The sequence below is a fragment of the Sphingomonas sorbitolis genome (genome assembly GCF_036663875.1).
In the GTDB taxonomy this organism is placed as follows: Bacteria; Pseudomonadota; Alphaproteobacteria; order Sphingomonadales; family Sphingomonadaceae; genus Sphingomonas.
In genome coordinates this window covers 111388-169058 of record NZ_JAXOJS010000003.1, presented here as the reverse complement: position 1 = coordinate 169058, position 57671 = coordinate 111388, and the positions used below count along the sequence as shown (strand labels likewise).

The window sequence follows — 57671 nt, the reverse complement described above, 5'->3', positions numbered from 1 at the left end:
ATCACCAGCACCGGAAACAGCAGATACGCACCCAGCTCCGCGCTGATCGACCAGGCGGGATCGTTCCAGGCGAGATGCCGGGTGAAGCCCCAGTTCTGCAGCAGCAGGATGTGTAGCGGCAGTTCGGGGAACACGAATTGGGGATCGCTGCGACCGGTTGCGCGCAACACGAGTGCCAAAGCGACCGCACCGCCGAGTGTCACTAGATGCAGCGGCCAGATACGGGCGATGCGTTTTTGTAGGAAGCGGGGGATGCTCGTCATGCCGCCGGTACGGATACGGCCGGACCATGTCAGCCAGATCACGAACCCGGACAGCAGGAAGAAGAAATCAACCGCGAGATAGCCCCTGGCGAAGACGTCGCGCAGGCCCGTCGGCAAACCCGCGATCGACAGGCGGATGTGGTAGAACACGACGAACCACGCCGCGATCCCCCGCACGCCAGTCAGCGCGCGGAGTTCGTGGACCGGAGCGCGATCCGTCACGCCGGAGATGGCGCGGCACTGCGGCGCATCGGCCGGAACGACTGTTCGCTCCGCTTGCGCGACAGATACGTGTCGAGCCCGATCTGGGCGCCGATCAGCATGTAGATGAACGGCTGGAACGCGATCGCGATGAAGGCCGCGCCGAGCAGGTAGACGATGTGACCGCTCTGGAGTGCTGCGGCGAGCGGTCCGGCCCAGGCAAACTCACCGTCCGGATCGCCGTAGCGGCGGCGCACGATCTCCATGCGGACGATGCCGATCAGGTTGATCGCGAGCCACAAAGCGAGGCCGGGATAGCCCTGTTCGCCGAGCATCTCGAAATACGCGCTGTGATAGGCGCGGGCCTTGTCGACCTCGACTTTGGGCGTTGCCGGGGCGGCGGAGGCGGGCCCGGTCGTGCCGGGTGCGGTCTTCAGATCGTAGCGGATGCGGTTGCCCAGATAGGCGTTGAAGCCACCGCCGAACGGATGCGTCTTCGCGTATTCGATCGTCCATTGCCACACCGCGAGCCGCGTCGAGGCGGATTCGTCGGCGTCATAGGTCTTGATGGTGTTCATCCGGCTGGTGAAGGTCGACGGCAGGAACGGGATCGCCGCCACCCCCAGCACGCCGAGCATCGCCAGATACGCGACCTTGCGCTTCACGTTGCGGATCGACAGCAGCGCGAGCAAGCCGATGCAGAGCAAACCGGTGCGTGTCGAGGTGCCGACCGGGATCAGCAGGCACGCGAAGACCAGCGCGAGGCAGTAGCTTTTCACACGCCAGTCGGGTTTGAAGATCGTCCCGTGGCTCATGAACCAGATGATGATCGGGATGATCGCGATCGCCACCGCGCTGATCGTGCTTCCCTCGTAGAGCCCGCTATTGTTGTCGACCATCAGGTTCAGCTGACCGTAACCGCCGCCGCCGCTCGCGATCGTCTTGATGCCGCCGACGACGATGATCGACGACGCGGCGAGGATCATGAACAGCAACAGCGCCTCGATCCGAACGCGCGTCCGCAAGGTCAGGGGGAGGAAGGCGGCGAAGGCGAGCGCCTTCCACACCCAATCCCATTTCTCCTTGGCTTCCGCGGGGAAGTCGGCGGCGATCGTCGTGCCCCAGCAATAGAGCAGCAGCAGCACGATCAGAACCTGCCGGCCGCCGACCCGCGTGTCGCGCTTATTGTCGGCGAGGATCCAGCCGCCGACCGCCAGCGCGACCGCGATCAGCGAAATCGGCACCGAGTTGAGCAGCAGATAGGTCAGCCGCTGCGGCGAGACGATGTCGATATAGACATAGACGAGCACAAGCAGGAACGGCCGCTTGAAGCCCATCGCGAAGAACGCGAGCAGAAAGGCGATGAACGCGAGATCACGCATCGCGGCGCGGCTTCTCGACGGGGGCGCGTTTCTTCCCGGGCGCATCGTGCGGGCTCGGCTCGCGATCGAGGTCGGGTCGCTTGAGCAGCAGGAATGCGGCAAGCATCATCAGACCGTGGCTGAGGCCGAGCGCGAGATTGTCGATCATGGGTTCGGCCTCCTTTCCTCTGGGTGCGAGATTCGTGCGTAGCCATAGTCAGTTGACGCGCCGTTAAGCGATCTGTGGCAGACGACGTCGACGATGCGTATCCTTCATATCCTCGATCACGGCCTGCCGCTGCAAAGTGGCTACACGTTCCGCACCCGGGCGATCCTCAAGGCGCAGGAGGGGCTGGGGTGGACCGTCGCAGCCGTTACCGGCCCGCGGCACGGCGTGGCACCAGCGTCGGTGGAGTCGGTCGACGGGCTGACCTTTCACCGCACCGCGGCGGGGGTGAAGCCGGGTCCGGTCGGCGAGGTCGTCGGGATCGCGGCGTTCGCAAAGCGGATCGAGGCGGCGGTCGATGCCTTCAAGCCCGACATCCTCCACGCGCATTCGCCGGTGATCGATGCGCTCGCCGCGCTGATCGTCGCACGCAAGCGGAAGCTGCCCTTGGTGTACGAGATCCGCGCGTTCTGGGAGGATGCGGCAGTCGGCAACGGGACGGGGACCGCGACGTCGCTGCGCTACCGTGCGACGCGGGCGCTGGAGACCTGGGCGGTGCGGCGGGCAGATGCGGTGGCGGTGATCTGCGAAGGCCTGCGCAGCGATCTGGTCGCGCGGGGGATCGCGGCGGAGAAGATCACGGTGTCGCCCAATGGCGTCGATCTCGAGCTGTTCGGGACGGCGCCGCCGCGCGACGATGCATTGGGAGCAGAATTGGGGCTCGACGGCGCGGACGTCGTTGGGTTCATCGGCAGCTTCTACGATTACGAGGGGCTCGACGACCTGATCGCGGCGATGCCGGCTTTGGTAGCTATGCGCCCCAAGGCACGGCTTTTGATGGTCGGTGGCGGACCGATGGAGGCGGCGTTGCGCGCGCAGGCCGACGCATCGCCGGTGGCGGACGCAATCCGCTTCGTCGGGCGCGTGCCGCACCAGGAGGTCGAGCGTTATTACGGGCTCGTCGATATCCTCGCCTATCCGCGCAAACGGATGCGGTTGACCGATCTGGTCACGCCGTTGAAGCCGCTCGAGGCGATGGCCCAGGGGCGGCTGGTGGCGGCATCGGATGTCGGCGGGCACCGTGAACTGATCCGCGACGGGGAGACGGGGACGTTGTTCCCGCCCGATGATCCGGCGGCGATCGCGACCGCGCTGGCGGGCATGTTCGTGGATCGAACGGGTTGGGACGAGCGGCGCGCGCGGGGTCGCGCGTTCGTTAAGGATGAACGTAACTGGTCGTCAAACATTCGGCGCTATGATCCTCTTTATGGACGGCTGATCGCGGCCGCCGCACGGGAAAAACGATGATCGCGCTTGGCCGCCAACCCCTTATCCGCGCGCTGCCGCTTTACGGCGCGGTGGCCGGTGGGCTGCTCGCCGCTATCGGCGTGCTGGTGATCTCGAGCGACACGCTGGAGACTCTGGTGTGGACCACCGGCGTGGCCGCACTGGTGCCGGCCGCCGCGCCGCCGCTCGGGATGGTCGCGCGCGTCCTCCTGGCGCTCGGCAGCGGGCTGCTGGTCGGCGCGTTGCTGTGGTCGTCGCTGTTCCTGCTGTTCGGGCCGGGCGGGTTTCTCATCCAACGTGCGTCGCGCGAAGATGGCGTGCCTGTGGTGCGCCGCGCCGACGCGCATCCCGACGCGCCACCGCGTAAACCCATGTCGGCAGCGGATCTGGGCACGCCGATGATGGAACTGGGGATCGGTGCCAACGGCGCGCGTGACGAGCGGACGATACCGGCCGATCTCGACCTGCCGCTCGCCGCGTTCGATCCGAAGGCGATCCTGCCGGTGCCGATGGAGCCGGTGCGCCCGGTCGCCCCGCTTGCGCAGCCGATGGTCGCGCCGGTGGTGGAGATGCCGCGTTCGGCCGAACCGGCGACGTTCGTGACCGCGCCTGCGCCCAAGCCGGTCGAGCGGCCGGTCGAAATTGCGTTGGAGCAGGATGCTCCCGAACCGGTGTACGAAGCGGCGCCCGAACCCATGCCCGAGATGATCGCGCCGACCCCGATTGCGCGACCCGGTCGCCCGCCCGCCGAGCCGACCACACCGCCGACGATCGAGGCACTGCTCCTGCGGATCGAACAGGGCGCGCTGAAGCGGGGGCGTATCGGCTCGCACTAGGGTGTGACCGTCCAATCCTCCCCCGCCAGGGGGAGGTGTCGCCGAAGGTGACGGAGGGGGAGGGTACGGAGCAGATGTTTCGCTTGCCTCCCCCTCCGTCTGGCAAGAGCCGGCCACCTCCCCCTGGCGGGGGAGGATTGTTTGGGGCGCTGCCGTACCCGACCCAATCGAAACCGCTGTTTCTCTCTGATTCCCTCTGATACCCATAGCTCGAAAAACATCGAGGAGGGATCATGGCGGGTGCGCAAACCATCGGGGACGATCCGGAAAAAGGCGCGTCGCGCTACGCCTGGTACGTGCTGTCGATCCTGTTTCTCGTCTACGTCCTGAACTTCGTCGACCGGCAGATCATCTCGATCCTGGCGGAGGACATCAAGCGCGACCTGGGGTTGAAGGACCAGGATCTCGGCTTCCTGTATGGCACTGCGTTCGGCGTGTTCTATTCGCTGTTCGGCATCCCGCTCGGGCGGCTGGCGGACAATTGGCACCGCGTGCGGCTGATGACGATCGGGCTGTCGCTGTGGTCGGTGATGACCGCGCTGTCGGGATTTTCGAAGACCGGCGGGGACCTCGCAGCGGCACGGATCGGCGTGGGGATCGGCGAGGCGACGGCCAGTCCGTCCGCCTATTCAATCATCTCCGACTATTTCCCGAAGCGGCTGCGCGCGACCGCGCTGTCGATCTATTCCGCCGGGCTGTACGTGGGCGGCGGCTGTTCGTTGTTCATCGGCGGGCTGATCGTGCAGGGCTGGAACAAGGCGTATCCCGGTGGCGGACCGCTCGGCCTGGTCGGCTGGCAGGCGGCGTTCATGGCGGTCGGCGTGCCGGGGCTGTTGCTCGCGGTCTGGATCGCGACCTTGAAGGAGCCGATCCGCGGCCTCGTCGAGGGCCTGCCCGAGCCGGAGAAGCATCCCGCGCCGTTCCGCGCGTTCGGTGCCGAGCTGGTGACGATCGTGCCGCCGCTGACGCTGATCGGCGCGGCGATGGGCGGTGCTCGGGCGCTCGGGTATAACCTCGTCGCGTTGGCGGTGGTGGTCGCGGCGGTGTCGGGGCTGGTCGCGGCGGGCGAGCCGTGGCCGCAATGGGTGGCGATCGGGATCGGTGTTTACGCGGTGTTCTCGTGGGCGTCGGCGCTGAAGCGGCGCGATCCGCCGACCTTCGCGCTGATCGTCGGGACGCCGGCATTCCTGTGCACTGTGGTAGCGTATGGGCTAAACGCGTTCCTCAGCTATGCCGCGAGTTTCTGGGCGGCGCCCTATGCATTGCGGGAGCTTGGTGCGACGCCGTCGTCGGCGGGGTTCATGATTGGCAGCCTCGGCGCGACCGCGGGGTTTCTGGGGCTGACGATCGGTGGAGTGGTGTCGGATCGGCTGCGGCGCGGCAATCCGGCGGGGCGACTTTGGGTGGTGATCTTCGGCGCGGTGGTGCCGGTGCCGTTCCTGGTGCTCGCCTTCACCGCGTCGTCGCCGACCGCGTTCTATACCGGAATATTCCTGGCGCAGTTGACCGCGTCGTGCGCGCTGGGGGCTGCGGCGGCGACGACGCAGGATATGGTGTTGCCGCGGATGCGCGGGACGGCGACGGCGACGTTCTTTATCGGGACGACGCTGATCGGGCTGGCGCTCGGGCCGTATATGGCGGGGCGGGTGTCAACGCTAACCGGGAGCCTGTCGATCGGGATGCTGTCGTTGCTGGTGGTGACGCCGATTACGTTGGCGTGCGCGATTGCGGCGTATCGGTTGGCGCCGCGCGCCGAGGCTACGCGGGAGGAAAGGGCGCGGGCGGCGGGGGAGGTGGTCTGAGCTTTGCGATCCTCCCCCGCCAGTGGGAGGTGGCGCCGCAGGTGACGGAGGGGGAGGACACGCAACAGAGGTTTCCCTTTCCTCCCCCTCCGTCTGGCAAGGGCCAGCCACCTCCCCCTGGCGGGGGAGGATCGCGCGGTTTGGAGGTGCGTGGCTTTCCGTTCGTGCTGAGCGAAGTCGAAGCACCTGCGCGCGGGGCTAACCCTTCGACTTCGCTCAGGGCGAACGGGGAGGGGACAGGTTGGTGCGCGGGACCTGTGCTTCGATACGCGCCCTCGATACGCTTCTGCGAAGCTACTCGGTCGCTACTCGGCACGAACGGGAAGGGTGTTACCCCGCCTGGAACACCCCGCAGGCGATCCGTCCGCCGCTGTTGCCGGCCGGATCGGTCATCAGATCGTCCGGCCCCGCATGGACCACGAACGCCGAGCCGTCCGTATCCATCAGCCCCGCCATCGTCGCGCCGGGGATGGTGATGCCGATCGTGCCGCGACCATCGGTGCCGATGATCAAGTTGGGCAGATCGCCTTCGTGCGGCCCCTGCGGATTCATGCTGCCGTGCTTCATGCCGGTCGGGTTCCAGTGGCCGCCCGCGGTCGTGAAGTCGGGGGCGTCGCAGCGGCCGACCATGTGGATGTGCGCGCCGTGCGTGCCGGGGGGCATCGCCTTGGCGTCGAGCGTAAATCGGAGGCCGCCCGCGACTTCGGTGGCGGTGGCGCGGCCGACGTCGGTGCCGGTCGCGGTCTGGAGCATGGCGGTGGCGCGCTGGCCGCCCGCAACCGGCGTGCCGGTGTCCATGCCGCTCTTATCGCAGGCGCTCAGGCCCATCGTCGCCGCGCCGAGCAGTGCCAGTGTCGCAATCCGCATGTCGTCTCTCCCTGTTGATCTCTTGGCGAACCCTTCGCCGTCGCTCAGGTTCCACCCCCGGTTATCGTGCGCCGCGCGCGCGACGGGGTCGTCCAGCGCGCCGGCGTGACCGGGATGATCTTCGTACAGCATGAGAACGCATGACGGGAAGGGCGCGCTAGAGAGTGCGGCACGGGCAGCACCATCGCAAAGCCGACCCCGGCCGATTGGGATGTGTAGCAGGCAGCCGCGCGGTTCGGGCGGAATGGCCCGTAGCTGAACGTCGCTAACCTCTTACTCCGCCAGGCGAATGCAGCGACCTCCCCTGCGGGATACACCCGCGCCGATCCGTCCCAAATCAGGCCCCGCCGTCGCTTGATCTACATCTGTCATAAGATTGTCATCGTAAGAGCCGACTGCACCCCCATGGCTACCTCCACATTCGCACCCGACACGCTGATGGCTGATTCGAGCGCTGCATCGGCGCCGCGCACTGGTCCCAAGCTCGATCATTCGCTGCACCCGGCGGGGCGGTGGATCTTCCTGGCCGTACTGATCGGCGGGCTTGCCTATGCCGGGTTCAGCATCGCGTTCGATACAGCTCAGGTCGGCGAGAGCCTGGCGGGCGGGGCGTTCGCGTTCCTCGCGCTCGCGCTGCTGATCGCGCTCGGGTTCGAGTTCGTGAACGGCTTCCACGACACCGCCAACGCGGTCGCCACCGTGATCTACACGCATTCGATGCCCGCGCCGCTCGCGGTCGTGTGGTCGGGGTTCTTCAACTTCCTCGGCGTGATGCTGTCGTCGGGCGCGGTGGCGTATTCGATCGTCACGCTGCTGCCGGTCGACCTGATCCTCAACGTCGGCAGCGTCGGCGGGTTCGCGATGATCTTCGCGCTGCTGCTCGCGGCGATCGTGTGGAACCTCGCGACCTGGGCGGTCGGGCTGCCTAATTCGTCGAGCCATGCGCTGATCGGCTCGATTCTCGGCGTTGGCCTCGCCAATCAGCTCATGAACGGCGGCGCGGACGGGACGTCGGGCGTCGACATGGCGCAGGTCTGGAAAGTGCTCTCCGCGCTCGCGTTCAGCCCGATCGTCGGGTTCGTCGGCGCGCTGTTGCTGCTGCTCGTGATGAAGCGCTTCCTCCGCGACAAGGCGCTGTACGAGGCGCCCGAGGGCCAGACGCCGCCGCCGCGCGGGATCCGGGCGCTGCTGATCGGCACGTGCACCGCGGTCAGTTTCGCGCATGGCAGCAACGATGGGCAGAAGGGGATGGGGCTGATCATGCTCATCCTGATCGGCTGCGCGCCGACCGCCTATGCGCTCAACCGGACGATGCCCGAGAGCGCGACGCCGGCGTTCGTCCAGACCGCGCAGGCGGCGTCGGCGGCCTACCGCGCGCATGCCGATGGCGCACCGACCGATGTGGGCGCGGCGCGCGCGCAGGTCACGCAGGCGCTGAAGAGCAAGCATGTCGCCGACCCGGTCGTCTATGGCGCGCTGGCAACGTTGTCGGACGACGTGTCGAGCCGGATCGCGGGCTATGGTTCTCTCGGCAAAGTGCCCGCCGCGGCGACGCCGAACCTGCGCAACGACATGTATCTGGTGCTCGACACGACCAAGCTGATCGCCGCCGACAAGGCAGCGCAGGGTCGGTTTACCGCGCAGGAGATCACCACGCTAAAGAGCTATGATAGCGGGCTTGAGCAGGGCACGCGTTATATCCCGACCTGGGTGAAGGTGACCGTCGCGCTGGCGCTGGGCCTGGGCACGATGGTCGGGTGGAAGCGGATCGTCGTGACGGTGGGCGAGCGGATCGGCAAGACGCATCTGACCTATGGGATGGGCGCATCGGCCGAGCTGGTTGCGGCGTCGACGATCCTGCTGGCGGTGAACTTCGGGATGCCGGTGTCGACCACGCATATCCTGTCGTCCGGCGTTGCGGGTGCGAGCGTTGCCAATGGCGCCGGGCTGCAGCGGCGCACGGTGATGAACATGGCGCTGGCGTGGGTGATGACGCTGCCGGTGGCGATGCTGCTGTCGGGGGGGCTGTACTGGCTGCTGCTGACGCTGGCGCATACGCTGGGGTATTGAAACTACTCCCGTCATCCTGACGAAAGTCAGGATCCAGAGCCAAGCAAGGCAGCGCCCGTTACCCTGGATCCTGACTTTCGTCAGGATGACGGCGGTAAGTTAGGACGGACCGGGTGCCCGGTGCCGGCGAGCGGCACGGGAACCCCTAGCCCGGCCTAAGGGTTGCCGGACCCATGCGATTGCGATGCTCGATCTGTGGCAATTGGGACTGGCTCCCGCGTGAGGACTGGTCCGAGTGTAGCCACTGCCGCCTGATGGTGCGCGACGTGAGCGAGGTCGGCGAAGTGGCCCGCGACATCGTCGCCCGGCTCGAAAGCGGTGTCGTCGATCTGGAGCGCGAGCCTGCCGAGCGCTGGACGCTCGACCCCGCGGGATTGCGCAACGCGGCATGGCGGTTCGGGTTCGAGGTAGAACCGACCGCCGTCGCGCCAAACGCAGTCCGCTTCCCGCACGACTACCGGCCTGCCCAGGCGGAGGCGGTCCCTGCGCAGACCGTGTCGCACGCCGTTGGCCTCGGCATCATCGCGCGTGCCGCCGCCACCGCCGATCTCGTCGACATCGCAACACACTATCGCAGCGCGTTTGGCCGGATCGTCGTCCTCCTCGACGCTACAGCAGACGCGGCGCGCGAACTTGCTGCAGGGCTTCCGTGGATCGAGGTCGCCCACCACCCGCTCGACGGCGATTTTGCTGCCCAGCGCTATCGGCTCCAAGACATGACGCAGACCCGCTGGGTGTTGCAGATCGACACCGACGAACGCCCCGACGCTGCCTTGCTCGATGCGCTCGGCTGGCTGGTCGCGGCGGCGGATCGCGATGGGCTGCGTTCGCTGGGACTACCACGCCGCAACCTCGTCGACGGCGTGCAGTCCGCGTCCTACCCGGACATCCAGTACCGCCTCAACCGCAGCGACATCCGCTTTGCCGGACGCGTCCATGAGCGCCCGGTCGTACCGTTCGTCGAAAGTTCGCTGGCGCTGGCCGGTGCGCTCGACCACCGGCTCGATGGCGAGCGGGTGCGCGAGCGGACGCGGATCTACGAAGCGATGTCGACTGGCGCGGGCAGGCCCGAGGACGAGGCGTTGCTGCTCGCCCCCTTCGATCCCGTGGCGGTGCGGTAGACCGCGGCCGTCTGCGCGGCGAGCGTGTCCCGCGTGAACATCCCTGCGGCCCTGCGGCTCGCAGCGGCATAATGCGCGCGCAACACCGGGTCTTCGACCAGCCGCTGGATCTGCGTCGCGAGATCGTCCCCGGTGCAGGTCTTCGCCAGCAATCCGGCACCGCTTTCCCCAATGAACAGCCGCGCGCTTGGATCCTCCGCACAGGCGACGACGGGGCGGCCGAACATCATCGCCTCCTGATACACCAGCCCAAAGCTCTCGTACCGCGACGGCGCGACGATCACGTGTGCCGCCTCCATCAGATCATGCAGCATGGCCTCCTCGACGCGGTGGTGGCAGGTCAGCCGCGCGCGGGCCGACGCCGGGATCGCGCCGACGTCCTCCGCGCGTACGCCGACGATCGTCAGCCGGAAATCGCGCATCCCGGCATCCGCGCGGCGCGACAGGATACGCAACGCCATGATCAGCGCGTCGAACCCCTTGCGGTGCTCGTCGCGGCCGACGAACAGCAAGTCTATCGGTTCGCCGAGCGGGTAGGTCGCCGCAGAGCCGCGCGCGACGATCTCGGGCGGCAGGCTGAGGCCGATCACCGCGTGCCGCGCGCCTTCGCCGGGCGCCGCGACGCCGTACAGAGCCGCGATCTTATCGCCGTGAAGCTGCGTGTTCGAGATTAGAGCCTTGCTGAAGCGCGCGGCGATGCGTTCCGCCAGCATCGCGGCGCGGCGATCGAACCGGTCGCGAAGGCTCGTGACGGTTTCCGCCGAAGTTGCCGCCGGGGTGGAGTTGCGCGTCACCAGAGGTGCGGGGCCGGTAAGCGCGATCGCCAGACCGGGCGCGTACCAGTTGGTCGCCTCGACGATGTCGAACGGTGCGCGGCGGTGCTCGCGCGCAACCGCCCGGCGGAATATGAAAGGCGCCACGAGATGCCCGATCCCGGCGATCTTGCGCAGGCGCGCGGGCAGGGACCCTTCGCGCAAACCGCAGCCGAACACCGAAACCCGGCCGTCGCGGCTGTCTTCGCGCCTATCCATCGCAAATACTGTGACGTCATGACCCGCTTCTGCGAGTGACTGCGCAATCTCCCGCGCGGCGCGCGTAAGTCCGCTCTTTTCAGGGGGATACGCCCAGGTAAGTAGAGCAATCCTCACGATGCGTTGTCGCACGGCGACCGGCGTACCAAACAGAATGTATTAATCTGCGTCAATTCAAGGGTTTCGCGTTTCATCTGCCCGGAACTCGGCAACCCCGCGGGGGGTTCCTTGTGTGAATTCCAGATGAACGGGGGAAGGGTGTTCGTACTACATATCGCGTTACAGGGGTGTTTACGCGCAACCGACGTCGAATACGGACTCACCGCGGATACCGGCGGGCATATCCGCTATCTGCTCGATCTCGTCGCTGCCAGCGGTCGAAATCCGGCGATCGACCGGATGGAAATAGTCACCCGCGCCTTCCGGCACATGGCCTATGCCGAATGCTATGCCGAGCCGATCGAGACGATCGACGGCACCACGCGGATCGTCCGCCTGCCGACCGCATCGGATGCGTATCTGGTCAAGGAAGACCTGTGGACCGAGCATGACAGCCTGGTCGAGGCCCTGGTCGCGCATATCGCCACGCTCGACCGCACACCCGACGTCATGCACGCGCACTACGCCGATGCAGGGTTGGTCGCGGCGCGTGTCTCGGCGCGGACCGGCATTCCGTACGTGTTCACCGCGCACTCGCTGGGTCGGGTAAAGCTGGCCGCGTTCGATCGCGACTGTGCGGAGACTGCAGGGCTCGATCGCCGTATCGCGATCGAGGAAGAGGCGATCGCCGGCGCCGCCGCAATCATCGCCTCCTCGCGCGACGAGGCCGAGGTCCAGTACGCCGATTATGCTGCCTATGATCCCGGTCGGATTCGCGTATTCGCGCCCGGCAGCGACCTGAAACAGTTTGCCAACTGCCGCACCGACGCACGCGTCGACGCGTTGATCGACCGGTTCCTCGACGACCCTTCCAAGCCGGTGATCCTCGCGATCGCGCGACCGGTGACCAAGAAGAACCTTGCCGCGCTCGTTCACGCTTATGGCCGGTCGCCTGCCTTGCAGGCCGCGGCGAACCTCGTGATCCTGGCTGGCACGCGCGACGACAGCGCGACGCTCGAGCCCGAGATCCGCGACAATGTCGCCGAACTGCTCCAGCTGATCGACCGCTACGATCTGTACGGCAAGGTGGCCTACCCCAAGCACCACCGCCCCGACGATATCGCTGCAGTGTATGCGCATGCGCGGACCAGACGGGGCATCTTCGTCAATCCGGCGCTCAACGAACCGTTCGGGCTCACCTTGCTCGAAGCGGCGGCCAGCGGGCTGCCGGTGGTTGCGACCGACAGCGGTGGTCCGAACGACATCGTCGAGACGTGCGGCAACGGCATCCTCGTCGACCCGCGCTCGTCGACCGCGATCACCGATGCGATCGTCAAGATCCTCGACGATCCCGCGCTCTGGTCGCGCTATTCGGCGGCGGGATCGGTTGCGATCCGGGCGTATGACTGGGACCGCCACGTACAGCTTTACGTGGGCCTGCTCGAGGAGGTCGTCGGCGGCTCCGCGGTTCCGCTCGCTGAGAGCGACCCGGCGTTGTTGCTGGTTTCGGACATCGACGGGACGCTGATCGGTTGCGCGCAAGGCGTCGGCGATTTCGCAGCGTGGCATGCGGCGCAGACTGACGTTGCGTTCGCGATCGCCACCGGGCGCAGCTTTCACAGCGCGATGGCGGTGCTCGGCCAGCACGACGCGCCACGCCCCGAGATCCTGATTACGTCGGTCGGTTCGGAGATCTATTACCGGACGGTGCGCGGTGCGGTGTACGACCGCGACACCGAATGGGACGGGATCATCGCCGCCGGATGGGATCGCGACGCGGTTGCCGCGCTGATCGGCCAGCACGCCGGACTGACTCCGCAAAGCCCGCTAGAACAACGCCGGTTCAAGCTCAGCTATTTCGCTGATGGTGACATGGCGGCGGCCGAACGCGTGCGCGCGCTTTTGGCGGAACACGGCCATAGCTGTTCGATCATCCAGAGCCACGGCCGCTATCTCGACGTCCTGCCGCACGCTGCATCGAAGGGGACGGCGGTCGAGCATGTCCGCCGCCGCCTCGGCCTCGAACCGCGTCAGGTGATCGTCGCGGGCGACAGCGGCAACGATATCGAGATGCTGCGCTCGTCGCGCCACGCGATCATCGTCGGCAATTATTCGGATGGCCTCGCCACGCGCGCCGACCTCGCGCATGGCTATGTCGCGGTAGGCCATCATGCGCGCGGGGTGATCGAAGGCGTGGCGTATTTCCGCGCCGCGGCCGAACAGTCGGAGTCGCTCACCGCGGCACGGAAGCAGGCCTCGTGAGCGTCAGCGTCCTCACGCTCGTCCGCGGGCGTCGCGCGCATCTGGCGAACCTGATTGCCGGGTTGAACGCGTCGCGGCGCAAGCCCGACGAACTGGTGATCGCCTATATGCAGCCAGCGGCGCATATCGATCTACCCTCGACCGACTTTCCGATCCGGGAGGTGTTCGTATCAGGCGACGCGATGCCGCTTGCCGCGGCGCGCAATCGTGCGGCGGCGGCGGCATCAGGCAAGCAACTTATCTTTCTCGACGTCGATTGCGTGCCGTCTTCGACCCTGGTTGAACGCTATGTCGAGACGGGATCCGAGCCTGGCGGCATTCGGTTGGGAGAGGTTCTGTATCTCCCCGCTGGCGCGATCACGGACGGTATCGATTTCGTTGCGCTTGACCGGATCGGCAAGCGCCACCCCGACAAGCCGCCGATCGCTCTCGACGAGATTCGTCCGACACCGACGCATGGCGAACTCTGGGGCTTGTCGTTTGGGATTTCCACCGCGGACTGGACGCGAGCCGGGGGGATGGACGAACGCTATGTCGGCTATGGCGGGGAGGAGACGGACTTCGCCGCACGACTGGAGCGCGCGGGCGTCGGGATGTGGTGGGTTGGAGGCGCGCGCGCGTATCATCAGCACCACATCGTCCACACACCGGCCTATCAGCATTTCGACGCGATCATCCGCAATGCGCGGCTGTTCCGGGCGACATGGGGGCGGTGGTGCATGCAATATTGGCTCGGCCAGTTCGCCGAGAACGGTTTGATCGCGTGGGATGCGGATACGATCACGGTCTTGCGCCAGCCGAACGACGCGGAAATGATTGCGTCGAAGATGCCACCGGAGACGCTGTTCAGCTGAGGCTCGGTGCCTGCCCGACTTTACGCGTGTAGGTCGTGAATGCTCTTTCCGGACATCAGCCTATCCTGACTATGCCTGTTCTGTTCCCGCTAGGCCTCTTCTGCTTTCTGGCATGCCCCCAATTCCCTCACTCCCGCGAACGCTGGGGTTTCCTGTGCGACAGCTGGCGGGAGCCTCATGAGGAGATCCCAGCTTTCGCTGGGATGACGCGTGGAGCGAGGGGCTTGGGCGCTATTCGTAGAACGGCCGGTAGGAAGGAAGCGAGTACGGAAAGAATGGGTGGCGAAGGCGTCCCACTGTCGATCCTTCCTCGCGCCAGAGGAGGCTGGCGCCGGGACGCGCTTATCCCGTCGCCCATAGTGAAACCGCCAGCCCTTCCAGATACTCAGCCGCCACTTTCGCCGCGTCGTCGTTGTAAAGTTTGGCAAGGGCCGCCGGATCGAGTGCCTTGGCCGCATCGAGGATCCCGCGCCATGGTGCCAGCGCGCCTGGCCACGCCGGAAGCGCAACCGCCGCGCCCAGTTCCGCCAGCCGCTCTGCCTTGCGCGTCTGCTCACCGAAATATCGCCATTCGGGCGCACAGACATAAGGCCGCCCGACGCGCGCGATCTCGTGCACCGTGTTGTCGCCCGCCGACGCGATTACCACGTCCGCCGCGGCGATGTGGTCGGTCACGCCGGGTACCCAGCCGAGCTCGACGAGATTGCCGAAATCGGTTTCGTGTCCCTCGCGGTGGACCGGCCCCAGCACCAGCCACAGCGCGTCCGGCACCGCCCGCGCCGCCATCGTCAGCGGTGCATAGGGCGTGCCCGCGCCGCCGCCGCCGGTGAGTACGACGATAATCTCCTGGTTCGGATCAAGCCCGAGTTTCGCGCGCGCTTCGGCCTTGGTCGGGACCGGATCGACGGTCGTGCATAGGCCGCCCGCGTAACACGTCTTCGCGCGAACCCAGTCGGGCGTGTCGCCCTGCTCGAGCGCTTCGCCGAACGGCGCGAGCAGGCCGACACTCGCCTGATAGGCGCCGAGATGCCCGGGATCGAGCCGGTCGCCGTGCATCCGGATGCTGATCGCCGGGACGCTGGCGATCCGCGCAAGCAACGCGATCTCTGCGGAGACGTCGACCACGAACAGCGCCGGATCGACGTCGTCGAGATGGTCGATGATCGTCCGCATCGTCGCCCGCGTCTTCGCCACCCCGAGCGGGACGCAGTGCATCACCTCGGGCGTGGCCTGTGCGAACAGCCCCGGGGTCGGCACAGGCGCGCCGATCATGTCGGGCAGCGCCGCGATCGTGATCGGCCGCTCGAACCCGTCGAACAGCGACGGCTTGGCGGTCAGGATCGTCACTGCGCGCTCGGGCGGCAGTTCGCGGATGATCGCCATCGCGCGGTTGGCATGGCCGCGGCCCTGGTGATGGATGAAGAACGTGATCGGCTGGCTCATGCCGATTGCTGTACCGAAGCCACGCGCGAAGGCGATTGATGTCGATCAGCATAGTCGGCGCTCAACCCGAACGCGGCCTCGATCTCGGGATCGAGCCAGGCGGCGATATGTTCCGCATCCGCTGCTGCTAGATCGGGGTACGCCGTCGGCACATAGGGCGCGTAGCCTTGTCCCTTGTAGCTGGTGATCGGCACGAACTGTGGATGATGCACCAGCCCTGCCGCCGCCGCCAACGCGCTCACGAACGCCGCCGGATCGCGCGCGAACGCGTCATAGCCGAGCAGCGCGACGTTGTGCGCGCGGTTGGTCAGCGACGACCAATGGCGCAGCTTGGCGGTCCGCTTGGCAATGCAATTGGCAAAGCGTTCGCCGGTCTCGGGATCGCGTTCGTGCAGCATCTCGTCGCCATGCATCGGATGGCCGGGCTCGATATGCCCGAAATGATCGTCCCAATAGCTGTGCCAGTCGCTACGGATGAACGCGTCAAAGGGCTTGGCCTTCAGCTCGGGGTGCGCATGCCAAGGCTGGCGGTGGAGACTGCGCGCCCAGTCATACGCATCGCGCGCCACGACCAGCACCAGCGTATCCTTCACGAACAGCGTCTGCGGCGGTACGAACCAATGCTTGAACCCGAACGCCTCGGTGATCTCGACGCCGGGCATGTTCGCCTCGATCGCGCGCGTGACGAGGTTGGTCCCGCTGCACCGCTGGCCATAGATCTGGACGCGCGTGATCGGTACGTCGCCACGCCGCAGGATTCGCAGGCCCGGCAAGGGCTGCAACCAGTTCAAGGACTTGGCGGGCGATGGGGGCAATATCGACATGGCAGCATGCCGCTAGCCCCGCGTCGGGTAACGTACAATGACATCGTTTAGTCGCCGCGCGCGAATGCATCGCGCGGGGGCGCCGTGGCTAAAGCCCGATCGCAAGTCTTAGCGTGACCGCCCGCGGTCGGATCGGAACGGTCTGCGTGGTCGTCGCCAGCGTGAAGGGATTGCCGAACCCGAAGCTGTTGCCACGTCCATCGAGGAGATTGTCGATCGCGATCGACCAGTGTCGTGGTCCGTCGTCGAGCGTCGCGCCCGCACCGATCGTGGCATAATCGCCTGCCGGCCGATCGAGCAGGGGATCGAAGCTCAACCGCGTCTGGCCGATATACCGCGCCGTGACATACCCGCTCGCCGGCATCCCGATCAGCGAAAACCGTCGCGTGATCCCCAGCCGCGCGGAATAATCGGGTACGACCGGCAGGCGACGATCGTCCTGCCCCGCGCGATCATAGGCGCGATCATCGGCGGGTGACGTCAGTCGCGCGCGCTGGATCGTGGTGCCGAAGTCGATCGTGTAGGGCCGCGCGTCGAACCGTCCGCCGAACTCGACGCCGTAGTTTGTGGCGTTCCCCGCATCGACCGTGCCGAACAACCCGTCAGATCCGACCACGTCGCTGCGAAGATGCTCCCAGAACGATCCGAAGATCGCCCCACTGAGGCTGAGCCGATCGTCGAGGCCGTGGATGCGCCACCCCATCTCGATGCTCTGCAACTCATCGCCGGGGATGCGTTGCTCGGTGCTGATCGATGCCCGGGTGACACCGGCGGGACGGATCGCGCTGGCATAGCGTAGCCAGATCAGTCCGACGTCGTCGCGGTGCCAGCTGAGTGTGCCGCTCGGCGTGACGCCCAGCTTGGTGGTGCTCTGGTCGTCGGGACCTTGCTGTTCGATGTCGTTCACCGTCACGAAGCCGCGCAGACCGATCTTCAGGTCGAGCGTCGACGACAGCCGTTGCGTGCCCTCGGCGAACACCGCCGCTTCGAACACCGCCTCCTTGTCGTCGCGCGCGATCACGGAGTTGGCGTCGGATTCGAAGCGGCCTTTCAGGCGGGTGGTCGCATGCAGGATCGACGCGCCGACGATCCATGGGTGGCGTGCGGTCGGATCGCTCAACCGGACCTCCTGCGTCACCAGCCGGATCGCGCGGTCCTCGACATAGGCAACCGGTGCGGTCGTGCCGAGCGCAGCGGCCATGACGCTCGCATCATAGGTGCTGCCGAATTCATGCGACACGATCGAGGTGGTCGATTGCGCGTCGAGGCTGCCGATCGGGCCGTGGATATCGAGCGACCCGGACAGGAAATCATTGTCCTGCGGCTCGGCGATCGCCGTCGCGCGCGATAGCCCGCTGGTCGCATATTGGCTGTCGCGCGCATCGATCCGCTGGCCGATGCCGCTCATGGTCGCAGTCCAACCATCGCCGATCGCCCACCGCAGCGCTGCGCGGCCCCCGCTGCGCGCGGTGCGGTTGACGTTGCGCGTGTTGCGGCCGGTGTCGTCGATCCAGCCGGGCATGGTCTCGGTCCAGCCCGACGCACGCAACGCCAACGTCCCAGTCACGATCGGCAGGTTGAGCGTGGCGTCGAGCGCACCACCGAATGCGCCATTGTTGATACCTGTCGCCTCGCCCGCGACGTTGCCCGAGACCTCGTCGAGATCGGGTGCGGTCGTGACGATCCGGATCACGCCGCCTAGCGCACCGGTGCCGTAGAGCGTGCCCTGCGGTCCTCGTAAAATCTCGATGTGGTCGATATCGACCATCCGGAGGTCGGGATCGGGCGAGGAATAGCCGATCCGCGCATCGTCGAGATACAGGCTGACCAGCGACTGGCTGGTGCCGTTGAACGCACTGTCGGCGACTCCGCGCAGGAACACGCGGTCGCGGCCGGGGCCGAGATTGGTCGAGAAGGCACCATCGGTGGTCGCGAGCAGATCGACCAGACCGCGCTTGCCGGCGAGCCGGTCGAGCGCGGGGCCGCCGAGGATGGTGATCGACGCGGGCAGGTCGGACAGGCGTTCGTCGCGCTTGCTGGCGGTGACGATGATGTCGCCGCCCTCGACGATCGGCGGTGCGACCGGTCGAACGCCGGGCTTGCGCGGAGGCAGGGGCTCGATCCGCCACGTCATGGCATCGACGCGGACCGCGCGCAGGCGCGTTCCCGCGAGCAGTCTTTTCAGCGCCTGCGCGACGTCGTTGGCGCGCGTGATCTTGCGGGCCGGCGCATCGGGCAGCTCGCCGGCCATGCCGATCGAGATGCCGGTCTGGCGGGCGAGCGAATCGAGCGCGGTCTTCAGCGATCCGGCGGGGATGACGATCGTGCGCGCGGGGTCAGCGTGGGCCGGTGCGCTCGATATGGACGACACCATCAGCGCGGTGCAGGCGTAGCGGCAGCACCGCGCGAAGCTGATCGAGAAGCCGCGAGCCGTCGCCAATCGTCAAAACCCCGGAAAAAACGAGCCCGGCGGCGGACGGATCGACCACCAGCGGGGTCCGTGCATACCGCGATATATCGGCGACAACCAGCGGCAACGGCGCGCCGTCATAGTCCAGCCGCCCATCGGTCCAGTCCGCGACCGACGTCGGTGCGACCGTCCGGCGTGCGGCGATCCCGGTGGCAGGATCGATGTCGAGCCGCTGGCCGGCGGTCAATGTGGTCGACGTGCTGCCATCATCGACATGCGGCGCGACGCTGACGCTGCCCTCGGCGACCGCGACCGAGATCCGTCCCTGCGCATTGACGACCGCAAAGCGCGTGCCGACGTCGCGGATGTCATAACCGCCCGCGCGGACGATCAACGTCCGCGATGGATCGTGGCGCACGGAAAAGCTTGCCGCGCCGTCCGCGATCTCGATCAGCGGGGTCGTGCCCCCCGACACCGACACCCGCGACCCACGATCGAGCCGCATCGCGCTGCCATCGGCGAGCGTGACTGCGCGGGTGTTACCGGCGTCGGTCGCATAGGTCTGCACGCTGGCATCGGAGCCGCTGAGCGTCGGCCCGATCAGCAGCAACGCCAGACCTGCGGCAAGCGCGCCGCCGGTACCGGTCGCCATCCACCGCCAGCGGGTCGAGCGCGCCGGCGGGGCATGATCGGAAGCGCCGTCGTCGTTCGCGGGCAGCAACGCGGCGATCGCGGGGGCCGCGGCGGCGATCTCGGCATCGAGCAGCGCGATCGAGTCATAAGCGGCGCGGTGCGACGGATCGGCGTCGAGCCAGTCGCCGAAGCCCGCCCAGTCCATGTCGGGCGCATCGATCCGCGCGTGCCAGGTGGCCGCTGCGTCGATCGGATCCTGGGTCGTTGCATCCATTACGGCACCCTCGTTCCGAGCGGATGCCCCCCGCTCGCCTCATAGACGCCACCACGCGCAAGCCACCGCAGTCCGGCGCGAAAATCAATCATTTAGCACCTTTCTGAGATGGCGGAGCGCGACCGCGATATGCTTCTCGACCGCGCTGCGGCTGATCCCGAATTCGGCGGCGACTTCGGCATGCGACAGACCGTCGATCTTGTGGCGGCGAAACACGCGCATCGCGCCCTCGGGCGGACCCGCGAGCGCGGTGGCGAGTTGCGCGACTCGCTGTCGTCCGGCGACCGCGTCGAACGCCGTGGGAGCGTCGTCGATCGCCTCGGCGCCCGCGGCCAGCCCCCCCGTAACGGTCGTCGTCGCCTCGACATAGCCACTGTCGCGCCGCGCTCGCCGACCGTTCGCACGGACGCGGTCGAGGACGATGTTCATGCCGATCCGGTGCAGATAGGCGAGCGGGTTGGCGATCGGGCCCGCGACCGGCTCGGCGATATGCAGCCAGATTTCCTGCACGACGTCCTCGGCTTCGGCGATGCTACCCGTCCGCCCGGTGAAGAACCGGACGAGCTGCGGGCGATGCGCCGCAAGTACCGCCGACAGACCGGCAGGCTGAAGAGGATCCGAGTCGGCTACGACGTCGCTCCGAATGTCATGCCCCGTTCGAACATGGTTGCTCTCTAGCGCCTTGCCGGATCGGAAGTCGCGTTTGAAATGGTGGCCGACGCAGTGGTCGGCACCGAACGGTCTTCCCCGCGAAGGGGCGGGGCGTCAGACTCCGGCACCGTAAAGTCATGCAAGACCGGGAAAAAATCACTATACGCCGGCACAAAGAGGAGCAGGACATGACGCACAGGGACGCGCTGGCGAAGGTGCCCGCGGTGACGCTGGGGTTCTGGATCGTCAAGATCCTCGCCACCACGTTCGGCGAGACCGCGGGCGATACCGTCAGCATGTCGATGAACCTCGGCTATCTGATCGGCACCGCGATCTTCCTGGCGATCCTGATCGTGCTGGTCTGGCGACAGATTGCCGCGCACCGCTATCACCCGCTGCTATACTGGGCGACGATCATCGCCTCGACCACCGCGGGCACGACGATGGCGGACTTCGCGACGCGCTCGCTCGGGATCGGTTATGCCGGTGGGTCCGCGCTGCTGTTCGCCTGTGTGGTCGCGTCGCTGGCGGTGTGGCGGTCGGTGCTGGGAACGGTCGCGGTGGAGACCGTGCACGAACCGCGCGCGGAACTCTTCTACTGGATCACGATCACCTTTTCGCAGACGCTCGGTACCGCGCTGGGCGACTGGACCGCGGATACCAGCGGGCTGGGCTATGGCGGCGCGGCGGTGATCTTCGGCGCGATGCTGGTGGTGATCGCGGCGCTGTACGCCTGGACCGCGGTCGACCGTGTCCTGCTGTTCTGGAGCGCCTTCATCCTGACCCGGCCACTGGGTGCGGCGGTCGGCGATTTCCTCGACAAGCCGGTCGATCATGGCGGGCTCGCGTTCAGCCGGCCGCTGGCGTCGGCGGTCCTGGCGGTGGCGATCGTCGTACTGGTGCTCGCACTGCCGTCGCAGCGTACGCGTATCAGCCTCGGCGCAACCCGCTGATCATCCGCCACGCCAGGATGATCGCGACCGCGACCAGCAGCAAGGCCGCCGCCACGAACGACAGATAGAAGAGCGGCGCGCGCCACGGGGACGCCGCCACGGTCTGCGGCGTGTCGAGCACGCGGTCCTGCTCGATCCGCGTCGTCCGCGCCGGCGTGACGAAACGGGACGTTTCGTTGATGATGAAGGCAGGTGGCGCAATCGCGGTCATCGTCCTGTTCCTTGCTGATACCGTCGTGTGTGATCGATCGCGGTGTCGTTGCCGGCCCCGTAGAGCGCGAGCAGTGCGTCGAAATGATCGTCCATGGTCCGGACCGGGCGGCGGCGCTGCGCCGAGGTCTCGATCGTGCCGGCGACCGCCAGGATCGCCTCGGCGGCGTCCTGCGCATCGCCCGAGCGATACAGCGCGCCGTCGTTCGCGCAGGCGAGATCGGCCGCACCGCCGCGGTCGGGTGCGATCAGCGTCAGCCCCGACGCGATCGCCTCCGCCGCGACGAAGCAGAACGTCTCCGCCTCGCAGCCGTGGATCAGCGCGTCGGCGCTCGCCATCAGGCGGGCGAGCGCGCTGCGATCGCGGACCGGTTCGAGCAGGCGGACGTGCGGATTGTCGCCGATCGCGTCGATCACCCGGCGTTGCCGCGCACCGCCGCCGATGATCAGCAGCCCGACCGGCGCCTGCGTCCCGGCGATAGCAGCGGCCTGCGCGACCATGTCCCAGCGTTTTTCGGGGGCATGGCGACCGACGCCGATCAGCAGCAGCGCATCCTCGCCGAGACCGCACAGCGCGAGCATCTCGCGGCGCAGCTCGGGATCGCGTAGCCGTGGCGAGAACTGGCCCGGCTCGACGCCCATCGGATCGGTCGTGACTTTGCGCAGACCGCCGTCGCGCAGGCGTTGCGTCAAGCTTTCGCTCGCGCTGACGATATGATCGAACTGCGCATCGAGCCGCCGCAGATGCCGCCAATACCAGTCGAACGCGCGATCGATCGCCTGCGTCGAGGCGACGTTGCCGAACCAGCGATAGGCATAGGCCGACAGCGGGTCGGCATGCGCGATCAGCGACAGTCGCGCGCGCGATCCCGACCGCGTCCGCCAGTCCGCGACCATCGAGGCGCTGCGCCACGGCGACGACACTTCGACGACATCAGCATCCTCTTCGTCAAGCATCGCGTGCAGCGCCTCGCGATCGGCAAAATAGCGATAGGAGCGGTCGAGGGGAAAGCGCGGCGAGCGCAGCCAGCGGACCCGCGCATTGGGGCCACGCTGCTCCTCGCGATCCTCTTCGCCGGGCGCGATCACGACGATCTCGTGACCCCGGTCAGCGAGCGCGACCAGTTTCCGGTCGATATAGGTCCGCACCCCGCCGCCGGTCGCGGTATAGAACGCGCAGACGTCGACGATCTTCATGCCGCCACCGCCAACGGGACCTGCTCGGCGACCAGATCTGCATAGCGCGACACCGTGCGGCGTTCGGCCAGCGTGCGGAGCGTGCGGTCGATGCTGGTCAGCAGCGATTCCTTGGTGACGTCTCCAGGATGGACCGCGACGCGCATGGTCGGCATCCAGTCGGGCAGCGCGCGCGCGGCGGCGGCGACCGCGAGCGAACTGGCGGTGCGCGCAGGCGAACGGCTGGCCCAAGTCACGACCGGGCCGCGCGCGACGATCGCGCCGGTCCGCGGCTGCCAGACGCGGAAATGATCCTCGGCGAGCGCGAAGTCGCAGGCTTTCAACGCGGCATGCGCGCCCGGACCATAGAGCCAGGCGGGGGCGATGAACCCCGCGACCGGGCGGCCGATCGCCTGCTCGACCATGTCGCGGCCGGCGCGCATGCGGAGTTCCGCCTCGACCGCATCAAGCCCGAGAAACTCGCCTTCGCCCGCGGTCATGTAGCGCGCCTTCAGTGCGCTGGCGCCGACCCGATGTGCGCTGGAATCGCGGTGGAACCAGCCGTGGAGGAACATCTCGACGCCCGCATCCGCCCAGTCGCGCAGCCGCCGGACGAACGCCGGGGACTGGTCGATCCGCGCGCTGCCCCAGTGATCGGGCACCACCAGCATCGCAAACCGCGGCCCGCCCAGGATCGCCTCGATCCGCTCGGCGAGCATCGCGATCGGCAACGCGAAAGTTGGCGAGGCGTCATGGATCGATACGATCAGGCGCTTGGCGGCAGGAGGCGCCCGCAACGGGGCCGGATCGGCGAATTGGGTCTGTACCATCGTATAGCTCTCGTTCGTCATGGCATCGCTGTTGACGGGACGGCACCGCGGATCTGCGTCCGCAGTCCTCACGCCGTGTGTGGCAAAAATTTATTTCACCGCAGCGACAGCCACGGCTGTGGGGAGCCGCGCACGGCGGCGTCGTTGGGCAATGATCATGGTTTGCATGCCCGTCTCCCGTCCCGCCGATGCGCGACCCGCGAGACTTTCCAGACCCCGTATCGTTCGAAGGAGCGCCGCATGAACGACATGCCGCTGACGATGACACCGTTGACGCGCGTGCAACTGCCGCAGTTGACGCCGACGACCGTCCGCAAGAATTTCCTCGGCCGCTGGCTCGCGCCGTTATTGTCCGCTGCGATCCTGATCGCCGCGTTGTGGCAGCTGCGCGGGATCGACGGTCGCGAGATGCTGCGGATGGTGCCGCACTCGCCACTGTTCTGGACGATCTTCGCGCTCGGCTATCTGGTAACGCCGTTCAGCGAATGGGTGATCTATCGTCGCCTTTGGCAGCTCCCGCCCAGCGGAATCCTCGCGCTGCTACGCAAGCGGATCAGCAACGAGATCGTGCTCGGTTATTCGGGCGAGCTGTATTTTTACGGCTGGGCGCGGAAACACGCGACGATGGTCGGCACGCCGTTCGGCGCAATCAAGGACGTCTCGGTCCTGTCCGCGGTGGTCGCGAATGTCTGCACCTTGGCGTTGGCCGTGGTCAGTTGGCAGGCGCTCGGCGCGCTGCATCTTGGCACCGATGCCAAGGTGATGACGATATCGGCGGCCAGCATGGCGATTCCGTCGCTCGTCACGCTCGTCCTGCGCAAGAAGCTGCTGACCCTGCCGCGCCCCGAACTGAGCCGGATCGCGGTCATCCATTTCCTTCGGATCGTCGCGACCACGCTGTTCGCCGCATTGCTGTGGGCGGCGGTGATGCCGGCCGCGCCGCTCGCCTGGTGGCTGGCGCTCGCGACGCTGCGCCTGCTCGTGTCGCGGCTGCCGCTGCTGCCCAACAAGGACATCGTGTTCGCCGGGCTGGTCGCGTTCACCGTCGGGCGGACGTCGGACGTGACCGCGGTGCTGACGATGATCGCCGGCCTCTGGCTCATCACCCATCTGCTGCTCGGTGCTGCGCTGACCGCCGTCGAACTCGTGACCATGGAGCGTACCAAGTGATCCTGCTTGCCCTGCTGGCCCTAACCGCGACGCCGCCCTCGACCCCGGCGCTGGGCACTGCCGAAGCGCGTTGTCGCCCGCATGAGCAAGGGCCGGCGCTGATCGTCGACGTCGATGGTCTCAAGGATCGCGTCGGCGTGCTGCGTGCCGAACTCTACCCGGCGAAGGACGGCGATTTTCTCGCCGACGACAATGTGCTGATCGGGCAGGGCAAGGTATTCCGCCGCGCGGTGCTCACCGTGCCTGCCGCAGGAACCGTGTCGCTGTGCCTGCGTGTCCCGGCGCCGGGTGCCTATGCGCTGAGCGTCGTCCATGCGCGTGACGGCGGGCACGGGTTCAGCCTGCTGCACGACGGCATCGGCTTTGCGAGCAATCCCCGGCTCGGCCATTCGAAGCCGCATGCCGATCAGGCGACGGTCGTCGTCCATGACGGCCTGACCACCACGCATGTCGTGATGAACTATCGCAGCGGGCTGTTCTCGTTCGCGCCGCTCAAGCGCTAGCCGCGCCGCTTTTTCTACCTGTCTTCAAGAGGACGATATCATGCTTCGATATCTGATGGTGGCCGCTGCCGCCGTAACGCTGACCATCGCTCCCGCCGCCGCCATCCCGGCGGCGCACGACATCACGTTGATGACCTATAACGTGCACGGTCTGCCCTGGCCGATCGTCGAGGACCGCTCGACCGAATTGCAGGCGATCGGCGACCAATTGAAGGTCATGCGCGAGCGGCATGTCCAGCCTAGCATCGTCGCGGTGCAGGAGGCTTTCGTGCCCGAGGCCAAGGCGATCGGCCGGACCGCGGGCTATCGCTACGTCGCGTTCGGTCCCGCCGAGGATGCGGACGGCGCACGCGCCCCCGGCGACGACGGCTTCGTCGCGGACGGCAGCAGATTGGTCGGCGAGCGTCTCGGCAAGCATGTCGACAGCGGGCTGGCGATCTTCTCCGACTATCCGATCGTCGCAGTCCGCCGAATGGCCTATCCGGTCTGCGCCGGCTACGACTGCCTCGCCAACAAGGGCGCGCTGGCGGCGTTGATCGCGGTGCCCGGCATTGCCACGCCGATCCTGGTGGTCGACACGCATCTGAATTCGAACGGCGCATCGGGCGCCGCCAATGCGCGGGCGATCTACGCGTATCGCCGGCAGCTCGACCTGCTTTCGCGCTTCATCGCCTCGATGGGCGCGGGCGATCGGCCGGTGCTCGTGGCGGGAGATTTCAACGTTGGGCGCGATCTGGCGCGGCGCGCGCATTTCGATCTGCGGATGTTCGGGGGGAACGACTTGCTCCAGGCGGCTGCCGTGACATGCCGAACCGCGCCTGCGTGTCCAATTGCCGAGCCGCTGGCGATGGCGGAGTCGCTTGGCCGGGCGAAGGACTGGTTGATGTACCGCTCGTCGCCAACCGTCGCGATTACACCGATCGCCTTGGCAGCCCCGTTCGGCCGTCGTGCGGATGGCTCGATGCTGTCGGATCACATCGGCATCGTCGCGCAATACCGGATCGAACGGCGCTTGGTGCCGCAGGCCACGGCGATGACCACCGCGAGCCGCTAGGCTGAGGGATCAGCCGGCCCTGAGCCACTGGCGCAGTACGGCGGTGACCTCGCCCGGGCGTTCGAGCGGCGCAAGGTGGCCGCAGGCACGCAACAGATGGAATCGCGCCTCGGGGATTTGCAGCGAGAGCGACAGCGCGTCGTCGGGTGAGCAGATCCGGTCACGATCGCCAACCGCGACCAGGGTCGGGACGTGGATTGCGGCGATCGCCTCGCTGATGTCCGGCCGAGCGAGCAGCGCACGTTGCTGGCGTTCGAATACCACCGGGCCGACGCGGTCCGCCATCGCCTGCGCGGGGCCACTGACGATCGTGCTCAGCAGCGGATCGGCGTGCGGGGCGGTGGCGAGCATGCCCTGTCTCGCGACGGTGCGGGGCCGGACGTCCATCGATGCGCGCGTGCCGAACAGCGCGATTCGCTCGATCCGATCGGGCGCCTGGCGGACCATCTCCATCGCGACGTAGCCGCCGAGGCTGACCCCCGCGACCGCGAACCGCGGCGGTGCGCTGGCGAGCACGCGCGCGGCCATTTCGGATAGCGTATCGTCCCGCGACAGGTCACCGAACTCGACTTGTGCGATCCCGGCGAGGTCGACGATCTGGCGCGCCCAAAGCTGCCCGTCGCAGCCCATCGCGGGGAGCAGCATCAACGGTGTACGCGGTCGGACCATGCGAAATCTCCGGTAGCGGCGGGTTGCGGGGATGCTCACGTCAGGCGACGAACGGGAAGGCGAGCGCGATCATGCCGACGATCGTCATCACGACGCAGACCGCGATCGCGGGCACGAGCGTGAAGCGCTGGTGATCGGCCAGGTCGATCCCGACCAGGCTGACCAGCAGGTAGGTCGACGGCACCAGCGGGCTGAGCAGATGGACCGGCTGGCCCATCAGCGACGCGCGGGCGATCGCCTCGGGTGCAACGCCGTAATGCGCGCCGGCCTCGGCGAGGATCGGCAGCATCCCGAAATAGAACGCGTCGTTCGAGATGAAGAAGGTGAACGGCATGCTCAGCACCGCGGTGATCGGCGCCATGTACGGCCCGAGCGCAGGCGGGATCACGCCGACCACCGCCTTGCTCATCGCCTCGACCATGCCGGTGCCGCCGAGGATCCCGGTGAAGATGCCCGCGGCGAAGATCAGCGAGACGACCGCCAGCACGTTGCCAGCGTGCGCGGAAATGCGCTCCTTCTGATCGGCGACGCCGGGATAGTTGACGATCATCGCGATCGCGAACGCCAGCATCATCAGCACCGACAGCGGCAGGATGCCCCATACCAGCAGCGTCAGCAGCGTGATGACGAGGGCTGCGTTGAACCAGATCAGCTTCGGCCGGCGCGCCTCGGGATATTGCGAGACGGCCATGCCGGTGAACTCGGTGTCCGCGGTGATCCCCGCTTCACCCATCCGGACGCGCTCCTTGCGCCCGAAATACACCGCGAGACCGATCAGGAAGGCGAGGCCAGCGATCATGCCGGGGATCAGCGGGAGGAACAGCGTCGCCGGATCGAGCTTCAGTGCGCTCGCCGCGCGAGCCGTCGGCCCGCCCCACGGCGTCAGGTTCATGATCCCGCTCGTCGTCATCAACAGGCAGACGAGGTACAGCCGGTTCATGTTGAAGCGCTTGTAGAGCGGCAGCAGCGCGGCGATCGTGATGATGTACGTCGTCGATCCGTCGCCATCGAGGCTGACGAGCGCGCACAGCACGACCGTCCCGATCAGGATCCGCATCGGATCGCCGTGGACCATCCGGATCAGCCGCCCGACCAGCGGATCGAACAGGCCGGTGTCGGTCATAGTCGAGAAGAACAGGATCGCGAACAGCAGCATGACGCCGGTCGGCGCAAGGTTCTTGATGCCGTCGATCATCATCGGGCCGAGGCCCGCGGCCTCACCCGCGAACACGCCGAAGATCGACGGGATCACGATGAGCGCGACCAGCGGCGTCATCTTCTTGGTCATGATCAACGTCATGAACGTGGCGACCATCAGGAAGCCGAGCAGGGCAAGGTTCATCGCATCGTCCTAGGAAAGGGCGTGAATAGGGGGGTGGGGGCAGACGTCGCCGCAGTTACTTTCGCGGGGGCCGCCACACGGGCAGCCGCAGCCACTCCGTCATCCTGACGAAAGTCAGGACCCAGAGCCACGCAGCGCTGCACCCTGTAACCCTGGGTCCTGACTTTCGTCAGGATGACGGGACGCGGGATACTGCTTGCAGCGCCAAAAACAGGACCAGCAGCCAGCATCAGAACGTCACCCCGACGCGGGCGCTTACCGTCTGGCCGCTGTCGTTGCCGACATAGTCGCCGGCGCGATTGTCGGTGTTCCACTGGATCGCGTTCACCTGGAAGCGGGTGAAGCTGTTGAGGTACCAGTTGACGCCAACGGTAGTCGCCCAGCCGTCGCCACCGGTCAGCAGATTGTCGAAATCGAGGCTTTCGTAGCGCGCGGTCAGCTCGATCGCGCCGACCCCGCCATCGAACGTCGGCTTCAACACCTTGGGCTGGCCGAAGCTGCCGAGCCGCGGGTTGTACGGCGGCAGGTCGCCGGTCAGGAACAGACCGGCCGAGACGCTCCACGCCTTGCTGACGAAATCGGGACGGCCGCCGTCGAGCCGCGCGTTGCGGCGGCCCGCTTCGCCCATCACCCACAACGGCCCGCGATAGCCGCCGAGCTCGACGCCGTAGCCGGTCGTGCCGGTGCCGCCGGTCAATGGTCCGGTAGACACGCGCAACGCGCCGTTGAAGCGGCCGCCGATCACGGTGTTGCGGGTCAGCGTGCCGGCGACCGACGATAGCGATTCGTCGAAGCCCCACGCGCCGATGTGAAGCACGCCGGTATCGGACTTGATCGGGTTCCAGTGCGCGCGGCCGAGCACCGTGCGGCTGTCGCCGACGGTCTGCGTGCCGTCGATCCGGTCGCCGGTGATCGTCACCGAGGCATGGCCGGTCTTCCAGAAGATGCGCGGCATCACGCCGATACCGTAAAAGCCGCGCTGCGGGATGATCGCGGTGGCGACCGTGGTGCGCTCGAGGAACGGGGTCGAATCCGAGCCGGTCGAGCCTTCGAAGCCGCGATCGTTGAACAGGTGGCCGGCGCGAACGTCATAGTCGAGGCCCGGCTTGATCTTGTTGCGCCAGCCGACGAACGCGGTGACGACGTCGACCTCGTTCTCCGAGAAATCGCTCTCGAATTGGTAGAAGAAGTGCGTGCCGACGCCGCCTTCGAGGCCGAGGCGTAGTGCGCGCATGCCCGTCGTCGTGATGTTGCGGCCGTCGTATTTCGAGCCGAAGCTGGAGCTGACATCGGTCAGGATGCGGCCGCGCGGCTTGAACGTGTAGACGCCGTCCGCCGAGTGGAACACGGGCAGGCCGGCGCCCCATTCGGTGGTCACGCCCGACGGGTTGTCGCGCGCGGCAACTGCCTGCGCGACGCTGCGATCGGCGGGGCCGGGAGGGGCGAGCTGCGGCGCGAACGGCACGGTGCGACGCGGCTCGGTGTTCTGCGCGACTGCCTGCGGTGCGATTTGGACGGGCGGCACGGGCGCGGACACCTGCGCGACGGCGGCGTTGTTCTCCAGCCGGTCGAGCCGCGACTTCAGCGCGGCGATCTCAGCCGCCTGCGCACGCACCAGCGCGGCGAGGTCGGCATCGGTCGGAGCCTGCGCGAGTGCCGGGGTTGCTGCAATCAAGGCGAGTGCGGCGCACCCGGTACGGAAGAGGGTCATTGGGCTTTGGCTCCGGTGGCGAGAATCGCGGTCCAGTCGCGCAGGAAACGCTGGCGCTTGACGCGGTCGAGGTTGACGAGAAGTTGTGGGCCCACGCGGATCGGGCGCGCCTGGGCTTGGGGAAGGCGGCGGGCGGCCACGTCGGTGCGGACCGGCCAGAGGCTGCGCTTGGCGAGCAGTGATTGGCCTTCGCGCGACAGCAGGAAATCGAGGAAGAGTTTCGCCGCCGCCGGGTGCGCGGCCTCGCGCGCGATGAACGCGATCCGCGACGTGACGATCGTGTAGTCTTGAAGGAACGCGACGCCGATGCGGGGATCGGTCCGCGCGCGTTCCAGCGCGTAGGAGCCGATGACGTTGTACGCGATCGCCTGCCGCCCCTCGGCGACGCCGCGCAGCATCGGCTCGCTGGTCCGCGACAGCACGGGCCTGGTCGCCGCGATCGCCTCCAGCAGCGACCGCGTATCGCGCGTGATCGCGAGGTCTTCCGAGAGATACAGATAGCCGACGTTGGAGCGCGCCGGGTCGAACGTCGTGACGCGGCCATTGAGCGCGCGGACGTTCTTCCGCAGCCAGTTCTCCAGCGCGGCGTGCGTGCGCGGCACTTCGGCGGCAGGCACGAGGCGCTTGTTGTAGACGATCCCGATCGGCTCCGCGGTGACGCCGAAGCCCATGTTCTTCCAGACCGACACCGGCGGCAGCGCGGGCTTTTCGGGGCTCGCATAGCCTTGTGCGAAGCCGTCGTTGATCAGCTTCACCTGCAGGTCCATCGCCGACGACCAGACGAGATCGGCGGATAATTTCCTGGCGCGCGTTTCGGTGACGAAGCGGCGATACATCTCTGTCGAGCCCAGGTCCGCATACAGCACGGTGATGCCCGGATACCGCTTCCGGAACGCGACGACGACCGGGAGAAGTTCGGCGCGATCGGCATTGCCGTAGATCCGCACCTGCCGCTCGGCACGCGCGTCGGAGATCAACTGATCGTAGGATCGCGGATAGCCCGCCGGACGCTGCGCCACGAGCGGGGTCGCGGCGAAACTCGTAGCCAGCAATGCGATCTTCAGAAAAATTCGTGCCATCATCACTCTCCTCGCCTTCCGTCTCTGTGTTCGGATAGACTGCAACGGTGGAGTACGAACCGAACCTGTCACCAACCTTTCATGGTTTTTCATGCGCATCCTGCTGATCGAGGACGACGCGGCGCTCGCGCGGAGCATCGGCGCGTTGCTGCGCGCGGGTGGCAATGCCGTCGACCACGTCGCGACCGGCGAGGACGCGCTGTCGGTGGTCGCGGGCGAGCCGTATGCGCTGGTGATCCTCGACGTCGGGCTGCCCGGGATCGATGGTTTCACCGTGCTGGAAATCTTGCGGCGTCGTGGCGAGCGTGTTCCGGTATTGATGCTCACCGCGCGCGACGCACTCGACGACCGGGTGCGCGGGCTCGATCTCGGCGCTGACGATTACCTCCGTAAACCGTTCGAGCCCGAGGAACTCGAGGCCCGCGTCCGCGCGCTCGGCCGGCGACGCGGCGGCGATCCGCTGCCGGTGCTCAGCGTCGGTACGCTGACGATCAACCGCTCGACCGGCGACGCCGACATCGCCGGTCGAGCACTGGACCTGCGCCGCCGCGAACGCGCGGTGCTGGAGGCACTCGCGACACGTGCCGGTCGCGTCGTCCCGCGCGAATTGCTGATCGGCGAGGTGTTCGGGTTTGACGAGCCGGTCGGCGGCAACGCGATCGAAGTCCACGTCACCCGCCTGCGCACCAAGCTTGCGCCCGACGGCCCCGGCATCCGCACCGTGCGCGGCGTCGGCTACATGCTCGATGCCGGCTAAACCCCGCACTCCGGCGCTCAGGACGCGGTTGCTGGTAGCGGTGCTCGGCCCGTTGCTGGCGGCGGCGATCCTGATCGGCGTGGTCGGCGCGACGCTGATCGCCGACGTGGTCCGCCGCACCAATGACCGCGTGCTCGGCGGTGCGCTCGGCGCGATCGCGGAGACGGTGCAGGTCGAGCGCGGCGAGGTGACGCTTGATCTGCCCGCCGCCGCGTTCGGGATGCTGGAGAACACCGAGCGCGACAACGTCTATTACCGCGTTGCCGTAGGGACCGACCTGCTCACGGGCTATGCGGACTTGCCCGCGCCCGATCCCGCGACGCTCGCGATCGACGTGCCGCGCTATCGCTTCGCCCGCTACCGCGACCAGCAGATCCGCATCGCCGAAGTCCGCCGCGCGCTCCCACGCATCGACAAGCCCGTGATCGTCCAAATCGCCGAGACACTCGACAACCGCGGCGCATTGACCCGCCGCTTGATGCTCGCGCTGCTGATCGGCGAATGCGTCCTGGTCGGTGCGGCGGCGCTATTGCTCCGCCCTGCATTGGGGTGGTCGCTGCGACCACTCGCGCGCCTTCGCGGTGCCGTCGAAGCGCGCGACGAACGCGCGCGTCCGGATTTCTCGCCGCTCGACACCGGTCCGTTGCCAAGCGAACTCCGCCCGCTCGCCAGCGCGTTCGACCGTCTCCTGGCGCAGCTCGACACCGCGACCGTCGGCGTCCGCCGCTTCACCGCCGACGCCTCGCACCAGATGCGCACGCCGCTGTCGGTCCTGAAGGTCCAGGTCGCGCTTGCCCGCCGCGGCTCCGACGCCGAACGCCGCGAGGCATTGGACGAGATCGCCGATGTCGCAATCCGTCTCGAACGTCTGGTAACCCAACTCCTGGCGCTCGCGCGGGCCGAGGAAGCCGGCGTTTCGGCCCCGCTCGAAGCGGTCGATCTGCGCGAAGTCGCTTCTGCGGTCATCGCTCGGCAGATCAACCAGGCGATCAGGGCGGGTGTCGATCTGGTTCTCGAAAGCGATGGGCAAACCCAGTACATGGTCTCCGGTCACCGGACGCTGATCTTCGAAATCCTGTCGAACCTCATCGACAACGGCATCCGTTACAATCGGCGCGGCGGGATGGTGTCCGTTGCGTTGCAGGCTGATGATGCGCAGATCGCAGTCATGGTCGTCGACGATGGCCCGGGGATCGCGCCGGCTTATCGCGAGAAGGTGTTCGACCGTTTTGTCCGGCTTGGCACCGCGAACAGCCCCGAGGGGAGTGGCCTCGGACTGGCGATCGTTCGGTCAGCGGCCACGCGTTTAACGGCGACCGTCGGATTTGTGGATGTCGACAGTGGCACGGCAATCGTCCTGCGGTTCGCCCCACCTTCATCTTAATTCCGGACCCGTCGGCGACGTGCGGGTCGCCCGACGGGTGCGGTTTAGCGTTCGCTTAGAGGACGCGGTTGATTAGGTTTTCGATCCGCTCCTGCTGGCCCGAGACCGGCTTCGGATCGATGCCGCGCTCGATCGCGAGGTCGGCGATCCCCGCCAAGTCGAGCCCGCCGATCGCGCCACCGAACTCGCCGTCCCAGCCGGCATAGCGTTTCGTCTTGATCGCATCGATGCGGCCGTCTTCGATCAGCTTGGCGGCGTTGAGCAGGCCCTTCGCGACGACGTCGATCGCGCCGACATGACCGTAGAACAGGTCGGCCGGGTCCATGCTCTGGCGCCGCACCTTGGCGTCGAAGTTGAAGCCGCCGGTGGTGAACCCGCCTGCACGAATGATCTCGAGATTGGCGAGCGTCAGTTCCTCGACCGAGTTCGGGAATTGGTCGGTATCCCAGCCGTTCTGCGGATCGCCGCGATTGGCGTCGATCGAGCCGAAGATGCCGAGCGCCGCGGCGGTCGCGATCTCATGCTCGAACGTGTGGCTGGCGAGCGTCGCGTGGTTCGCCTCGATGTTGACCTTGACCTCGTTCTCAAGGCCATAGCGCTTGAGGAAGCCGTACACCGTCGCGGTGTCAAAGTCGTACTGGTGCTTGGTCGGCTCGAACGGCTTGGGCTCGATCAGGATCGTGCCGGTGAAGCCGATCTTGTGCTTGTGCTCGACGACCAGGCTCAGGAAGCGGCCGAAATTGTCCAGCTCGCGCTTCATGTCGGTGTTGAGCAGCGTCTCGTACCCTTCGCGACCGCCCCACAGCACGTAGTTCTGGCCACCGAGACGGTGCGTTGCCTCGAGCGCATCGCGGACCTGCATCGCGCCGAACGCGAACACCTCCGGATCGGGGTTGGTCGCGCCGCCGGCAGCAAAGCGCGGATGGCTGAACAGGTTGGCGGTGCCCCACAGGAGTTTCCGCCCCGACGCGGCCTGGAGCTGTTCGAGATGGTCGACGGCTTCGGCGAAGAACTTGCGGTGCTCGGTGATATTGGCGGCGTCGGCCATCACGTCGACGTCGTGGAAGCAGTAATAGGGCACGTCGAGCGTCTTGAAGAACTCGAACGCGACCTCGCGCTTCATCGCCGCGGCGGCGCTGTCGTTGGCACCGCGGTGCCACGGGCGATCGAACGTGCCACCGCCGAACACGTCGGAGCCGGGCCAGCAGAAGGTGTGCCAGAAGCATGCGGCGAAGCGGAGGTGATCCTCCATGCGCTTGCCGAGGACCATCTTGTCCTTGTCGTAGAAGCGGTACGCCAGCTCGTTGGTGCTGTCGGGGCCCTCATATTTGATCTGGGGGATATCGGCGAAGAAGTCGGACATCAAAGCTTCCTACGATTTTGGGGTGATGCGGGAATAGGCTTGGCGGAACGCGGCCTTCTTCTCGGCGAGCGCCGAGACGAGGGCAGGGTCGGGGACGATGGTGTGCGAGACGGGAGGCGCGACGCAGATGTCGGCGGGGTCGCCGCCGTCGACGCCGAGTTGCGCGAGGCGGGCGGCACCGAGCGCGGGGCCGACCTCGCCGCCCTGGAGATAGACGAGTTCGACCTCCATCGCTGCGGCGATCACCTGACCCCAATAGCGCGAGCGGGCACCGCCGCCGATCACCGCGAGGCGCTCGACCGTCGTGCCGGCCTCACGCAACACGTCGAGACCATCGGCGAGCGCGAACGCCACGCCTTCCAGTACCGCCTGCGACAGGCGGCCGGCGTCGGTGTCGTTGTCGAGGCGGAGGAACGCGCCGCGTACCTCGGGGTCGTTATGCGGCGTGCGCTCGCCAGAGAGATAGGGGAGGAAGATTTCGGGGCCACTGGCGGGGCCGGCGGCCTCGGCGCGCGCGAACAGGTCGGCGGCACCGGCGGCACCAGTGATCCGCGCGACCCAGTCGATGCAGGACGCCGCCGACAGGTGGACCGACATCTGGTGCCACATGCCGGGTAGCGCATGACAGAAGGCGTGGACCGCGCGCGCCGGATTGGGGCGGAAGTCGTTCGTTGCGACGAAGATCACGCCCGACGTGCCGAGCGAGAGCAACGCATCGCCGTCCTTGACGACACCGACGCCGACTGCGCCCGCCGCGTTGTCGCTGCCGCCCGCGGCGACCGGGACCTGCGGCATGCCCCAGAGTTCGGCGACCTCGGCGGTAAGCGAGCCGGTGATCTCCGTGCCCTCGTACAGCGCCGGCATCTGCGCCTGCGTCAGTCCGCAGGCTGCGAGGATCTCGTCGCTCCAGCAGCGGCCGCCGACGTCTAGCCACAAAGTGCCCGCGCTGTCGGACAGGTCCGATGCCTTGTCGCCGGTCATCAGCAACCGGACATAGTCCTTCGGCAACAGCACCGTGGCGATCTTCGCGAAGACCTCGGGCTCATGCTCGCGGACCCAGAGCAGCTTTGGCGCGGTGAAGCCGGGCATCGCGATGTTGCCCGAGATTTTGCGCAGGTTGGGAACGGCGCGCTCCAGTGCCTCGCACTCGGCGAAGCAACGTCCGTCGTTCCACAGGATCGCGGGGCGAAGCGGCTTGTCGTCGGCGTCGAGCAACGTCGCGCCGTGCATCTGGCCGGCGAGCCCGACGCCGCGCACCGAGCGGCGGACGCTCGGGTCGATCGCCTGGACCGCGGCGATCGTCGCCTTCCACCACGCGTCCGGATCCTGTTCGGACCAGAGCGGATGCGGCCGCTGCACGGTCAGCGCGGCAGTGCCCTGGCCCACCACGCTGCCATGCTGGTCGAGCACTACGGCCTTGACACCCGAGGTGCCGATATCGATTCCGAGGAACATCAGTTGACGAACGGATCGATGGTCGGGATCGAGCCGTCGGGCGCGAACTTCAGCTCGGTCACCTTGACGTTGCGCAGGTGGTTCTTGTTGCTCATCTGCGTGTCCGCATAGAACAGCCACCATTTCTTGTTCCATTCGACGATCGAATGGTGGCTCGTCCAGCCCTGCACCGGCTTGAGGATATGGCCGCGGTACGTGAACGGGCCATAGGGATTGTCGCCGGTCGCGTAGTTCAGGAAGTGCGTGTCGCCGGTCGAGTAGGTGTAGTAATATTTGCCGCCGCGCTTGAAGACCCAGGACGCCTCGAAAAAGCGGCGTTCATGGTCGCCGCCGAGCACGGGCTTGCCGGCCTCGTCGAGGATCTGGACGTCGCGCGGGGTCTCGGCGAAGCTCTTCATGTCGGGATTGAGCTTGGCGATCTTGCCCGAGAGCGCGGGCTGGTCGTCCTTGCCGAGATCGGTGTCGGAGCCGTTGGCGTCGAACTTGCCGTCCTTCCAGCGCTGGAGCTGGCCGCCCCAGATGCCGCCGAAATACATGTAGCTGGCGCCGTTCGCGTCGGTGAACACTGCGGGGTCCATCGAGAAGCTGCCGGCGATCGGCTTGGGATCGGCCTTGAACGGACCGACCGGGCTCTTCGAGGTGGCGACGCCGATCCGGAACGTGCCGAGGCCGTTCTTGTCTAGCTGTTTGTCGCGGACCGGGAAGTAGAGGAAATAGGTGCCGTTCTTGTAGGCTGCGTCGGGTGCCCACATCTGCTTCGACGCCCAGGGCACATCCTTCACGTCGAGCGCGACGCCGTTGACCTTCACCGGGCCGCCGATCCGATCCATCGACAGCACGCGGTAGTCGCGCATCGCATATTGGTTGCCGAGATCGTCGTCGCCGATCGCCGCATCGATGTCGTGGCTCGGATAGACGTAGATCTTGCCGTTGAACACGTGCGCCGAGGGATCGGCAGTGTAGATCGACGTCACCAGGGGCTGCGAGAGATAGCGCTTGCCGTCGGGACTGCGCGGTTCGGCCTTGGCCGTCTTCGGTGTAGGCGCTGGCGCGGTCTGGGCCAGCGCGACGCTGCCGACGAGCGCAAGCGACAGGCTCGCGGCAAGGGTGGGTATACGCAGTGGCATGGCCAGTCGATCCTTCCTAATTCAAGCGATCTTCTACGAGATCTGACTTCCGTCGTTTTGCGGAAATAGCGCTACCATAACAGTCTGTACGGGCCGGGCAAGGGGACTTGTGCCGCGTATGTTGCCGTGCGTCGACCGCAGCTTGGACGCGGGCGATGCTGCACAGGGCACCACGACGAAGGTCCAAAGTCGTCGGCCATTTCATGCGGCGAGCGGTTGCGCTAACGATATGACAAATGACCACTCCGCTTCCCACAGCCAAGCCATCACGCCGCGCCGGCGGTGCACCGACGATCAGCGACGTCGCCCGCCGCGCCGGTGTCTCGCCGATGACCGTCTCGCGCGTCATCAACGGCGAGAGCAACGTTCGCCCGGTCACGCGCGAGGCGGTCAATGCCGCGATCACCGCGCTGAACTATGCGCCCAACCCTGCGGCGCGCAGCCTGGCCGGGGCAGGGCAGACGCGGATCGGCCTGCTCTACAGCAACCCGAGCGCGGGCTTCCTCAGCGAGTTCCTGCTGGGCAGTCTCGACCAGGCGGCGCGCAGCGACGTCCAGATCATCGTCGAGAAATGCGACCTGGGCGAGCATGAGCTCGAGGTCACGCGGCATCTGATCGCGGGTGGGATCGACGGTATCGTCCTGCCGCCACCGCTGTGCGAAGCCGAGGCGATCCTCGAACTGCTCGCCGAGGCGCGGATTCCGACGGTGTCGGTCGCCAGCGGCCGTCCGTCCGACGACGTCCTGGCGGTGCGGATCGACGACCGCGAGGCGGCGCTGACGATGACGCGGCACATCATGGCGCTGGGCCATCGCCGGATCGGCTTCATTACCGGCAACCCCAATCTCTCGGCGAGCGCGCGCCGTCTCGAAGGCTATGGCGCCGCATTGCAGGAGGCCGGGATCGCGGTCGACGAGACGCTGATCCAGTCCGGGCTCTATACCTATCGGTCGGGGCTCGATGCCGCAGAGGCGTTGCTCGCGCTGCCCGAGCCACCGACCGCGATCTTCTCGTCCAACGACGACATGGCCGCCGCAACCGTCGCGGTCGCGCATCGCCGCGGGCTCGACGTGCCGGGCGACCTGACGGTGTGCGGGTTCGACGACACGATCATGTCGACCGCGATCTGGCCCGAGCTCACGACGATCTACCAGCCGATCGCGGACATGGCGCGAATCGCGGTCGAGATGCTGGTCGCGGCGATTCGTCGCCCCAGCGGTATCGTCCCCGCGGATCGCCACCGGCTGCTCGATTATACGCTGATCCGCCGCCAGTCGGATGCCGCGCCACGGCGGCGGCCGCGCGCGGACGTGGGATGAGCCACGCGGTGTAAGGCGGAAATTCGCAGGGCAGACGGCAGCGGAGCACGCTTGACGTCGGCACAGGAGATGGTAGCGATACCAGCATAAATGGACGCCGACGGATCGGTGATCGTTCGACAGGAGAGTTTTGCGTGCAACGGCAACCGGTTCGGCCCTTCCGATCGCGTGACTGGTTCGCGGACCCCGCGCGCTCGGACATGACCGCGCTCTATCTCGAACGATTCATGAACTATGGCCTGACGCCTGCGGAATTGCGCTCGGGGCGGCCGATCATCGGCATCGCGCAGACCGGCAGCGACCTGTCACCGTGCAACCGCATCCATCTCGATCTGGCGCGCCGCGTTCGCGACGGCATCCGCGACGCGGGCGGGATCGCGATGGAATTTCCGGTCCACCCGATCTTCGAGAATTGCCGCCGGCCGACCGCCGCGCTCGATCGCAACTTGGCCTATCTAGGACTGGTCGAGACGCTGTACGGCTATCCGATCGACGCGGTCGTGCTGACCACCGGTTGCGACAAGACCACGCCGTCGGGGATCATGGCGGCGTCGACCGTCGATATCCCCGCGATCGTGCTGTCGGGCGGACCGATGCTCGACGGCTGGCATGAGGGCGAGCTGGTCGGATCGGGTACCGTCATCTGGCGCTCGCGGCGCAAGCTGGCGGCGGGCGAGATCGACGAGGAGGAGTTCCTCCAGCGCGCGACCGACAGTGCGCCCTCGGCCGGGCATTGCAACACGATGGGCACCGCCTCGACGATGAACGCGGTTGCCGAGGCGCTTGGCCTGTCGCTGACCGGCTGCGCGGCGATTCCCGCGCCGTACCGCGAGCGCGGCCAGTTCGCGTACGAGACCGGGCGGCGGATCGTCGACATGGCGTATGAAGACCTGCGGCCGTCGCAGATCCTCAGCCGCGAAAGCTTCCTCAACGCGATCCGCGTCGTGACCGCGATCGGCGGATCGTCGAACGCGCAGCCGCACATCCACGCGATGGCGAAGCATGCGGGGATCGAGATCACCGCCGCCGACTGGTCGGATCATGGCTATGACCTGCCCTTGCTGGTCGACGTGCAGCCGGCGGGGCGCTTCCTTGGCGAACGCTTCCACCGCGCGGGCGGCGTGCCCGCGGTGCTGAGCGAACTGCTCGCGGCGGGCAAGCTCGATGGCGACTGCCTGACCGTGACCGGCCGGACGCTGGCGGAGAACATCACAGGCCGCGTCGCCACCGACCGCGAGGTGATCCGCGCCTACGACACGCCGTTGAAGGAACAGGCCGGGTTCCTCGTGCTGTCGGGCAATCTGTTCGACGTCGCGATCATGAAGACCAGCGTGATCTCACCCGCCTTTCGTGCGCGCTATCTCGAGCGCTCGGGCGCCGAGGACGTGTTCGAATCGCGCGCGATCGTGTTCGAGGGCTCGGACGACTATCACCACCGGATCAACGATCCTGCGCTCGACATCGACGAGGACTGCATCCTCGTGATCCGCGGCGCCGGGCCGATCGGCTGGCCGGGCTCGGCCGAGGTCGTCAACATGCAGCCGCCCGATCATTTGATCCAGCGCGGCATCATGACGCTGCCGACGCTGGGTGACGGGCGCCAGTCGGGGACGTCGGACAGTCCGTCGATCCTGAACGCTAGCCCCGAAAGCGCGGTAGGCGGCGGGCTTTCGTGGCTGCGGACCGGCGACATCATCCGCATCGACCTGAAGGCGGGGCGGTGCGACGCGCTGGTCGACGATGACGAGATCACGCGGCGGCGTGGCGAGCCAGCACCACCGGTGCCGGCGAGCAACACGCCGTGGGAGGAGCTGTACCGCGAGAAGACGGGGCAGCTTGCCGACGGCGCGGTGCTCGACTTCGCAGTGAAGTATCGCGGTATCGCGGCGCGGACGCCGCGGCATAATCACTGACCGGTTCGACGAATACACGCAAAGACGACACCAGGCCGCAACGGTCGGCGCACAGGAGAGGAACATCATGGCGAATATGCACAGCGGAGATCCGGGGGCGGGATTACAGGGGAGCGCCGCGGTCAATCATGGCTTCATCGCCGCGATCGTCGCGGTGGCGACGATCGGTGGCTTCATGTTCGGCTATGATTCGGGCGTCATCAACGGCACGCAAAAGGGCCTGGAGGCGGCGTTCGGCCTTGGTCGGCTCGGGATCGGCGTCAATGTCGGCGCGATCCTGGTCGGCTCGGCGGTCGGTGCGTTCGGCGCCGGGCGGATGGCCGACGCGATCGGTCGTCGCAACGTCATGATGCTCGCCGCCGGTCTGTTCCTGTTCAGCGCATTGCTCGCCGGCGCCGCAACCGGGTCGGGGATCTTCATCTTCGCGCGGATCATCGGCGGTCTTGGCGTCGGTGCGGCCAGCGTCATCTCGCCGGTCTACATTTCCGAAGTCACGCCAGCCTCGATCCGCGGCCGCCTGTCGAGCGTGCAGCAGGTCATGATCATCTCCGGCCTGACCGGCGCGTTCGTCGCGAACTTCGCGCTCGCCCGCTATGCCGGCGGCTCGACCGCGGATTTCTGGCTCGGCTATCCCGCCTGGCGCTGGATGTTCTGGTTGCAGGCGATCCCGGCCGCGATCTATTTCTTCGCGCTGCTCGTGATCCCGGAAAGCCCGCGCTTCCTGGTCGCTAAGGGTCGCGAAGCCGAGGCGCACGTCGTCCTCACGCGGCTGTTCGGCAGCGACGAGGCGGACCGCAAGGTCGTCGAGATCCGGGGCTCGCTCGCCGCCGATCATCACAAGCCCAAGCTCAGCGATCTGGTCGACAAGACCACCGGCAAGATCCGTCCGATCCTGTGGGCGGGCATCGGCCTGGCCGTGTTCCAGCAGCTCGTCGGCATCAACGTCGTGTTCTATTACGGCGCGGTGCTGTGGGAAGCGGTCGGTTTCACCGAGGACAACGCGCTGCAGATCAACATCCTGTCGGGCGTGCTGTCGATCGCGGCCTGCCTGTTCACGATCGCGACGGTCGACAAGATCGGTCGCAAGCCGCTGTTGCTGGTCGGCTCGGCCGGGATGGCGGTGACGCTGGCGGTGGTCGCCTATGCGTTCTCGACCGCGGTGACCGGCGCGGACGGCGCGGTATCGCTGCCCGGCCACAACGGCATGATCGCGCTGATCGCGGCCAATCTGTACGTCATCTTCTTCAACGCCAGCTGGGGTCCGGTGATGTGGGTGATGCTCGGCGAGATGTTCCCGAACCAGATCCGCGGATCGGGTCTGGCGGTGTCGGGCTTCGCGCAGTGGATCGCCAACGCGGCGATCTCGGTCAGCTTCCCCGCGCTGGCGGTGTCGCCTGGCCTTGCGGTGACCTATGCCGGTTACGCGTTCTTCGCGGCGGTCTCGTTCTTCTTCGTGAAGGCGCTGGTCAACGAGACGCGTGGTCGCGAACTCGAGGATATGACCGGCTGATCGAGAGAAGGAGCGTGTAGGGCACCATCACGATGATTGGCACCGTCATGCTCCTGCTCGTTCTCGCCATCGGATGGTTTGCAGGCGGACGCACGGCGTCTGGCCTGCGCCGCCTGGGTTGGTCGCGGGGACTAGCGATCGGTGTCGGCGGGTCGCTGCTCGCCGTCGTGATCCTCGCGGTGTTCTGGACGACCGCTTTCTACTTCGTGTCAAAGCCGGGGCCGCATGAGACGGACGCCGGGGCTATGGCCTTTGCGGCATTTTTCATAGTGGGTGGCGCACTCGCCGCATCTGCCTGGATCGGCGGCATGGTCGGCGCGATGCTGGCGGTGCGACGTTAGGCGTCGAGCGGTCGAAACGCCGATGACGTAATCTCATAGGCAGGTTGCCCCGCCACACCCGCATCGAACGTAAACACATCGCCCGCGAGCGGCTGTCGCGCGCGATCTTCGTCGCTCAATCCCTTGGACGCGGTCGTGACATAGGCGGTGCGACCATCGGCGCCGCCGATCGCGATCTTGGTGACGTTCGAGACCGGCAACCGGACCTCGGCGACCTGGGTTCCGTCGGGGGCATAGCGCCGCACGCACCAGCCGCCGTAGAACGACACCCACACATGCTCCTCGGCATCGACGATCGGGCCGTCGGGATACCCCTGTGTCGCGACGTCGACCGCTGCGAAGACGCGCGTGTCGCGCAGGCTGCCGTCGTCGCCGATCGTGCAGGCGTGGATCGTGCCGGCCAGCGTGTCGCAGTGATAGAGCGTCGTGCCGTCGGGCGAGACAGCAGGGCCGTTGGTGATGACGATCCCGTCGACCACCGGCGCGACGCCGTCCGCATCCGCGCGGTAGATCAGCCCCGATGCGGTGTTCTCACCATCGTCCATCGACCCGAACCAGAGCCGTCCTGTGGCATCGACGGTCGAGTCGTTAAGACGGTTGCCCGGCGCGTCAGGCTCGACCGCGTGGAGATGCGTAAAGCTGCCGTCGTTCGGATCGAACCGGTGGAGCCCAGTCTGCAAACCGGCCAGCATGCCGCCATCCGCCATCGGCTGAACCCAGCCGACCTGCGCGGGGGCGGTCCATGTCCGGTGATCGCCGGTCGCAGGGTCGAAGCGGTGTACCTTGTGCTGTTTGATGTCGACGAACCACAGCGCATCGTCGAGCCACAACGGCCCTTCGCCGAGCGTCGCACCGACACCCAGGACGCGTTCCACGCCGCTGCCCAGGCCGTCGCTCGTACCGCCGTTTACCGCCATCCTGCATCCACCCAATAATTATGTCCGGTGCACATACGCGCATCGTCCGACGCAAGAAACAGTGCCATCGCGGCGATATCGGACGGCTGGATACGGCCATCGAGACACTGCGCCTCGACGATCTCCGCCTCGCCCTCGGGGGTGTACCATTTTTCCTGACGCGGGGTCTGGACGTTGCCCGGCACGATCGCGTTGACGCGGATATTGTCGCGGCCGAGATCGCGCGCGAGGCTGCGGGTCATGCCCTCGATCGCGGCCTTGGCGGTCTGGTAGAGGATCAGTTCCTTGAGCGCGAGATGCCAGCTGATCGACCCGAAATTGACGATCGCGCCGCCACCCGCAGCCTTCATCGACGGCACGACAGCCTGTGCCGCGAAGAACACGTGGCGCAGGTTGACGTTCATCCGCTGGTCCCAATAATCCGCGGTGACTTCGCCGACGGTGTGGCGATCGTCATTGGCGGCGTTGTTGAGGAGGATGTCGACGCCGCCGAGCTCGTCGATCATCGCCGTGAACGTGGTGTTCAGCGCGTCGAGATCGGTCAGGTCGAGCGGGTGGAAGCTCGGCGCATGCTCCGCGCCCTCGGTCAGCCGCTCGACCAGCGCGCGGCTATCGTCCTGTGCGACGTCGACGAACGCGACCTTGGCACCCTGCGCGACGAACGCCTCGACGAGCCCTGCGCCGATGCCCGATCCGCCGCCGGTGATGATGACTCGCTTGTTGCGAAGCGAGGGGTAGACGGCGCCTTCGTGGCGGCCGGCGGTTTTCTGCAGCACGTCGTTCTCCGAATAGGTCATGCCGACAACAGCCCGCGCGCGGCGAGGTTGCGCGTCAGCGCGACCAGCCCGAACTCCCAGGGCGGTGCGGCCTTCGAGGTGGTAACGGTATTGATGAGGCGCCCGAGGCCGGGCGTGGCGATCGACACGGTATCGCCGGGCTTGTGCGTGAAGCCGCGACCGGCATCGTCGCGATCCTTGGTCGGCGCAAACAACGTGCCGAGGAACAGCACGAAGCCGTCGGGATATTGATGCTCGCTGAGCGCCTGGCGCACTAGCTCCTGAGGATCACGACTGATCTGGCTCATCGAGCTAGCGCCGTCGAGGACATAGCCGTCGGTGCCCTCGATCCGCAGCGCGACTTCGGCGGTGCGGACGTGATCCATCGTGAAGCTCTCGTCGAACAGGCGGATGAACGCGCCGAGCGAGCAGGACGCGTTATTGTCCTTCGCCTTGCCGAGGAGCAGCGCCGAGCGTCCCTCGAAATCGCGCAGGTTGACGTCGTTGCCGATCGTCGCGCCGACCGCACGGCCATCGGGGGCGACCAGCAGCACGATCTCGGGCTCCGGATTGTTCCAGGTCGAATCCGACCGCACGCCGATCTGCGCGCCCCAGCCGACCGTCGACAACGACGGTGCCTTGGTGAATATCTCCGCATCGGGGCCGATCGCGACCTCGAGATATTGCGACCACAGGCCTTCCTCGATCAACGCGGTCTTCAGCGCTGCTGCCTCGGGCGTGCCGGGGACGACGCGCGCGAGCCCGCCGCCGATCCGCTCCTCGAGACGCGCACGCACCGCGGTCGCGGCCCCCGCATCGCCGCGCGCCTGTTCCTCGATCACGCGTTCCAGCGCGGAGACGGCGAAGGTGACGCCCGCCGCCTTGACGCACTGGAAGTCGATCGGGCTGAGCAACCGCGGTAGCGACTCCGCGGACAGCCCCAGCGTATCGAGATCGCCGATCGCTTCGCCAGCGCTGGCATCGAGCAGGTCGCGCGCGACGAGTTCGGCCACCGTCGGCGCCACCTTGCTCATGTCGAACACGGTGCCGCCTGCGACGATGACGGGGGTGGGCCCGTCACCGCGGTCGATCCGACCGATCCAGCGTCCCTTGCGCCAATCGGGTCCAAGGGCGTCGAGGGTATCGAAAGCGAATGTCACGGCAACGTCTCCGGCAAGTCTGTATCGGCAAAGGATGGGCGGAAGGGGATCAGGTGGGAATGATGCGCGACCGCGAGCATCGGACGAAGGTCGCGCCGTGCGCGCCGCTCGATCGCCAACGTCGCGCATCGGATGCGGTAGCGGTACCATTAGCGAGGTCCGTCCAGGCTTTGCAAGCCGGCAACCGATGGGCAGGCGAGATCGGTCATCGTGGCAGCGCGATCGTCGATGCGGTGGTGAAATCTGCCGAGCGCGTGGCAGCGCCGGTGTCGGGCTGGCCGCCGCCGACGCTGACCCGGTAGCGTCCGGCGATCACCTGGCGCACGCCGTCTGGCGTCACGCTGCTCAGGTCGCGGGGCGACAGGGCGAACGTCACGGGCTTGCTCTTGCCGGGTGCGAGCGTGACGCGGCGATAGCCCCGTAGCGCGATCCGTGGCGTGCCCGGCCGGTCGGGGAAGTTCAGATACAGCTGGACGACCTCGTCGCCCGAGCGTTTGCCGGTGTTGCGGACGATGGTCGTGACGCTCAGCCCATGCTCGGCACCGCCGGGCGCGGGGGCAAGGCGGAGCGGTGCATAGTCGAACGCCGTGTAGCTGAGCCCGTGACCGAACGGATAGACCGGCGTGCCCGCGTAGTAGCGATAGGTCCGGCCGGTCATCGCGTAATCGTCGAACGCGGGCAGCGCGGCGACGTCGCCGTAGAAGGTGACGGGGAGGCGCCCGGCGGGGTTGGTCGTGCCGACCAGCGTCTCGGCGACCGCGCGGCCGCCCGACTGGCCCGGATACCAGGCCTCGACGATTGCAGCCGCATTGGCCTTGGCCCAGCGCAGGTCGATCGCACTGCCGTTCATCGCGATGACGATCAATGGCTTGCCGGTGCGCTTCGCCTGTTCGAGCAGCGCGATCTGGTCGGCGGGCAGCGACAGCGACGTGCGATCCCCGCCCGCGAACCCGTCGACCTTAACGGGCATCTCCTCGCCTTCGAGATCGGAGGTCAATCCGACCACCGCGATCACCACGTCGGCGTCGGCGATCCCCGCGGCCAGATCGCGCTCGGGCGTCCGGGTGATGCGTTTCCAGACCAATCCGGGGATACCCGATCCGCTCGACTCCGCTTCGAGCCGCAGCGGATAGCGTTCGCCCTTGACTAGGTCGACGTCGCTCAGGTGGAGCGGTTCGGCCCAGCGCGATGCGGTGGTGGCGGCGATGCTGCGATTACCGCCAAGCGTGATCGCGCCCGTCACGCCGGTCAGCGCGATCCGGTACGTGCCGGTTTCGGGGGCGACCAGCGCGCCCGTCCAGACGATCTTGTGGCGCTCGGCGACGGTGTTCAATTGCCCGGCTTCGGACCGGACGTTGCGCTCCGTGCGGGTCGCGATCGCTTTGGTGTCGTAGGTCGCCTTGGCCGGATCGTTGCCCGCCGACACGCGCGCGTTGAAATAGTCGGCGCGCAGGCCTGGCTGGCCATCGGGTGTGACGAAGGCTGTGTCGGGGACCGGGTCGCCATCGGTGATCGACGCGGTGAAGGGGACCAACGTCAACTGTCCTGCCGGCATCACCTGTCGCAAGCCCGCATCGATCGAGATCGGCGGGGCGCTCTGCGACGACGAGTAATTGCCGCGCAGCACGCGCGTCGCATCCGCGAGCGGACCGATCAGCGCGATCCGCGCGCCGGGCTTGAGCGGCAGGATGCCGTCATTCTTGAGCAGCACGAGGCTCTCGGCGGCGATACGCTGCGCCAGTGCGCGGTGCTCGGCGGTGTCGATCGCCGCGACCGGGGTCGGCGTGCGCGCCATAGCCCCATGCGCGAGATCGCCGTTGCGATAGCGCGCGGAGAACAGTCGGACGAGTGCGCGATCGATGTCGGCCTGCGCGATCAGCCCGCGGGACAGTGCCTCTTGGTAGCGCGCGCCGAGGTTCGGCGTTCCCGACAGCGTCGCGCCGTTGCACTCGTTGTCGACGCCCGCCTTCAGCGCGACCGCGACGCCCGCCGCCGGGTCCGCGGCGTATTTGTGATGCTCGGAGATATCGACGACCGCATCGCAATCGGACACGACATAGCCGCGAAACCCCCATGCGCCGCGTAAGTGGTCCTTGAGCAGCAGGTCGCTGCCGCACGCCGGCTGGCCGTCGACGCGGTTGTACGCGCACATGATCGAGCCGGCCTTGCCCTCGACGATCGCGGCGCGGAACGCGGGCAGATAGGTGTCCTCGAGGTCGTGTGGCGAGACGATCACGTTGGCGCTGTGGCGGGTCGATTCGGGGCCGCTATGCACCGCGAAATGCTTAGGCGTGGCGATCACGTCGGGGAGGGTCGGGTTCGGCCCCTGCATCCCCTCGATGAACGCGACGCCGAGCGTGGCGGTCAGATATGGATCTTCGCCATAGGTTTCCTGCCCGCGGCCCCAGCGCGGATCGCGGAAGATGTTGATGTTGGGCGACCAGGTGTCGAGCCCGGTGCCGATCTTCCCCAGCCGCCCGGTCGTGCGGCCGAGCGTATGCAGCGCGCGCACCTCGGTACTGATCGCGCCCGCGACGGATTTCAGCAACGGCGCGTCGAAGCTCGCGGCGAGGCCGATCGGCTCGGGGAAATTGGTGGTCGGTACCGGACCGAGCGCGCCGTGGAGCGACTCGGTCCACCAGTTATACGCGGGGATGCCAAGCCGCGGGATCGCCGGCGCGACGTTGAGCAACTGCGCGATCTTCTCGTCGATCGTCAGCCGCGCCACCAGCGCCGCCGCGGCCCGATCCGCGTCGGCTTCCACGGCGGTCGGCGCGATCGTCGGGGCAGGGGCCTGCGCGCCGATCGGCCCGGTCGCCGCCAGGACCGTCGCGAGCGCCACGCCACCGCGCCACAAAATTGGATATGCACGCATGGCGGTTCTCTTTCGTGTCACGTCAGGGAAGCGGGATCTCGAACGGTCCGACCGGCAGTTGCGCGTCGTCGGCGAGATTGACGACCGGGCTGTCCGCCCAGGCGTAGCGGACGCGGACGACTGGCTTGCCGTCTGACGCTAGCGTTACGCGGTCGCCTTGGACGAGGCCGTCGGCGTAGCGGCAACTGCCGGCCGCGGGGCCGCAGAGTTCGAAGCCGATCGCGGTGCGCGATGCTTGCGCGTGGAGCGATCCGGTCACTCCGGCGAAGCGCAGTGTCACGCCGCCATCGGCTGTGCGGTTGGCGGTGGCGATGCCCGGGCCTACCGGCTCGCGTCCGGCATAGGCGAGCGGACGGAGGACGCGCGCGAGACGCTGGCCGACCGCATGCTTCTCGCCTGGATGGATGTCGAGCGGATCGCCGAGGTCGATCGTCACCGCGACGCCGGCATGACCATCGCGCGCGGCCATCAGCCGCTGTGCCTCGCGGACGTCGGCCCAGCCGCTCTCGCCCGGCGCGATCGGCGGCGTGCCGTAATTGGCAAGCTGCGCGATCGCCAGCGGGATCGTCGGCTTGCCGAACTGCTGCCGCCAGCCACGGGTCATCGCCGCGAGCCGCGTCTCGTATCCGGGCAGGCCGGTGTCGGATTCGCCCTGATACCAGGCGATCCCTGCCAGCCGCGTTGGCCCGAGCGGCGCGATCATGCCGTTGTACAGCGTCCCCGCGCCATTGATGTCGTCCCAGGGCGAGCGCGGCGCGTTGCCCGGCACGCGCTTGGCGATCGCATAGCGCCAGCCGTCGCCGATCGGCACGTGGGTGCCGTCGGCCAGCGTCAGCATCATCGTGTCCGCCGGACCGGTCATCCCGCCATAGGCATAGACGTCGTCGTCGTTGACGGTGATGACGTTGCGCCCGGGCTTAAGTGCGCCCGCCGGCAGCGTGTAGACGCGCGCGCGCGCCGCATTGCTGTTGCCGCCGACGCCGATCCCGTTGACCCAGGTACGGTCCGCATCGTCGACCACGCCGATCGCCAGCGTCGCCGCGCCGCGCGCCTGCGCCTCGGTCAGCGTCACGACGCGCTGATACCAGACCATGCCGTTATAGTCGGCGAGCGCGGGCACGCCCCATTGCTCGAAATTGCCGATCTTCGGCACCGGTTTCCAATCGAGCGCGGCATCGGGCTGCCACGGTTCGCGGCCCAGCGCATCGCCCGCCCCGCGTCGCCACCAGTCCTCCCAGATCGTCGACGCGCCGCGCTCCGCCGCCCCTGGATCCTTGGCGTGCAGCGCGAGCAGGTCCGCCTCGCGCGCCATCCCGGCGGACCGCAGGGCGGCGTCGCCCATCCACGCGCTGATCCGCGATCCGCCCCAGCTGGAATGGATCGCCCCGATCGGCACGGCTTCGCTCCGCCGCAAGGCCTGCACCATGTAGAAGCACGCTGCCGAGAAGCTCGGAACGGTGTCGGCGCCCGCTGCTGTCCACTTCGGCCTCGCCGCAAACCGCGTAAGCGGTGTCTCGCTGCTCGCCTTGGCGATCGTCACGAGGCGCAACTTATCGTCGAGCGGCGGATGCGCATCGGGGATCAGGTCCTGCGCGGCGTTGACCGGCAGTTCCATGTTGCTCTGCCCCGAACACAGGAACACGTCGCCGATCAGCAGGTCACGGATCGTCGAGACGCCCGTGCTACCGGCAATTTTCAGATCGTAGGGACCGCCCGCGGGCAGCGATTTCAGGCGCAACTCGAACCGGCCATCGCGATCCGCCGTCACCGTCGAGGTGCGCCCCGCAAGCCGGGCCGTGACCGATGTGCCCGGTTTACTCGTGCCACGCAGCACGATCGGCTGGTCGCGCTGGATAACGGCGTGGTCGCCGATCAGTCCGTCGAGGCTAGGGGCGATCTGCGTCTCTTCCGCCATCGCCGCCGCGCCGAGTTGCGTTGCGCCGAGCGGTACGGCGATCCCGAGCAAGGCAGCGGGCAGGGCGTTCGACGGGCGGATCTTCATACGTGTGCTACTTCGCTGCGAGGAACGGGATCGGGCATGCTGCACGGTGCAGGCTGCTGGCATAGCTTCACGAGCCCGCGCAGCCGGCCGGAGATCGCACTCGGACCGTATATTTTTGCGGAGTTTTTGAACGGCACACCGAGAGCCATCCCGATCGGACGGGTCGCCATGCCGGTGCAATCGACGAACGGTGTGTTCGCGATCTCGGCGGCATCGACCACGCTATCGATATCGTTAGCCCACGCAGCTGTGATTGCTAATCGGTAAGCCACTGTCCTCACCCTCTCCCTGCGTTCGTGACGCCTCTCCGCTGCGACTGTCGATCAGGCAGAGAGCGTGAAGCGGTCCATTTTTTTTACGTCACATCGGGCATCGCCCGACATCACCGTATGGTATCGCTCACACGTCGATTTATACGCGGACAAAGATCGGCAGCAACTCTTTTCTTGTATCCGCGAACCTGCCATCCTGTGCACCGTCCAGATCCCATACGAGCGGTCAGCGCGACTGCCGGGGATCGGTGCCAAGTGCTGCGAACGACGGCAGATAATGCTGCGAATGCGGGTGTCGGGAGAGGGGGCGTGAAGCATGGGAATGATTGACTGCAGCCATGCAAGCCAACCTGCGGCTGACCCGATCGGGCGGCTTCGTTGCATATCGAGCGTGTGAGATCAGTGGCGGCATATTGCCCGCCGATTTCGGGTGGCAGGTGCCTTTGCGAGGAGCAGCGAAGCCGGTCCGCGAAGGCTTCGCGTCTGTTAGCGGTATCAGCATCTTGGCCCACTCGAGACAGAGGTCTGATGCCATCACGTCGCGCCGCGATGCGCCCGGCTTCAACCGCCGTCCGACACTATGGCGGGACTTATTGACCAACGCACGCACGACCGCGTTCCACCCCGCCGTCGCAATCATTCCTTCGGGAGACCTGTAATGCCGAACTGTGCCAAGTCCGACACGTCGCCCCGCCGCTGGACATCTGCGCTCGGCATGCTGTTGGCATCGACGCTGGTAGCAGGTTCTGCGACGGCCGACCCGCTCGCCCCGACCGGTCGCTGGAGCGCGAATGAACAGGGGCAGGCCGCGGTGCCGCCGATGGGCTGGAACAGCTGGAACGCGTTCAACAGCGGGATCGACGAGGAGAAGATCCTGGCGTCCGCACAGGCGCTGGTCGATACCGGGCTGTCGGCGATGGGGTATCGCTACGTCAATATCGATGATGGCTGGTGGCTCAAGCGGCGCGCCTCGGACGGACGCATGGTCATCCGGACTGCGCAATTCCCGTCGGCACGCGCGTCGGCCACATCGGGACAGGGCGCGGACACTACCAGTTTTCGCCCGCTGACCGACCGGCTCCATGCCCTGGGTCTGAAAGCCGGGATCTATTCGGACATCGGGCGCAACAGTTGCGGTCAGATCTACACCGCGCAGTTCGACAACCAGCCGGTTGGAACCGTCGCCGAACGGGAGGTCGGGCTTTACGGCCACGTCGACCAGGACATCCGCCTCTTCTTCACCGACTGGGGGTTCGATCTGATCAAGGTCGATGGCTGCGGCGTACGCGGGTTGCCCGCGGATCACCCGCGCGTCCGGTCGGGACTGTACCGCGCGTTTCCACCGATCATCGACATGCAATCGCTCGGCCGGACCAACGTCGTCGCAGTCCGCGCGCTCTACACATCGGTTGGCGCGGCGCTCCACCGCGAACGTCCGCGGGGCGACTATTTGCTCTCGCTGTGTCTCTGGGGATCTGCCGATGTTCGCGCATGGGGCAAGGATCTCGGCAATATCTCGCGAACCAGCGACGACATCACGCCGCACTGGACGCGGATGCTGACCAACTTCGATACCGCGGCCAAGCGCGAACTCTATGCACATCCGGGATCGTGGAACGATGCCGATATGCTGTTCGTGGGCACCGGCGAGTTCGATGCGCAGCACATGACCGAAGCGAAATCGCATTTTGCGCTGTGGGCGATGATCAATTCGCCGCTCGTGATCGGCTACGACCTGCGTAGGCTCACGCCGTCCCTGCTCGCGATATTCGGAAACCGCGACATCATCGCGCTGAACCAGGATCCGGCGGGCAACCAGGCGGTGATCGCCTATGACAGCGACGACGTGCAGTTTCTCGTGAAGACGCTCGCCGACGGCAGCAAGGGCGTCGCGCTGTTCAACCGCGACGCAGCCCCGGTCGACGTCGTCCTGCATGCCGGGCAGCTGAAGTTTCGCGACGACGTGCCGGTGACGCTGGTCGACCTGTGGAGCAAGACGACCACAAGGTTCACCGGCGAGCAGCGCTTCACGCTGGCGCCGCACCAGACGCTGGTGTTTCGCGCGCAGGGTGCGCGGCGGCTTGGTGGGGGGATGTATGTGTCCGAGCAGCCCGGTCGCGTGAATCCTGCGGTCGACGGCGTCGATACGCCGCGAGCGGACCCGACGATCCATCATTCGGTCACCGCATGGTCGGGTACGAAGGGGCCGGGCGAGCATGTCCAATATGGCGGTTGGGGCGGCTCGCGGGCGGACCGGGCGGTATACGGCCAAGTGTTGCGTGTCGCCGGGAAGGACTATGACACGGGGTTGGGGGTGCTCGCGGGGTCACGGTTGGAGGTGCGCAACGCCGGGTTCCGCCGGTTTGCCGCCGAGGTCGGTATCGACGATGCCGGGCTGGCGGCAGGCGGGCCGATGCGCTTCGCGGTCTATGGTGACGGCAAGCTGCTCGCGACCTCGCCGCCGATCGACTTTGGCGATCCGGCAACCGTGCTGGAGGCCGACGTTTCCGGCGAGAAGATCGTCGAACTTGTCACGCGCCCTGCCACCGCGTCCGGCGGTCTGGGCGAATGCAAGGCTGCTACGATGACCGGATGATGATTGTCGCCGATCGTCGCCTTCCCAGCGGGGGACGCGACGGATTTCGGTAGCGGGAGGAGGCGGTGCGGTCGCTCTGCAACCGCCGGCTTGGATAACCGCGGTCGTGCCAATCAAGCTGTTCCGGGAGTGCTGGTTCGAGCGGCAGCGATCTAGCGCATAGCCTTTTGGTCGTAATCGTCGGAAGCGACCGACTTCCAGCGGGCAAAACCGGGATCGCCGAACGCTCGGTTCGAGCACTTCTGACTCGCAGACGATATTTGTCCGGGATTCTCTTTCATCGCTTCGACGACACCTTGAGCCTCTGCAAGTCTCTCCCGCTTAATCTTCGAGAAATACCACGTCTGAAGCACATACAGCCCCTTTTTGGCGACAGGGGTGGCGCCAAACTCATCGGCATTTTGCTCCAAAATCCGGATCATGACGGCGCAGTGTAGATCATCGGACGGGTTGATCGCCGAAGCCCCAGCGGCCGTACAGCCCGCCAAGCCGAGCAGCGTTGCTCCCAAATACGCCTTGTTCATAGCGGCTCCCGATCGATCGATGCCGCGGGATAACGCGTGAGCGGTAAAGGCTTGGTTGCTCGGCAGGCGTAATCATCCCGCTGTGATTATGACGGGAACGGCAGGGGCTGCCGATGGTCAAATCGTCGGGGAAGGCGGGCGCGCACCGCGGGGTGCGCGCCGGTTTGGCTAGAAGCGAACGCCTACACCGCCCAGAACATTCTGACGCGAGGTATGATTATGGAAGTTTGCGTATTTATACTCTGCGCTAACGTAGAAATTGCGGACCAGTGAATATTCGATACCGCCGCCAACCTGATATCCGTCCGTGCCGTGGCGAGTTTTGAAGGCCGTCCCGCCAGCCGGATCCCCGGTGAACGTCTTGCGCTGGCTGTCGCTGACGTACCCGGCCTTGCCGAAGATCAGCAAAGCCGGCGTTGCCAGATACCCCGCCCGGACCGCGGCGCCGACTTCGCGTCGCGATCGTGTGCAGACTTCTCCTCCCAGGACGCCGGCCGCGCAGCTTTTACCCTGCGTATCCAGATAGCTGGCCTCGGGCCCGATGACGATCTTGTCGCCGATGATCCCATCCCAGCCAGCAGCGCCGCCGTAGACGAAGCGGTCGTCGTGATTGCCATGAGCTTGAAGTCGATCGACGCCAGCTTTCGCTTCAATGCGAAAGCCGCGAAACGTCGTGGACTGAGCATAGGCCGAAGACCCGCACATAATCAGTGCGATAGCACCTAAATATACTGTGTATTTGCGCATCAAGTCGTCCTTAATATTGTGTCGAATCGGATAAAATCATTCTTTTTGAAATGAAGATATGATGATTCGCGATTAGTTTCGACGAGATTGCTAACGTATATTCATAGTGAATGTAATGTACCATTTTTATGACTGTTGAATTCGTTATAGGCATGGTAGGCGTGCAGAGTACTAGTTCGGGGTTCTGATGGACCTGTGCGCCGGTTTGTGCTTTGTAGGTGGCATGACTGGCGACTGCGCGATGCTACATGCTGGAATGTTCAGCGCGGATGGTTCACGAGGCGCGCTTGCATGACGCTGCAATCCGGTTACCCGGGAACCTGTTCACGATGTTGATCGCTGCATTGCTGCATGCGCCCCGGCGAATAGGCAGCGTTACCGGACGGTGGGACTGTTTCCACGCCGCCCGCAAGATGGGGCGCTAGACGAGCGCGCGGCGACGGCCCGTCATCGGCGACCATCGAGCGCGAAAGCGTCGATGTCGAGATAGCCGCCACGGCCGGCAGGATTGTAGCAGAACAGGCTGAACTGCTGGCCCTGGAACGTGCCCGTGCGCCAGTCGAACGCAAGCGGGAAGGGCGTGCCGAGTGGCATGAAGGTCGTGCCATCGATGCTGTACGCCACCATGCCGGTGTTGCGGACGAAATCCATCTCGGTCCGCAGTGTCAGATGCGTCGTGTCGATCGTGATGGCCGGGCTCTCGCGAATGGCATGCTGGATCGTCGTCTTCGCCGGGCCTGCCCGATCCTCGATGATCTGCATCGACAGCGTCAGGCGACCAGCCGCATTGCGGCCCAGGGCGATGCCGCCGCTATATTTACCGAAGACGCCCGCTCCGCATCGATCGCCGCCCGCGATGTGCGTCGCGTCGATCGTGATCGTCGCCCGGCTCGATGGCGCCTGTCCCTTCTGAAGAAGCGTGTTGCGTGCTGTCCAGATCGAGCTGCCGGGGGCGGCGTGCAAGCGCAGGAAGCCGGGGCGATCGGTCAGCGACCATCGATCGGGGAGCGGGTTGTGGTTCCATTGCCATTGCAGGCCGAGCGTCGGCTGCGCGAAATCGTCGGCGGCAGCGGGAGTTTCGATAGGCATGCCCTGGATCGGCTTGCGGGCGATCGCGGGCACGCGGTTCGGCGCCGCGGGGGTTCCCCAGATCGGCCAGCCATCGCGCCAGTGGATCGGGCTGATGCTGGTGGTGCGGCCGACCGCGCCCGCGTCGATCATGACGAAGCCATAGTCGCTGCCGTCGGGCAAATCGACGATCGCGCCCTGATGCCCGCCGGTCGTGTCGTCGATCTGGTTGCGTGTCTTCCATGGTCCCGCCAGCGCCGTGGCGCGCGAAACCGTCAACCCGAGCCGCTGCGGTATCGCATTGAACAGGTAGTAATGATTGCCGCGTCGGACGAGCTTCGATCCCTCGGCGCCCTTGATGTAGTGGATCACGCGTCGGGCGGTGATCCGTCGCAGCGTCGGGTCGAGGCTCAGCAGCGTCTCGGTCCCGTCGGCACTGCTTGCGGTGGCAATATAGGCCGTCCCGTCAGCATCGAAGAACAACCCCGGATCGAAGGCGGACTCGCTCAGCTGGTTCATCGTCCATGGACCAGCGACGTCTTTAGCGCGGTAGATCCGCGTCGGCTCGCCGACCGGCGTTACCGCAACGTAGAACACGCCGTCGTGGTGGCGCAGGCTCGGCGCGAAGATGCCGTGGCGATAGGCGCCACCAGTCTTCAGATCATATTCCGGGCGCCCGGTCAGCGTCGCGACGACGTGCGACGCGAACCGCCAATTGACGAGATCCTTCGACGTCAGGATCGTCAGCCCCGGCACATTGGCGAAGGTGCTGGTGATGAAATAGAAATCGCCACCGACGCGGATAATGTCAGGGTCGGGATAGTCGGCGTTCAGCGGCGGGTTGGCATAGGTGCCGTCGCCGCGGTCGGATTGCCACGCCTGCGCTGCCACCACCGAGGCCGATCCGAGCAACGCGATCGCGAGCAAGCCGGTGCCCATGCCGCGCATCTTCACCGCGTCCCGGCGGCGGGGTCATAGACATAAGGGCCGACGATCGTTCCGACAAACCCACCCGCGCGCGCGGTGGTCAGCAGGTTCGCATCGAACTTCGACTTCAGCGTGCGGAGACCAGCCCGGGTCTGGTAATCGAACGTCATCTCACCGGCATCGGCACGGATCGTCAACGTGACCGGTCCCGAAAGGTCCACCGGTGAAGCGGCGACGAGCGTATCGGATTGTGCTTTGTCGCGGGCATACAGCGCGACGACGGGTTTGCCGGCAATCCGCGTCAGGCCGAAGAACAGGAACGACTCGTCGTTCTGCACAGCGGCGAGCCCGGCGCGTGCACCATCGGTCCCCGGCACGAACGTCACGCGCGTCGTGATCGTCGCGACGTGATGCTGTTGCCGGCGCCCGAGAAACGCCGGCACGCCCTGTCGATCGCCCAGCGCGGCCCGCGAGTGCAGCGTCAGTCCGCCAGTACCAAGCGTATAGAACGGCGTGGCCGGCGTGCGAATGCCGATCCATTGCATCGCCAGGCTCTTGCCGCGGAACGTATCGCTATAGCCAAAATCGCCGGTGACGGGCGTCGTCGGTCGTGGCTGTACGGGCAGGTTCGGCTTATGGGCGGCGAACGGGATCGGGGTCTTCGGCGCGAGAATATGCGGCCAGCCATTGGACCAGGTGACGGGCAACAGGAACGTCTCGCGGCCGATCGCATACCTTTCGGGCGCATAAGGACGCGTCGCGAGGAACGTCGCCCACCAGTCGCCATTCTGCGTCTGGACGAACTTGGCGTGCCCGGCCGACGTCACCGGGTTCGGTCGATCGGCGGCGAGCCCGCGCTGCGTCAGGATCGGGTTGCCGACATAGGGAGCGAACGGTCCGGTCAGGCTTTTCGACCGGAACACGACCTCGGAATGATTGTCGCCGGTGCCACCTTCGGCCGCGATCAGATAATAGAAGCCGTCGTGCTTGATGAGGTGGGGGCCCTCGATCCAGACCGGCTTGGTCGCGAGATCGACGCCGCCATTGACGATCTGCGTGCTCGGCCCGACCATCTTGCCCGCGCGCCAGTCATATTCCTGCACCCAGATCGCGCGGTGCCCGTCATAGCGCGGCGGCTCGTTCGGCGCGCGATTGTTGACGATATAGGCCTTGTCGCCTTCCCAGTAGAGCGACGGATCGATCCCCTCGAAAGGCAGCCAGATCGGGTCGGACCACGGCCCCGCCGGGTCCTTCGCGGTGATCACGAAATTGCCTTTGCATTCTACGCAGGTGTTGACGATGTAGAAGACGCCCGCGTGCCAGGAGATGTCGGGCGCGAAGACGCCTTGCGACACGGCGCGCCCGGTGAAATCGAGCTGGCTCGAGCGGGAGATCGCGTTGCCGATCTGGACCCAGCTGACCAAATCCTTCGAGTGAAAGATCGGCAGCCCCGGAAAATGCGCGAAGCTCGAATTGACGAGGTAAT

General features: G+C 66.7%; 48 protein-coding genes (2 of these 48 only partly in view). 18 read left to right on the top strand and 30 right to left on the bottom strand.

Going from position 1 to position 57671, the window contains the following annotated elements; translation table 11 throughout:
- The 3 genes in view from U1763_RS10025 to U1763_RS10015 are tightly spaced (each overlapping or abutting the next) and all read right to left on the bottom strand, a layout consistent with a single transcriptional unit that may run on beyond the window.
- Positions 1–485 carry the start of an acyltransferase family protein gene (locus U1763_RS10025; RefSeq protein WP_332755108.1) on the bottom strand. It extends 595 nt beyond the left edge of the window, so 485 of the gene's 1080 nt are visible here — the first part of the coding sequence; its start codon is at positions 483–485; its stop codon lies beyond the left edge, outside the window.
- Positions 482–1846 (bottom strand): putative O-glycosylation ligase, exosortase A system-associated, encoded by a 1365-nt coding sequence (locus U1763_RS10020; protein ID WP_332755107.1) that lies wholly within the window; start codon positions 1844–1846, stop codon positions 482–484. The genes U1763_RS10025 and U1763_RS10020 overlap by 4 nt, the downstream gene beginning before the upstream one ends.
- On the bottom strand, positions 1839–1994 hold the full coding sequence (locus U1763_RS10015) for a hypothetical protein (protein ID WP_332755106.1): 156 nt from the start codon (positions 1992–1994) through the stop codon (positions 1839–1841). Before U1763_RS10015 ends, U1763_RS10020 begins: the two co-directional genes overlap by 8 nt.
- Positions 1995–2087: 93 nt before the next feature.
- On the opposite strand from U1763_RS10015, the gene U1763_RS10010 reads away from it, so the two are divergent.
- From U1763_RS10010 to U1763_RS10000, 3 genes are all read left to right on the top strand, one after another.
- Entirely contained in the window at positions 2088–3299 is a 1212-nt protein-coding gene (locus tag U1763_RS10010; RefSeq protein ID WP_332755105.1) for a TIGR04063 family PEP-CTERM/XrtA system glycosyltransferase, read from the top strand.
- Complete coding sequence (locus U1763_RS10005; RefSeq protein ID WP_332755104.1) at positions 3296–4114, top strand: hypothetical protein; 819 nt, start codon at positions 3296–3298, stop codon at positions 4112–4114. Before U1763_RS10010 ends, U1763_RS10005 begins: the two co-directional genes overlap by 4 nt.
- A 233-nt stretch (positions 4115–4347) precedes the next feature.
- On the top strand, positions 4348–5916 hold the full coding sequence (locus tag U1763_RS10000) for a spinster family MFS transporter (protein ID WP_332755103.1): 1569 nt from the start codon (positions 4348–4350) through the stop codon (positions 5914–5916).
- A gap of 330 nt (positions 5917–6246) precedes the next feature.
- Here U1763_RS10000 and U1763_RS09995 read toward each other — a convergent pair whose 3' ends face one another.
- Positions 6247–6783 (bottom strand): superoxide dismutase family protein, encoded by a 537-nt coding sequence (locus U1763_RS09995; protein ID WP_332755102.1) that lies wholly within the window; start codon positions 6781–6783, stop codon positions 6247–6249.
- Between the two features lie 438 nt (positions 6784–7221).
- Here U1763_RS09995 and U1763_RS09990 point away from each other — a divergent pair, with 438 nt between their 5' ends.
- Positions 7222–8853: an inorganic phosphate transporter gene (locus tag U1763_RS09990; RefSeq protein ID WP_332755402.1), complete on the top strand. Its 1632-nt coding sequence runs from the start codon at positions 7222–7224 to the stop codon at positions 8851–8853.
- A gap of 266 nt (positions 8854–9119) precedes the next feature.
- Positions 9120–9974 (top strand): glycosyltransferase family protein, encoded by an 855-nt coding sequence (locus U1763_RS09985; RefSeq protein ID WP_332755101.1) that lies wholly within the window; start codon positions 9120–9122, stop codon positions 9972–9974.
- Here the strand turns inward: U1763_RS09985 and U1763_RS09980 are convergent.
- The gene (locus U1763_RS09980) at positions 9890–11122 is read right to left on the bottom strand and encodes a glycosyltransferase family 4 protein (RefSeq protein ID WP_332755100.1); all 1233 of its coding nucleotides are present in this window, start codon (positions 11120–11122) and stop codon (positions 9890–9892) included. The two genes, U1763_RS09985 and U1763_RS09980, sit on opposite strands and share 85 nt — an antisense overlap.
- Before the next feature lie 141 nt (positions 11123–11263).
- On the opposite strand from U1763_RS09980, the gene U1763_RS09975 reads away from it, so the two are divergent.
- Both U1763_RS09975 and U1763_RS09970 read left to right on the top strand, forming a co-directional pair.
- Complete coding sequence (locus U1763_RS09975; RefSeq protein WP_332755099.1) at positions 11264–13366, top strand: HAD-IIB family hydrolase; 2103 nt, start codon at positions 11264–11266, stop codon at positions 13364–13366.
- Positions 13363–14220, top strand: coding sequence for a glycosyltransferase family 2 protein (locus U1763_RS09970; protein WP_332755098.1), 858 nt, complete (start codon positions 13363–13365; stop codon positions 14218–14220). The genes U1763_RS09975 and U1763_RS09970 overlap by 4 nt, the downstream gene beginning before the upstream one ends.
- Before the next feature lie 342 nt (positions 14221–14562).
- Here U1763_RS09970 and U1763_RS09965 read toward each other — a convergent pair whose 3' ends face one another.
- From U1763_RS09965 to U1763_RS09945, 5 genes are all read right to left on the bottom strand, one after another.
- The gene (locus U1763_RS09965) at positions 14563–15663 is read right to left on the bottom strand and encodes a glycosyltransferase (RefSeq protein ID WP_332755097.1); all 1101 of its coding nucleotides are present in this window, start codon (positions 15661–15663) and stop codon (positions 14563–14565) included.
- Positions 15660–16487, bottom strand: coding sequence for a hypothetical protein (locus U1763_RS09960; protein WP_332755096.1), 828 nt, complete (start codon positions 16485–16487; stop codon positions 15660–15662). The genes U1763_RS09965 and U1763_RS09960 overlap by 4 nt, the downstream gene beginning before the upstream one ends.
- 88 nt (positions 16488–16575) lie before the next feature.
- Positions 16576–18927: a TonB-dependent receptor gene (locus U1763_RS09955; RefSeq protein ID WP_332755095.1), complete on the bottom strand. Its 2352-nt coding sequence runs from the start codon at positions 18925–18927 to the stop codon at positions 16576–16578.
- Positions 18824–19804, bottom strand: coding sequence for a FecR family protein (locus U1763_RS09950; RefSeq protein ID WP_332755094.1), 981 nt, complete (start codon positions 19802–19804; stop codon positions 18824–18826). Before U1763_RS09950 ends, U1763_RS09955 begins: the two co-directional genes overlap by 104 nt.
- Before the next feature lie 84 nt (positions 19805–19888).
- On the bottom strand, positions 19889–20401 hold the full coding sequence (locus tag U1763_RS09945) for an RNA polymerase sigma factor (RefSeq protein WP_332755401.1): 513 nt from the start codon (positions 20399–20401) through the stop codon (positions 19889–19891).
- Between the two features lie 242 nt (positions 20402–20643).
- Here U1763_RS09945 and U1763_RS09940 point away from each other — a divergent pair, with 242 nt between their 5' ends.
- Complete coding sequence (locus U1763_RS09940) at positions 20644–21408, top strand: COG4705 family protein (RefSeq protein ID WP_332755093.1); 765 nt, start codon at positions 20644–20646, stop codon at positions 21406–21408.
- Here the strand turns inward: U1763_RS09940 and U1763_RS09935 are convergent.
- The 3 genes from U1763_RS09935 to U1763_RS09925 are packed head-to-tail and all read right to left on the bottom strand — an operon-like array spanning position 21386 to position 23624.
- On the bottom strand, positions 21386–21619 hold the full coding sequence (locus U1763_RS09935; RefSeq protein ID WP_332755092.1) for a hypothetical protein: 234 nt from the start codon (positions 21617–21619) through the stop codon (positions 21386–21388). The genes U1763_RS09940 and U1763_RS09935 overlap by 23 nt on opposite strands.
- On the bottom strand, positions 21616–22815 hold the full coding sequence (locus U1763_RS09930; protein ID WP_332755091.1) for a glycosyltransferase: 1200 nt from the start codon (positions 22813–22815) through the stop codon (positions 21616–21618). The genes U1763_RS09935 and U1763_RS09930 overlap by 4 nt, the downstream gene beginning before the upstream one ends.
- Positions 22812–23624: a DUF2334 domain-containing protein gene (locus tag U1763_RS09925; RefSeq protein WP_332755090.1), complete on the bottom strand. Its 813-nt coding sequence runs from the start codon at positions 23622–23624 to the stop codon at positions 22812–22814. Before U1763_RS09925 ends, U1763_RS09930 begins: the two co-directional genes overlap by 4 nt.
- A 240-nt stretch (positions 23625–23864) precedes the next feature.
- On the opposite strand from U1763_RS09925, the gene U1763_RS09920 reads away from it, so the two are divergent.
- Genes U1763_RS09920 through U1763_RS09910 form a run of 3 tightly spaced genes read left to right on the top strand, consistent with a single transcriptional unit; the run spans position 23865 to position 26351 of the window.
- Entirely contained in the window at positions 23865–24794 is a 930-nt protein-coding gene (locus U1763_RS09920) for a hypothetical protein (protein ID WP_332755089.1), read from the top strand.
- Positions 24791–25297 carry a DUF2141 domain-containing protein gene (locus tag U1763_RS09915; protein ID WP_332755088.1) on the top strand — a complete coding sequence of 169 codons (507 nt, stop codon included), beginning with the start codon at positions 24791–24793 and terminating at the stop codon, positions 25295–25297. Before U1763_RS09920 ends, U1763_RS09915 begins: the two co-directional genes overlap by 4 nt.
- A gap of 40 nt (positions 25298–25337) precedes the next feature.
- Positions 25338–26351 (top strand): endonuclease/exonuclease/phosphatase family protein, encoded by a 1014-nt coding sequence (locus U1763_RS09910; protein WP_332755087.1) that lies wholly within the window; start codon positions 25338–25340, stop codon positions 26349–26351.
- A 9-nt stretch (positions 26352–26360) separates the two neighbouring features.
- Here U1763_RS09910 and U1763_RS09905 read toward each other — a convergent pair whose 3' ends face one another.
- The 4 genes from U1763_RS09905 to U1763_RS09890 form a co-directional block, all read right to left on the bottom strand.
- Complete coding sequence (locus tag U1763_RS09905) at positions 26361–27020, bottom strand: alpha/beta fold hydrolase (RefSeq protein ID WP_332755086.1); 660 nt, start codon at positions 27018–27020, stop codon at positions 26361–26363.
- A gap of 40 nt (positions 27021–27060) precedes the next feature.
- Positions 27061–28362, bottom strand: coding sequence for a CitMHS family transporter (locus tag U1763_RS09900; RefSeq protein WP_056064457.1), 1302 nt, complete (start codon positions 28360–28362; stop codon positions 27061–27063).
- Positions 28363–28591: 229 nt separating this feature from the next.
- The gene (locus U1763_RS09895) at positions 28592–30073 is read right to left on the bottom strand and encodes an OprO/OprP family phosphate-selective porin (RefSeq protein ID WP_332755085.1); all 1482 of its coding nucleotides are present in this window, start codon (positions 30071–30073) and stop codon (positions 28592–28594) included.
- Positions 30070–31152, bottom strand: a complete 1083-nt coding sequence (locus U1763_RS09890; protein ID WP_332755084.1) for an ABC transporter substrate-binding protein — start codon at positions 31150–31152, stop codon at positions 30070–30072. Before U1763_RS09890 ends, U1763_RS09895 begins: the two co-directional genes overlap by 4 nt.
- A 91-nt stretch (positions 31153–31243) precedes the next feature.
- Between U1763_RS09890 and U1763_RS09885 the strand changes: the two genes are divergently transcribed.
- Positions 31244–31909, top strand: a complete 666-nt coding sequence (locus tag U1763_RS09885; RefSeq protein WP_332755083.1) for a response regulator transcription factor — start codon at positions 31244–31246, stop codon at positions 31907–31909.
- On the top strand, positions 31899–33293 hold the full coding sequence (locus U1763_RS09880; RefSeq protein WP_332755082.1) for a sensor histidine kinase: 1395 nt from the start codon (positions 31899–31901) through the stop codon (positions 33291–33293). The genes U1763_RS09885 and U1763_RS09880 overlap by 11 nt, the downstream gene beginning before the upstream one ends.
- Before the next feature lie 55 nt (positions 33294–33348).
- Here U1763_RS09880 and xylA read toward each other — a convergent pair whose 3' ends face one another.
- From xylA to U1763_RS09865, 3 genes are read right to left on the bottom strand one after another with little or no spacing between them, the layout of a single operon-like run.
- Positions 33349–34659 (bottom strand): xylose isomerase, encoded by a 1311-nt coding sequence (xylA, locus tag U1763_RS09875; RefSeq protein ID WP_107951986.1) that lies wholly within the window; start codon positions 34657–34659, stop codon positions 33349–33351.
- Between the two features lie 6 nt (positions 34660–34665).
- Positions 34666–36111 carry a xylulokinase gene (gene xylB, locus U1763_RS09870; protein WP_332755081.1) on the bottom strand — a complete coding sequence of 482 codons (1446 nt, stop codon included), beginning with the start codon at positions 36109–36111 and terminating at the stop codon, positions 34666–34668.
- Positions 36111–37238, bottom strand: a complete 1128-nt coding sequence (locus tag U1763_RS09865) for a glycoside hydrolase family 43 protein (RefSeq protein ID WP_332755080.1) — start codon at positions 37236–37238, stop codon at positions 36111–36113. The genes xylB (U1763_RS09870) and U1763_RS09865 overlap by 1 nt, the downstream gene beginning before the upstream one ends.
- Positions 37239–37474: 236 nt before the next feature.
- Here U1763_RS09865 and U1763_RS09860 point away from each other — a divergent pair, with 236 nt between their 5' ends.
- The 4 genes from U1763_RS09860 to U1763_RS09845 all read left to right on the top strand — a co-directional run bounded on the left by U1763_RS09860 (position 37475) and on the right by U1763_RS09845 (position 42321).
- Positions 37475–38557 carry a LacI family DNA-binding transcriptional regulator gene (locus U1763_RS09860; RefSeq protein WP_332755079.1) on the top strand — a complete coding sequence of 361 codons (1083 nt, stop codon included), beginning with the start codon at positions 37475–37477 and terminating at the stop codon, positions 38555–38557.
- A gap of 134 nt (positions 38558–38691) precedes the next feature.
- Positions 38692–40470, top strand: coding sequence for an IlvD/Edd family dehydratase (locus tag U1763_RS09855; RefSeq protein ID WP_332755078.1), 1779 nt, complete (start codon positions 38692–38694; stop codon positions 40468–40470).
- Between the two features lie 76 nt (positions 40471–40546).
- Positions 40547–41980 (top strand): sugar porter family MFS transporter, encoded by a 1434-nt coding sequence (locus U1763_RS09850; RefSeq protein WP_332755400.1) that lies wholly within the window; start codon positions 40547–40549, stop codon positions 41978–41980.
- 32 nt (positions 41981–42012) lie between these two features.
- Entirely contained in the window at positions 42013–42321 is a 309-nt protein-coding gene (locus U1763_RS09845; protein ID WP_332755077.1) for a hypothetical protein, read from the top strand.
- Here U1763_RS09845 and U1763_RS09840 read toward each other — a convergent pair.
- The 6 genes from U1763_RS09840 to U1763_RS09815 form a co-directional block, all read right to left on the bottom strand.
- Positions 42318–43238, bottom strand: coding sequence for an SMP-30/gluconolactonase/LRE family protein (locus tag U1763_RS09840; RefSeq protein ID WP_332755076.1), 921 nt, complete (start codon positions 43236–43238; stop codon positions 42318–42320). The genes U1763_RS09845 and U1763_RS09840 overlap by 4 nt on opposite strands.
- Entirely contained in the window at positions 43229–44035 is an 807-nt protein-coding gene (gene xylB, locus U1763_RS09835; protein ID WP_332755075.1) for a D-xylose 1-dehydrogenase, read from the bottom strand. Before xylB (U1763_RS09835) ends, U1763_RS09840 begins: the two co-directional genes overlap by 10 nt.
- Entirely contained in the window at positions 44032–45174 is a 1143-nt protein-coding gene (locus U1763_RS09830) for a fumarylacetoacetate hydrolase family protein (RefSeq protein ID WP_332755074.1), read from the bottom strand. Before U1763_RS09830 ends, xylB (U1763_RS09835) begins: the two co-directional genes overlap by 4 nt.
- A 205-nt stretch (positions 45175–45379) precedes the next feature.
- On the bottom strand, positions 45380–48049 hold the full coding sequence (locus U1763_RS09825; RefSeq protein ID WP_332755073.1) for a glycoside hydrolase family 3 C-terminal domain-containing protein: 2670 nt from the start codon (positions 48047–48049) through the stop codon (positions 45380–45382).
- Between the two features lie 22 nt (positions 48050–48071).
- Positions 48072–50051 (bottom strand): sialate O-acetylesterase, encoded by a 1980-nt coding sequence (locus U1763_RS09820; protein WP_332755072.1) that lies wholly within the window; start codon positions 50049–50051, stop codon positions 48072–48074.
- Positions 50048–50272 (bottom strand): hypothetical protein, encoded by a 225-nt coding sequence (locus U1763_RS09815; RefSeq protein ID WP_332755071.1) that lies wholly within the window; start codon positions 50270–50272, stop codon positions 50048–50050. The genes U1763_RS09820 and U1763_RS09815 overlap by 4 nt, the downstream gene beginning before the upstream one ends.
- 709 nt (positions 50273–50981) lie before the next feature.
- Between U1763_RS09815 and U1763_RS09810 the strand changes: the two genes are divergently transcribed.
- The gene (locus tag U1763_RS09810; protein ID WP_332755070.1) at positions 50982–52919 is read left to right on the top strand and encodes an NPCBM/NEW2 domain-containing protein; all 1938 of its coding nucleotides are present in this window, start codon (positions 50982–50984) and stop codon (positions 52917–52919) included.
- 152 nt (positions 52920–53071) lie between these two features.
- Here U1763_RS09810 and U1763_RS09805 read toward each other — a convergent pair whose 3' ends face one another.
- The 4 genes from U1763_RS09805 to U1763_RS09790 all read right to left on the bottom strand — a co-directional run.
- Positions 53072–53443: a hypothetical protein gene (locus U1763_RS09805; RefSeq protein ID WP_332755069.1), complete on the bottom strand. Its 372-nt coding sequence runs from the start codon at positions 53441–53443 to the stop codon at positions 53072–53074.
- Between the two features lie 168 nt (positions 53444–53611).
- On the bottom strand, positions 53612–54190 hold the full coding sequence (locus tag U1763_RS09800) for an outer membrane protein (RefSeq protein ID WP_132738586.1): 579 nt from the start codon (positions 54188–54190) through the stop codon (positions 53612–53614).
- Between the two features lie 447 nt (positions 54191–54637).
- Entirely contained in the window at positions 54638–56206 is a 1569-nt protein-coding gene (locus tag U1763_RS09795) for a glycoside hydrolase family 43 protein (protein ID WP_332755068.1), read from the bottom strand.
- A 2-nt stretch (positions 56207–56208) separates the two neighbouring features.
- Positions 56209–57671, bottom strand: partial view of a glycoside hydrolase family 43 protein gene (locus U1763_RS09790; protein WP_332755067.1) — the 3' portion only. Its footprint extends 205 nt past the window's final position; the window shows 1463 of its 1668 coding nt (coding positions 206–1668); its start codon lies off the right edge, out of view; the stop codon is at positions 56209–56211.

Coding starts and splice junctions, on each gene's coding strand:
- U1763_RS09800 (WP_132738586.1), bottom strand. CDS start 54,190: ATGCGCAAATACACAGTATATTTAGGTGCTATCGCACTGATTATGTGC.
- xylB (WP_332755081.1), bottom strand. CDS start 36,111: ATGTTCCTCGGAATCGATATCGGCACCTCGGGTGTCAAGGCCGTAGTG.
- U1763_RS09820 (WP_332755072.1), bottom strand. CDS start 50,051: ATGAAGATCCGCCCGTCGAACGCCCTGCCCGCTGCCTTGCTCGGGATC.
- U1763_RS09895 (WP_332755085.1), bottom strand. CDS start 30,073: ATGACCCTCTTCCGTACCGGGTGCGCCGCACTCGCCTTGATTGCAGCA.
- U1763_RS09925 (WP_332755090.1), bottom strand. CDS start 23,624: ATGGTACAGACCCAATTCGCCGATCCGGCCCCGTTGCGGGCGCCTCCT.
- U1763_RS09795 (WP_332755068.1), bottom strand. CDS start 56,206: ATGCGCGGCATGGGCACCGGCTTGCTCGCGATCGCGTTGCTCGGATCG.
- U1763_RS09965 (WP_332755097.1), bottom strand. CDS start 15,663: ATGAGCCAGCCGATCACGTTCTTCATCCATCACCAGGGCCGCGGCCAT.
- U1763_RS09810 (WP_332755070.1), top strand. CDS start 50,982: ATGCCGAACTGTGCCAAGTCCGACACGTCGCCCCGCCGCTGGACATCT.
- U1763_RS09850 (WP_332755400.1), top strand. CDS start 40,547: ATGCACAGCGGAGATCCGGGGGCGGGATTACAGGGGAGCGCCGCGGTC.
- U1763_RS09950 (WP_332755094.1), bottom strand. CDS start 19,804: ATGGATGCAACGACCCAGGATCCGATCGACGCAGCGGCCACCTGGCAC.
- U1763_RS09935 (WP_332755092.1), bottom strand. CDS start 21,619: ATGACCGCGATTGCGCCACCTGCCTTCATCATCAACGAAACGTCCCGT.
- U1763_RS10005 (WP_332755104.1), top strand. CDS start 3,296: ATGATCGCGCTTGGCCGCCAACCCCTTATCCGCGCGCTGCCGCTTTAC.
- U1763_RS09825 (WP_332755073.1), bottom strand. CDS start 48,049: ATGCGTGCATATCCAATTTTGTGGCGCGGTGGCGTGGCGCTCGCGACG.
- U1763_RS09890 (WP_332755084.1), bottom strand. CDS start 31,152: ATGGCACGAATTTTTCTGAAGATCGCATTGCTGGCTACGAGTTTCGCC.
- U1763_RS09905 (WP_332755086.1), bottom strand. CDS start 27,020: ATGGTCCGACCGCGTACACCGTTGATGCTGCTCCCCGCGATGGGCTGC.
- U1763_RS09880 (WP_332755082.1), top strand. CDS start 31,899: ATGCCGGCTAAACCCCGCACTCCGGCGCTCAGGACGCGGTTGCTGGTA.
- U1763_RS09920 (WP_332755089.1), top strand. CDS start 23,865: ATGAACGACATGCCGCTGACGATGACACCGTTGACGCGCGTGCAACTG.
- U1763_RS09900 (WP_056064457.1), bottom strand. CDS start 28,362: ATGAACCTTGCCCTGCTCGGCTTCCTGATGGTCGCCACGTTCATGACG.
- U1763_RS09885 (WP_332755083.1), top strand. CDS start 31,244: ATGCGCATCCTGCTGATCGAGGACGACGCGGCGCTCGCGCGGAGCATC.
- U1763_RS09845 (WP_332755077.1), top strand. CDS start 42,013: ATGATTGGCACCGTCATGCTCCTGCTCGTTCTCGCCATCGGATGGTTT.
- U1763_RS10020 (WP_332755107.1), bottom strand. CDS start 1,846: ATGCGTGATCTCGCGTTCATCGCCTTTCTGCTCGCGTTCTTCGCGATG.
- U1763_RS10000 (WP_332755103.1), top strand. CDS start 4,348: ATGGCGGGTGCGCAAACCATCGGGGACGATCCGGAAAAAGGCGCGTCG.
- U1763_RS09995 (WP_332755102.1), bottom strand. CDS start 6,783: ATGCGGATTGCGACACTGGCACTGCTCGGCGCGGCGACGATGGGCCTG.
- xylB (WP_332755075.1), bottom strand. CDS start 44,035: ATGACCTATTCGGAGAACGACGTGCTGCAGAAAACCGCCGGCCGCCAC.
- U1763_RS09990 (WP_332755402.1), top strand. CDS start 7,222: ATGGCTGATTCGAGCGCTGCATCGGCGCCGCGCACTGGTCCCAAGCTC.
- U1763_RS09840 (WP_332755076.1), bottom strand. CDS start 43,238: ATGGCGGTAAACGGCGGTACGAGCGACGGCCTGGGCAGCGGCGTGGAA.
- U1763_RS10015 (WP_332755106.1), bottom strand. CDS start 1,994: ATGATCGACAATCTCGCGCTCGGCCTCAGCCACGGTCTGATGATGCTT.
- U1763_RS09910 (WP_332755087.1), top strand. CDS start 25,338: ATGCTTCGATATCTGATGGTGGCCGCTGCCGCCGTAACGCTGACCATC.
- U1763_RS10010 (WP_332755105.1), top strand. CDS start 2,088: ATGCGTATCCTTCATATCCTCGATCACGGCCTGCCGCTGCAAAGTGGC.
- U1763_RS09860 (WP_332755079.1), top strand. CDS start 37,475: ATGACCACTCCGCTTCCCACAGCCAAGCCATCACGCCGCGCCGGCGGT.
- U1763_RS09805 (WP_332755069.1), bottom strand. CDS start 53,443: ATGAACAAGGCGTATTTGGGAGCAACGCTGCTCGGCTTGGCGGGCTGT.
- U1763_RS09865 (WP_332755080.1), bottom strand. CDS start 37,238: ATGCCACTGCGTATACCCACCCTTGCCGCGAGCCTGTCGCTTGCGCTC.
- U1763_RS09960 (WP_332755096.1), bottom strand. CDS start 16,487: ATGTCGATATTGCCCCCATCGCCCGCCAAGTCCTTGAACTGGTTGCAG.
- U1763_RS09940 (WP_332755093.1), top strand. CDS start 20,644: ATGACGCACAGGGACGCGCTGGCGAAGGTGCCCGCGGTGACGCTGGGG.
- U1763_RS09930 (WP_332755091.1), bottom strand. CDS start 22,815: ATGAAGATCGTCGACGTCTGCGCGTTCTATACCGCGACCGGCGGCGGG.